The following is a 57,671-nucleotide window of genomic DNA, read 5'->3' as shown; positions in this document are numbered from 1 at the left end:
GCGCAGCGACATGGACGCCGCCATCCGAGAAACAGCCTTGCGCCTGCGCACAATCCTCGACCGCGACGGCCCCGACGCGCTGGCCTTTTATGTGTCCGGCCAGATGTCGCTGGAAGCCCAGTACCTGGCCAACAAACTGGCCAAGGGGTTCGTGCGCACGCCCCACATCGAATCCAACTCGCGGCTGTGCATGGCCAGCGCCGGCAGCGGCTACAAACTGTCGCTGGGCGCCGACGGCCCGCCCGGCTCCTACGACGACTTCGACAAGGCCGATCTGTTTTTCGTGATCGGCGCGAACATGGCCGACTGCCATCCGATCCTGTTCCTGCGCATGATGGATCGGGTCAAGGCCGGGGCGCAGCTGATCGTGGTCGATCCGCGGCGCAGCGCCACCGCCGACAAGGCCGGCCTGTTCCTGCAGATCAAGCCCGGCACCGACCTTGCGCTGCTCAACGGCCTGCTGCACCTGTTGCTGGAAAACGGCGACGTCGATGCCGAATTTATCGCCGCGTACACGGAAGGCTGGGACGCGATGCCCGCTTTTCTCGCCGACTACACCCCGGCGAAGGTCTCGCAGATCACCGGCCTTGCCGAAGCGGACATCCGCAAAGCCGCGCAGATGATCGGCCAGGCCCCCGAGTGGATGAGCTGCTGGACCATGGGCCTGAACCAGAGCACCCACGGCACCTGGAACACCAACGCGCTGTGCAATCTGCACCTGGCCACCGGCGCGATCTGCCGCCCCGGCAGCGGGCCGTTTTCCCTGACCGGTCAACCCAATGCCATGGGCGGCCGCGAGATGGGCTACATGGGCCCGGGCCTGCCGGGGCAGCGCTCGGCACTGGTGCAAAGCGATCGTCAGTTCATCGAGGATATGTGGGCGATCCCCCGGGGCAGCCTCAGCCAGAAGACCGGCGGCGGCACCGTCGAGATGTTCGAGCAGATGCGCGACGGCATCATCAAGGCCTGCTGGATCATCTGCACCAACCCGGTGGCCAGCGTCGCCAACCGCGCCACGGTCATCGACGCCTTGCAGGCCGCCGAGCTGGTCATCACCCAAGATGCGTTCCTGGACACCGAAACCAACCGCTACGCCGACATTCTTCTGCCGGGCGCGCTGTGGGCCGAGGCCGAAGGGGTGATGATCAATTCCGAGCGCAACCTGAACCTGACCCGCAAAGCGGTGGACGCACCGGGACAGGCCATGGCGGACTGGCAGATCATCGCGCGGGTGGCCTGTGAAATGGGCTTTGCCGAGGCGTTCTCCTATACCTGTGCCGAAGACGTCTTCGAGGAAATCAAGCAGGCCTGGAACCCGAAAACCGGCTATGACATTCGCGGCGCCAGCTACCTGCGCCTGCGTGAGCAGCCGCTGCAATGGCCTTGCGCGCCAGACGATTCAGGCACCCGCAACCCGATTCGCTACCTCAATAACGGCATCAGCCAGACCCGGCGAGCGGGCGACGCGGCTATCGTGTTTGCCACCGAGAGCGGCAAGGCGAACTTCCTGCCGCGCCCGCACCTGCCGCCTGCGGAAATGCCCAGTGACACCTTCCCGATGGTGCTCAATACCGGCCGGGTGCAGCACCAGTGGCACACCCTGACCAAGACCGGCAAAGTGCCAACCCTGAACAAACTCAACCCCGGCCCCTTTATCGAAATCCATCCCGACGATGCTCAGGCCCTGGGCATTGCCGACAAGGACGCCGTGGAAATCCGCTCCCCGCGCGGCCAGGCGATCCTCCCCGCCGTGGTCACCGATCGGGTTCGCCCCGGTAACTGTTTCGCGCCGTTTCACTGGAACAATGTGTTCGGCGACAACCTGGCGATCAATGCGCTGACCAGCGACGCCATCGACCCCATTTCCCTGCAGCCCGAATTCAAGTTCAGCGCCGTGGCGCTGCGCAAGGTCGAGCTGATCGGCCATCGTTTTCTCGACCTGCCCCACAGCGCAGAGGACGAAACCGAAGCGTTCGAAGGCGAGCCGCTATTGACGCTGCTCTGGGCCTCGCAGACCGGCAATGCGGAAACCCTGGCCAAGCGTTTCGGCCGCCATCTGCGCACTGCGGGCGTTGCGGTGCAGGTGGCGGCGATGGACAGTTTTCCGGTGGCGCGCCTGAGTGAGACGGCCAATGTGGCGCTGATCAGCAGCACCTTTGGCGACGGCGACTCACCCGACAACGGCCTGGGTTTCTGGCAGTCGCTGAGCGCGCAACAGGAACGCCTCGAATCCCTGCGTTATGCGGTGCTCGCGTTGGGCGACCCCAGTTATGAAACCTTCTGCCAGCACGGCAAGAACCTCGATCAGCGCCTGCTCACCCTCGGTGCATCGCCGCTGATTGCGCGGGTCGACTGCGACGGCGATTTCGAAGGCCCGGCCGCGGGCTGGTTTCGCGCCTTGCAACAGGCGCTGGAACTGGACCTGCCGGACACCGTGTTCGAGACGCCGGCCAGCGACCAGCCCACCCGCGCCCGCCCGCACGCCTCGCGCCTGGTGATCAATCGTCGGCTCAATGGCGCTGGTGCAACCAAGGACACCCGCCAGTTCGCCCTGAGCCTGGACGATTCGGGCATGACCTACGAGGCCGGGGACGCGCTGGGTGTGTGGCCGCAAAACTGCCCGGCGCTGGTGGAAGAAGTGCTCGAACTGACCGGCCTTTCCGCCGAGCAGCCAGTGCTGGCCGACAAGCTGGGCGAAGTGTCGCTGCGCCAAGCCTTGACCGAAGGCTATGAAATCGCCCGTCCCGGTGCCGAAATGCTGGAGTTCATCGCCCGGCGCGGCAAGCATCAGGATCTGCAGAACCTGCTCGGCGAATCGCTTCGTGGAGAACTGAAAAGCTGGCTGTGGGGGCGGCAACTGGCGGATGTCCTGCGCGAGTTTCCGCTGGACTGCTCGGGCCAGGAACTGCTCGAAAGCCTGCGCCCGTTGCAGCCGCGCCTGTATTCCATTGCATCGAGTTTCAAGGCTCATCCCGATCAGGTGCATCTGACGGTTTCGGCGGTGCGTTATGGCCAACGCAAGGGCGTGTCCTCGACCTTTCTGGCTGACCGCGCAGGCGAGTGTCAGGTGCCGATCTTCCTTCAACCCAGCCGGCATTTTCGCGTGCCGAGCGATGGCGACGTGCCGATGATCATGATCGGGCCGGGCACCGGCGTGGCGCCGTTTCGCGCGTTTCTCCAGGAACGCCGGGCCCGTGGCGATCGCGGCAGAAACTGGCTGTTCTTCGGCGAGCAGCATGCCGCCACCGACTTCTACTACCGCGATGAGCTGGAGGGCATGCGGGCGAGCGGGCATTTGACGCGCTTGAGCCTGGCGTTTTCCAGGGACCAGGCCGAGAAGATCTACGTCCAGCAGCGCATCCGCGAACAGGGCGCCGAGTTGTGGGCGTGGTTGCAGGACGGGGCGCGCATCTATATTTGCGGCGACGCGGCGCACATGGCCACGGATGTGGACCTGGCGCTGCGCGATGCCATTGCGGTGCATGGCGGGCTGAGCGAAGAGCGTGCCAGCGAGTACCTGCGGCAGCTGTCCGAACAGAAGCGTTATTTGCGGGATGTGTACTGAGGCAAAAAAATGGGCAACCGAAGTTGCCCAAAATGCCTTGCGTGCTCGTTGTCGGGGAGGCTCAGTCCTTGCCGCGCTTGTGCGAGTCTCTCCAGATGAACAGGGACAGCCCTGCAAAAAAGCTCAGCATCAACATCACCGTGATGACGCCAGCCAGCACTGCATGATCGAGAAACATAAGCGCCCCTCCTGCCGCGACCCTGTTCGATGGGTGCAGAGTAACCAGAGGGATGCGCGAGAGTGTTGACTCAGATCAACGCCACCACGGATTCGAGCAGTGGCGCAAAGAGGAAGGGGTTCAGCGCTTCTTGGGCTTGTTCTTGGGTTTCTTGCGGGGTTTGCCCAATGGCATCGCTTGTTCGAAGGCCTTGCGCACTTCGTTGAGGCGTTTGTCATTGAGGTCGTGGATTCGCTTGGCGCGTTCTGCGCCGAAGTCGATCACCTGGGTGTCATCATCGCTCATGGCGTGCTGCTCTCGATTGCCTGATGGCAAGCATAATGCGCAATACCACCCACAGCCTGCAACAGCCGCTGGCGTCTCAGACCTTGAGATCGACCCACAGGCCCTGGCGCGGTTCGTCGTCGATGATCGGCACCACCGGCACCGTGTTGTCGGCATTCAGGTAGTCGCCCGGCATCGCGGGCCCCGGATGCGGCTGTTGCTCGGCGTCATCGGCGTTGAGTTCGGGGTGGCGATCGGCGGCGCGTCGATCGCGTCGTCGGCGGTTCTGCCGGCGCTGTTCTTGACGCAAGAGCACCACGGCTTCTTCCGGTTCACGCTGGCGCATGTCGATGGTCGACTCGTTGGAGCTTGGCTGGGTGGGCGTCACAGGCGGGACGCTGGGCGTCGGTCTGACCGGATCCTGCTGCGCGGTGACAGGGGCGGCACTCAAGGGGATCAGTGGTGGCAGCATGATAATGGTCTCCTGTTAACAGGGTTTCGGCTGCCGTTTCGTCGACTTGAGCCGCCGTACAAGGAAGTTTCGACTATGTTTTTCGCAACAAGTGCCCCGGCCAGTCTGCGCGCAAACCCTGCGCCCAGCAAATACAGGTGTATTAAGCCGTTCGTTACGCTTAAGTCTTTGGCCTGGACGGCTTGTTCCGTTACCATAGGCGGCTTTTTCAAGGCGGGAGTCAGGCAGCATGGCGCAGCAGTATCAACCGGGGCAACGCTGGATTAGCGACAGCGAAGCCGAGCTGGGATTAGGCACCGTTCTGGCACAGGATGGCCGCTTATTGACCGTGCTCTATCCGGCCACTGGCGACACTCGCCAGTATGCTTTGCGCAATGCGCCGCTGACGCGGGTGCGTTTCTCGCCGGGCGACACCATCACCCACTTCGAGAACTGGAAGATGACCGTTCGCGAAGTCGAGGACATCGACGGCCTGCTGGTCTACCACGGCCTCAACGCCCAGAACCAGCCGGTGACCCTGCCCGAAACCCAATTGTCGAACTTCATCCAGTTCCGTCTGGCAACCGACCGCCTGTTCGCCGGGCAGATCGACCCGCTGGCCTGGTTCTCCCTGCGCTACCACACCCTGGAGCACACCAGCCGCCAGCTGCAATCCTCGCTGTGGGGCCTGGGCGGCGTTCGCGCGCAACCCATCGCCCACCAGTTGCACATCGCCCGTGAAGTCGCCGACCGCATCGCGCCGCGGGTTCTGCTGGCTGACGAAGTGGGCCTGGGCAAAACCATCGAAGCCGGCCTGGTGATCCATCGCCAGCTGCTGTCGGGCCGTGCCAGCCGCGTGCTGATCCTGGTGCCGGAAAACCTGCAGCACCAGTGGCTGGTCGAGATGCGCCGCCGCTTCAACCTGCAAGTTGCGCTGTTCGACGCCGAGCGTTTCATCGAAAGCGATGCCAGCAACCCGTTCGAAGACACCCAGTTGGCGCTGGTCTCGCTGGAATGGCTGGTGGACGACGAGAAGGCCCAGGACGCGCTGTTCGCAGCGGGCTGGGACCTGATGGTGGTCGACGAAGCCCACCACCTGGTCTGGCACGAAGACAAGGTCAGCCCCGAGTACGCGCTGGTCGAGCAACTGGCCGAAGTGATTCCGGGCGTGCTGCTGCTCACCGCGACCCCTGAACAACTGGGCCAGGACAGCCACTTCGCGCGCCTGCGCCTGCTCGATCCGAACCGCTTCCATGACCTGAAAGCCTTCCGCGCCGAGAGCGAAAACTATCGCCCGGTGGCCGAAGCCGTTCAGGAACTGCTGGACCAGGGCCGCCTGTCGCCCAAGGCTCACGAAACCATCAAGGGTTTCCTGGGTGCTGAAGGCGAGGCGCTGCTGGCCGCCGTGGCCGATGGCGACACCGACGCCAGCGCACGCCTGATCCGCGAACTGCTTGACCGCCACGGCACCGGCCGCGTGCTGTTCCGCAACACTCGCGCCGCTGTGCAGGGATTTCCGGAGCGCAAACTGCATCCGTACCCGCTGCCCTGCCCGGCCGAATACCTGGAACTGCCGATTGGCGAGCACGCCGACCTGTACCCGGAAGTCAGCTTCCAGGCCCAGGGCGAGACCAGCGAAGAAGAACGCTGGTGGCGCTTCGACCCGCGCGTCGACTGGCTGATCGACACCCTCAAAATGCTCAAGCGCGTCAAGGTGCTGGTGATCTGCGCCCACGCCGAGACCGCGATGGACCTGGAAGACGCCCTGCGCGTGCGTTCCGGCATCCCGGCTACCGTGTTCCATGAAGGCATGAACATTCTGGAACGCGACCGAGCCGCGGCCTATTTTGCTGACGAAGAGTTCGGCGCCCAGGTGCTGATCTGTTCGGAAATCGGCAGTGAAGGCCGCAACTTCCAGTTCGCTCACCATCTGGTGCTGTTCGATCTGCCGGCGCACCCGGACCTGCTGGAACAGCGCATCGGCCGTCTGGACCGTATCGGCCAGAAGCACACCATCGAGCTGCATGTGCCGTACCTGGAAACCAGCCCGCAAGAGCGGCTGTTCCAGTGGTACCACGAAGCGCTCAACGCCTTCCTCAACACCTGCCCGACCGGCAACGCCCTGCAACATCAGTTCGGCCCGCGCCTGCTGCCGCAACTCGAAGGCGGCGACGAGGACGACTGGCTGGCGCTGGTCAAGGAAGCCCGCACCGAGCGCGAGCGTCTGGAAAGCGAGCTGCACACCGGCCGCGACCGCCTGCTGGAACTCAACTCCGGCGGCGCTGGTGAAGGTGAGGCGCTGGTCGAGGCGATTCTGGAGCAGGACGATCAGTTCACACTGCCGATCTACATGGAAACCCTGTTCGACGCCTTTGGTATCGACAGCGAGGACCATTCGGAAAACGCGCTGATCCTGAAACCGAGCGAAAAAATGCTCGACGCCAGCTTCCCGCTGGGCGACGACGAAGGCGTGACCATCACCTACGACCGCAACCAGGCGCTGTCCCGCGAGGACATGCAGTTCATCACCTGGGAGCACCCGATGGTGCAGGGCGGCATGGACCTGGTGCTGTCCGGTTCCATGGGCAACACCGCCGTCGCGCTGATCAAGAACAAGGCGCTCAAGCCCGGCACCGTGCTGCTGGAACTGCTGTACGTCAGTGAAGTGGTCGCGCCGCGCTCGCTGCAACTGGGCCGCTACCTGCCACCGGCCGCCCTGCGCTGCCTGCTGGATGGCAACGGCAACGACCTGTCGGGCCGTGTGTCGTTCACCACCCTGAACGACCAGCTCGAGAGCGTGCCACGCGCCAGCGCCAACAAGTTCATCCAGGCCCAGCGCGACGTGCTCAACCCGCAGATCAACGCCGCCGAAGGCAAGATCGCGCCGAAACACGCCGAGCGCGTGGCCGAGGCTCAGCGTCGTCTGGCTGCGGACACCGATGAAGAACTGGCGCGCCTGACCGCCCTGCAAGCGGTCAACCCAACGGTGCGCGACAGCGAACTGACCGCCCTGCGCGAACTGCGCGAACAAGGCCTGGCGATGCTGGAAAAGGCCGCGCTGCGTCTGGAAGCGATTCGGGTGTTGGTGGCGGGTTAACACCGAACATCATGTTCACCCGGGTTCACCCGGTGAACACAGGACCTGTGGGAGTGAGCTTGCTCACGAAATCAAGCGTTCGGTGCAAAGCGCACTGCGGATACGCCGGCCCCTTCGTGAGCAAGCTCACTCCCACGTCGCAATGCAATCACTGATCACGCCATGGATGGCTTGGCCAGCACCTCATCCCCTGCCATCCCCTCCCGCATCCGCTGCGCATCGCGGCTGAAGCACTTCGACGCCCGCACCAGAAACACCAGCGCAAAGAACAGCGCCACCGGAATCAGGTACATCGCATCGTGCAAGCCCACGGCCTTGAACGGCTCGGTCATCTGCTCGACCTGCGCGGCATTCATCGCCGCATGGGCGAAGTGATCGGACAGCAGCCCCACCACCACCGGCCCCAGGCCGCCACCCAGCAGATACAACCCGGCAAAGAACAGCGCCATGGCCGTCGCCCGCAGACGCGGCTGCACCACGTCCTGGATCGCGGTGTAGACGCAGGTGTAGAAGTTGTAGGAAAACAGCCAGCCGACGCTGAACACAGCGACGAACACGCCAATCTCGATGCGCCCGGCATGCAGCGCGTAACCGGTGCACACGCTGGCAGCCGCCATGCTCAGCGCCGCGAAAATCAGCCGACCATTGGCCCAGCGCTGGTGCACCTTGTCGGCCACCCAGCCCCCGGCGGTCAGCCCGACCAGCCCGGTCACGCCCACGATCATGCCGGTGGCCATCGCCGCTTCTTGCAAGGGCAGAAGGAAATAACGCTGCAGCATCGGCACCATGAACGAGTTGCAGGCGTAGGTGGCGAAGTTGAACGCCAGCCCGGCCAGCACCAGCCAGCGGAAGGTCGGAATCGACAGCACGCGGCGGATCGGCCGGTCGATCTTCTCATCGGACGTTGCAACGCTCTCCGCCGCGCCCCGGGCCGGTTCGCGAATGAAAAACATGAACAGCGCCAGAATCAGCCCCGGCACGGCAGCGATGAAAAACGGTGCGCGCCAGCTGTCGAACGCCTTGACCATCGCGCCGATGGTAAAGAACGCCAGCAACAGCCCCAGCGGCAGGCCCAGCATGAAGATACCCATGGCCCGAGCACGGCGGTGGGCCGGGAACAGGTCGCCGATCAGCGAGTTGGCCGCCGGTGCATAACTGGCCTCGCCGATGCCGACGCCCATGCGCACTAACAGGAAGGTCCAGAAACTGCCAACCAGCCCGTTGACCGCCGTCAACCCGCTCCACGCCGCCAGGCCCCAGCCCATCAGCTTGCTGCGCGAACCGGTATCGGCCATGCGCCCCAGCGGCAAGCCGGCCACGGCGTAGACCAGAGTGAAGGCGGTGCCGATGATGCCCAGCTGAAAGTCGCTGAGCGTCCACTCCTTGCGGATCGGCTCGATGATGATCGCCGGGATGGTGCGATCGAAGAAATTGAACAGGTTGGCCAGAAACAGCAGAAACAACACCCGCCACGCGTTCGCCGCTTGAGTCGAATGATCCATGTGTCGATCTCTTTTATTGTTATCGGGCCTGACACCAGCGGGCCGGGAAACCCAAATCTAGTCAGCGATGGCGGATCTGTCTGTGATCATTTGTGTAACTGATAGCTACGTATGATCGCGCCCACGCTCCCCGTCGGGACAATCAAACACCGCCGATCGGCGCCTGAAAATATAGTTTCGCGCCCCCCTTCCCAGGCGCAACGGAAAGCCTAGAATGAGCGCCCAACCGTGACACCCTCCTCCCCCTTTTTCTGTAGTTCATCGCCATGTCCGACGTCAGCCCGTGCCTGAATTGTGGTGCCTGTTGTTCACACTTTCGCGTGTCTTTTTTCTGGGGGGAATGCGCCTCGGCGGGCGGAACCGTGCCTGACGATCTGGTCGACAGCATCAGCCCCAGCCGCGTGGCGATGCTCGGCACCGACTGCAAATCCCCGCGCTGCACAGCGCTTGAAGGCGAAGTCGGCAAGGGCACCCGTTGCACGATCTACGAGCTGCGCTCCAGCCCCTGCCGGGAATTCGAGTCGTCCTGGACCAACGGTGAACACAACCCGGGTTGCGACACTGCGCGGGCGGCATTCGGTTTGCCACCATTGGAGCCGCCGCCGCTGATCGCCGTGGCCTGAGTTGTCACCGGTTTTCGATCTATCGCCGGCGGTCCTTATTGCGAAATAATTAGTACGTTCGTCTCCAAACAGCTGTTTCAAATCCGCCCCTCTCTATAATCATTGCAAAGTGCCATCAACGACCCAGATCGATGGCATGGGCAATGGACACAGGGAGTGCGCTATGGATTGGCTGGGTTTGCATTTTCTTCCTTCGATGCCCGCCGACGGCCGGATGCTGCTGGACTGCAGTCACGATCCGCTGCTGGTGCTGCTCGCCTATCTGGTGGCCTGCGCGGCCAGCTTCGCCACGCTGGACATCGCCGAGCGGGTCGGCCACGTCGACAATCGCAAGGCCAAGATCCGCTGGCGCGGCCTCGGTGCGCTGTGTCTGGCGGTGGGCATCTGGGCCATGCATTTCATCAGCATGCTGTCGTTCCGGGCGCCGCTGGAGATGCATTACGAGCTGTCCGTCACCGTCACTTCGCTGGCCATCGCCCTGATAGCCGGGGTGGTCGCCATGGAAGCGCTGAGCCATCCGCAACTGCGCGCCGCACAATATCTGGCTGCGTCGGTGTTCATCGGCCTGGGCATCGCGGCCATGCACTACACCGGCATGTCAGCCATGCGCTCGGACGCCACGCAGTATTACGAGCCGCTGCGCTTCACCGCCTCGATCGTCATCGCCATGGCCAGCAGCCTGGCAGCGCTGGTCCTGGCCATTCATCTGCGCCAGGGCAGCGGCACCTTTCATCAGTTGCTCAAGTACGGCGCCAGCCTGGTGCTCGGCGCAGGCATCGTCAGCACGCACTTCATGGGCATGTGGGCCTTGCATCTGGTGGTGCCCACCGACACGCAACTGCAGGCCTCGACCACGGAAAACAGCCTGCAACTGGCGCTGACCATCGCCCTGATCGTGTTGCTGATCGTTGCCGGCAGCGTCAGCGCGGCGCTGGCCGACAAGAAGCTGCAGGCCAAGGAGCGCGACCTGCGCAGGGTCAATGCCCTGCTCAGCCAGCTCGATCAGGCGCGGGTGTCGTTGCAGAAAGTCGCGCATTACGACGCCCTCACCAACCTGATCAACCGCCGGGGCTTCAACCAGATCTTCGCCGAGCGCCTGATGGAGCAGGATCCATCCAACAAGCTGGCGGTGATGTTCCTGGACATCGACCACTTCAAGCGCATCAACGACAGCCTCGGCCACGATGCCGGGGACGAGTTGCTCAAGGTCATCGCAGAGCGGATTCGCAATGCGACCCGTGGCGGCGACGTGGTGGCGCGGTTCGGTGGCGACGAGTTCTGTATCCTGATGTCGCTCAACCATAGCGACGAGGCGCTGTATCTGGCGCAGCGGGTGATGCAGAAGATGAAGGACCCGATCGCGCTGTCCGGCCGGCGCATGGTCATGACCACGAGCATCGGCATCAGCATCTACCCCCAGGACGGCCACACCTGCGAAGAACTGCTCAAGCACGCTGACCTGGCGCTGTATCAATCCAAGGGCAACGGCCGCAACAGCACGCACTTCTTCAGCCCCAGCCTGAAAACCCGGGCCAGCCTGGAACTGCACCTGGAAGAAGAACTGCGCGCCGCGCTGCGCGAGGAAAGCGGCCTGCAACTGTTCTATCAACCCATCGTCGACCTGCGCACCGGCCACGTGGCCAAACTCGAAGCGCTGGTGCGCTGGCAGCACCCGACCCATGGCCTGCTGACCCCGGACAAATTCATCGCTATCGCGGAAAACAACGGCCTGATCGCCGAACTGGACAACTGGGTGCTGCGCCGCGCCTGCCGCGATCTGGGCAAACTGACCGAGCCCGGGTTCGACAAGTTGGTGATCGCGGTGAACTGCTCGGCCCTGAATCTGGCCCGTGTCGAGCTGCTGGATGAAGTCGCCAGTGCCCTGGACGATGCCGGCGTGGCGGCCCATCGGCTGGAACTGGAAGTCACCGAAAACGCGCTGATGGGCAACATCAGCAACACCATCGTGCTGCTCAAGGAAATCCGCGCCCTGGGCGTAGGGCTGTCGATCGACGACTTCGGCACCGGCTATTCCTCGCTGGCCTACCTCAAGCGCCTGCCGCTGGACACGGTCAAGATCGACCGCTCGTTCATCATCGATATTCCCAAATCGCCCCAGGACATGGAAATCGTCCAGGCGATCATTCTCATGGCCCACACGCTGCATCTGAAAGTGGTCACCGAAGGCGTGGAAACCCCGGCCCAGCTGGATTTCCTCAGCGAGTACGGCTGTGATTACGTGCAGGGCTACCTGTTCAGCAAACCGTTGCCACTGCGTGAACTCGGCCCGCTGGTGCGCCAGCTCAATTTGCGCCCTGCAGCAAGACTGTGGCCGTCGTCATTGGTCCTCGAAACCCTGGACCTGGCCATCGAAGCGCCTGGATTGTCTTGCGCCCCGACCGACAACAGACCTCAGCCGCATCCGGCGCGCTGAGTGTGACACGCCACACAGGCCCGCGATCTTGAGCCTTCGCGCCCTCAAGACTGACCGTTCGTCGCCGATCCCAGAGGGGATTCCCTTAGGCGGCGCTAGGGTTGGGCCCTATCGCTCGCCGTCGATAACCCGCTGTAAAGTCGGGCTTTCTTTTTGGTGATGGCGCGTTGACACCCTGCGCCATCCTTCAGGCGTGGCAAGCAATGACCAACAAAACCGAGGCAGCAGGCGCTGTATCCGAACTTCTGCAAACCGTACTCGATGAGCACAGTGTGGTAGCCCGTGGGGATTACCGCCCTGCGCCCATGCCCGCCCAGTCGTACCTTTATTTCACCGAAACCGACACCGACCGCATCCTTGATAACCTCGACGGCCTGCGCGACATGGTGTTTCCGCCGTCGCTGCACTTCGAGGAAACCCAGAGCCGCAGCGATCAGCAGTTTCCTTCGGTCTGCCTGATCGGCCTGGGCCGTTGCGGGTCGAACATCGCGCTGGACGTCGCCGAGCTGGTCTACAACGCCCGCACCTTCTACCTCAACCAGCTGAACAACGACGACCGCCTGCGCGATGACAAGGGCTACAGCCCGGCGCGCTGGATCCGCAACAACCTGCGCCTGGTGCAGAACAAGTCGAGCAAACCGGTGTTCCTGGTCGAGCCGCTGGTGATGCTGGGCGACCTGGACAAGGACATCGCCGGGCGCATCCGCTTCTCGCGCAAGGGCGAAAAAAGCGGCTTCATCAAGGACTACAGCAAGATGAAGATCATGGACCTGTCCGAGGTTCATGCCGGTGGCGCAGGCAACGCGCCGATCCTGGGCCAGTACCTGGCCAAGATCATCCTCAACAAGGACACCGAACACTTCTCCAGCGCCGACTGGAAGCTGATCCACTCGTACCTGATCGACTCGTGCGGCATCAAGGCCAACCAGTCGCGCCTGTACTTCTACATCTTCAGCGCCGGCGGCGGTACGGGCTCGGGCATGGCCTCGGAGTTCGGCCTGGCCCAGCAGTTCTCGTACATGAACAAGACGTTCGACACCAAGCCTGCCAGCGAAAACGACAGCAAGCGCGGCCGCTCCTTCGTCTTCGAGCCGATCTTCACCAGCGGCATCTGCGTGCTGCCGAACATTTCCGACCACCGCAGCGAAATGTCCGAAGCCCTGCACATCAACGCCGGGCGCTTGCTTTGCAAGTATCTGGCTGAGGAATGGGATTTCTCCTACAACTTCGAGAACGAAGACAGCAGCGAAGCCAGCGTCATGGGCCGCATTCGCCCGTGGAACGCGATGATGCTGATCTCCAACGACATCATGCGCTACGCCGAGGAAAGCGATGACGGCACCATCGAGAACATCGACGTCAACGCCATGGAGCGCCACGCCAACCAGTACATCTCGCAGCAGATCTTCAACATTCTGACCGCCCAGGCGGTCACGACTGACTACGACCAGAACTATTTCCGCAGGGCGGGCATCGACATCGGCGAGACGATCCGCCTGGACGCCAACGACCTGTTCATGAGCCTGGCCGGGCCGGTGGCGATTGCCTACGCCGAGTCGGTAGTACCGGAAACCCCGCTGCCGGGCTCGGACAAGCTCAAGCTGTTCGAGAAGGAACAGCCGCGCCTGGACATCGACGACCTGTTCTTCCGCTCCATCGACCTGCCGCACTTCAACAAGATGACCCAGGCCATCGAAGGCATCAGCCTGCTGCCGATCGAGTCACGCCGTTATCGCGCGGCGCTGGAGCAGTACAAGGCCTCGGGCTATGACGCAGCGGCGCTACACGACCTGCATTTCTTCAAGAACTGCTCGTCGGTGGTGTCGATCGTCTCGCTGCCCAAGGATTACAAGCTGTCTTACATGGACCTGAACCGGCTCAAGACCCACCTCAACAGCCTGTTCCCCAACACCACGCTCAAGCGTTACGCGCTGGTGATCGGCGCTTCGGCCAACCTGTCGCTGACCACCCTGATCGCCAAGAGCCCGTGCCTGTCGGACGATTTCCTGACCCTGATCGTGGCCTTCATCAAACGCTGTTTTGCCAGGCAGCCGTACCGCTTCGACGAAACCCTGGACAACTCAATTCTGGATTTCATCACCAGCGAGGAATTCGACGAGGATCGCATCGATGATCTGCTCAATGAGTATGAAAACCCGGCGAAGATTCTGGATACCAACTGGTATGCGATCAAGCCGATGTACGAGAAGAAGTACCGGGAGTTGATCGATGACAAGTCGCGCTTCATTTCGATCAACGACATCCGGATTTCGCGGGAGAGCGTGAAGAAGGCGGTGAAATACCTGCGGGAGATTTACCGTCACCGGATTGGCAAGACGCGGGTGATTTCGCTGAATCAGCATACGGGGAAGACGGGTTATTTGGGTTGAGTTTGCGGTGCTTAGTATCGTGCAGTACTCGTTCATAGCGGTGACGCTGATAAGGTCTGGCTAACGCCAGATCAAGGTCCAGAGCGTTCTTCCTAACGTCAGACCTGTTTCGACTTCGTCGAGTTACTTGGAAAAGACCCCCAAGTAACTCGGCGAAGCCGAAACGCTTCTGCCGTTAGGTAGAACAAACAGAAGCCGCATCACCATCGCGAACGGATTTGCGCGGGATGACAGCACCAAACAGCCGAAGGCAAGCACAGCCAAAACTGCTACCCCACCACAACCAAAGTTACCGACCTACCCACTTTGCCATCATACAAAGCACCAAATCAGTGCACATCAGACGCCAGTGCACGCTCCTGGATCAACACCCAAGGCGCCACCACCACCGCCCACAGCTCAGGATCCCGCTCCAGCAGGTCCAGAGCCGTTGATTCAGAGACCTTGCCGACCTCCCCCGAGGCCAGCCACTCAGCCACTTTCGCCTCAGCGTTTTCGGCAAAAGCCTCGGCCACGGCGATCAGATCCTGAGAAGGCTCGACCCACAACAGGGCACCCTTGGCAAAGAACGGTTGCAATTCTTTCCAGGTGATAGAAGCCGTTTCGCCAAGCAGCTTGGCATAGAGGGTGCTAGGTTCTTGCGTCATGGGTTTCACCGTTTGGAAATTCGGCGCGAATGATACCGCCGCCTTCCCTGCGCTCAAACCCGGATTCAAGTGATTGATTGCAGAGAACTTCGCTCAGGCCGATAGATTGTCTGACCCGGTTGGAGAATCGACCGGCTTGATTGTGTATCTTTCTTTCGATTAAGCGACATCAACAGGTTTTGCCCCCCGCAGCCAGCTTTTCAAGCGCTCGACCGGCGCTCTAAACTGTTCCGGTACAGTTGCCTGGGGTAAGGCCTGGATAATCAATCCGGTCCTGCAGCTTCTGGCCGTCAGGATTATAAAAACTACAAACGCAAGAGTGGAGCATCATGACTAAGGGTATTAATCAGATTTCCAAGCTGTTTGCCGCACTGGTTCTGGCGGGGGTTGCCAGCCACTCGTTCGCAGCCGACACCATCAAGATCGGCATCGCCGGCCCTAAAACCGGTGCTGTGGCCCAATACGGCGACATGCAGTTCTCCGGTGCCAAGATGGCCATCGAGCAGATCAACGCCAAGGGCGGCGTAGACGGCAAGAAACTCGAAGCCGTTGAATACGACGACGTGTGCGATCCGAAACAAGCCGTTGCCGTGGCCAACAAAGTGGTCAACGACGGCGTCAAGTTCGTGGTCGGCCACCTGTGCTCCAGCTCCACCCAGCCTGCGTCCGACATCTACGAAGACGAAGGCGTGATCATGATCACCCCAGCCGCCACCAGCCCGGATATCACCGCCCGTGGCTACAAGTTGGTGTTCCGCACCATCGGCCTGGACAGCGCCCAGGGCCCGGCCGCTGGCGAATACATCGCCAAGCAGGTCAAGCCGAAGATCGTTGCGGTCATCCACGACAAGCAGCAATACGGTGAAGGCATCGCCACCGCGGTCAAATCCACTCTGGAAAAAGACGGCGTGAAAGTCGCCCTGTTCGAAGGCATCAACGCCGGCGACAAGGACTTCTCCTCGCTGATCGCCAAGATGAAACAAGCTAACGTCGACTTCGTCTACTACGGCGGCTACCACCCAGAGCTGGGCCTGATCCTGCGTCAGGCTCAGGAAAAAGGCCTGAAAGCCGGCTTCATGGGTCCGGAAGGCGTGGGTAACGCTTCCATTTCGCAGATCGCCCAGGACGCTTCCGAAGGCCTGCTGGTAACTCTGCCGAAATCCTTCGACCAGGATCCAGCCAACAAGGCCCTGGTAGACGCGTTCAAGGCCAAGAAAGAAGACCCGAGCGGTCCTTTCGTGTTCCCGGCCTACGCCGCAGTTGAAGTCATCGCCGAAGGCATCAAGACCGCCAAGTCCGAAGACACCGCCAAAGTGGCTGAAGCCATCCACAAAGGCACCTTCAAGACCCCTACCGGCGATCTGTCTTTCGACGCCAAGGGTGACCTGAAAGACTTCAAATTCGTCGTCTACACCTGGCACAAAGATGGCACCAAGACTGAAGCCCCTGTGAAGTAATTCCAGACTTCATGCTTACCCGAAGCCCACTGCAACCGCAGTGGGCTTTGTTTTAGCTGGCACGCGAGGTTTCACAAGAACCTCGATGGCCTGAACATCTTGAAACCGCACCAGTGAATCACTGGGCTCGTGCCCAACGCGGACGTAGATCACGACGCGCGAGCGGGAAAAAGACTTCACCAGTGAAACACCAGGCAGGTTTTTAGGAGCACTCAGCAATGCCGATAGACATCTATCACTTTCTGCAACAGCTGGTTAATGGCATGACCATTGGCAGCACATACGCCTTGATCGCCATCGGCTACACCATGGTCTACGGCATCATCGGCATGATCAACTTCGCCCACGGCGAGGTGTACATGATCGGTTCGTACGTGGCGTTCATCGCCCTGGCCGGCCTGACCATGCTCGGCCTTGGCAACTTGCCATTGCTGATCACTGCCGCGTTCGTCGCCAGTATCGTGGTGACCAGCGCCTACGGTTATGCCATCGAACGGGTTGCCTATCGCCCGTTGCGCGGCAGCAACCGTCTGATCCCTCTGATTTCCGCGATCGGCATGTCCATTTTCCTGCAGAACACCGTGCTGTTGTCGCAGGACTCCAAGGACAAATCGATCCCCAACCTGATCCCCGGCAACTTCGTGTTCGGCCCAGGCTCGACCCATGAAGTGGTGATCTCGTACATGCAGATCCTGATCTTCATCGTCACCGTGGTCGCCATGCTCGGCCTGACCTGGTTCATCTCCCGCTCTCGCCTGGGCCGCGCCTGCCGCGCCTGTGCCGAAGACATCAAGATGGCCAACCTGCTGGGTATCAACACCAACAACATCATCGCCCTGACCTTCGTGATCGGTGCGGCACTGGCGGCGGTCGCTGCGGTGCTGCTGAGCATGCAATACGGCGTGATCAACCCCAACGCCGGTTTCCTCGTCGGCATCAAGGCCTTCACCGCCGCGGTACTGGGCGGTATCGGCAGTATCCCGGGCGCGATGCTCGGCGGTCTGGTGCTGGGTGTGGCTGAAGCGTTCGGCGCCGACGTGTTCGGCGACCAGTACAAGGATGTGGTGGCGTTCGGTCTTCTTGTCTTGGTGTTGTTGTTCCGGCCAACCGGCCTGCTGGGCCGTCCGGAGGTTGAAAAAGTATGACCAGGAATCTCAAATCGGCCCTGTTCAGCGCTGTACTGGTGCTGCTCGTCGCCTACCCGATCCTCGGGCTCAAACTGGACATCGTCGGGGTCAACCTGGCCGTTGTCGGCGCCACCACCAGCACCCTGCTGGTGATCTTCGGCGCCGCAATGCTGATGTTCCTGCGCGTGCTGTTCAACGAACAGATCAGCGCCATGTGGCGTTCGCGTCCACAGAAGCAACTGGTGTCGTCCAAGGCCAGCAACTTCCTGACCCTGCCGTCGACCCAGCGCTGGTTCCTCGGTGCGATCATCATCGTCGCGCTGATCTGGCCGTTCTTCGGCTCGCGCGGCGCGGTGGACATCGCGACCCTGATCCTGATCTACGTGATGCTGGGCCTGGGCCTGAACATCGTGGTGGGTCTGGCGGGCCTGCTGGACCTGGGTTATGTCGGCTTCTACGCCGTCGGCGCCTACACCTACGCCCTGCTGCAGCACTACTATGGCTTCGGCTTCTGGGTCTGCCTGCCACTGGCCGGTCTGGCGTCGGCCACCTTCGGCTTTTTGCTGGGCTTCCCGGTACTGCGCCTGCGCGGTGACTATCTGGCCATCGTGACCCTGGGCTTCGGTGAAATCATCCGTCTGTTCCTGCGTAACCTGACCGACATCACCGGCGGCCCGAACGGCATCAGCGGCATCGAGAAACCGACCCTGTTCGGCCTGACCTTCGAGCGCACCGCCGCCGAAGGCATGCAAACCTTCCACGAGTATTTCGGCCTGCCGTACAACTCCGTCAACAAGGTGATCTTCCTGTACCTGGTCGCCCTGCTGCTGGCGCTGGCCGCACTGTTCGTGATCAACCGCCTGCTGCGCATGCCGATCGGCCGCGCATGGGAAGCGCTGCGCGAAGACGAAATCGCCTGCCGTGCACTGGGTCTGAACCCGACCGTGATCAAGCTTTCCGCGTTCACCCTGGGCGCCGCGTTCGCCGGGTTCGCCGGCAGCTTCTTCGCTGCGCGCCAGGGCCTGATCACCCCGGAATCCTTCACCTTCCTAGAGTCCGCCATCATCCTCGCCATCGTGGTTCTTGGCGGTATGGGTTCGCAGCTGGGTGTGATCCTGGCCGCCGTGGTGATGATCCTGCTGCCTGAACTGCTGCGTGAATTCAGCGAATACCGGATGTTGGGCTTCGGCGCCTTGATGGTGCTGATGATGATCTGGCGTCCTCAGGGCTTCCTGCCGATGCAGCGTCCCGTCATGAAACTCAAGGGGGAACGCTGATGAGCCGTCCACTTCTGCAAGCTTCGGGCTTGAGCATGCGCTTTGGCGGCCTGTTGGCGGTCAATGGCGTGGGCCTGACCGTCAATGAGAAACAGGTCGTGTCGATGATCGGCCCCAACGGCGCCGGCAAGACCACCGTGTTCAACTGCCTGACCGGTTTCTACAAGCCGACCGCGGGCACCATCCTGCTCGACGGCGAGCCGATCCAGGGCCTGTCCGGCCACGAAATCGCCCGCAAGGGCGTCGTGCGCACCTTCCAGAACGTGCGCCTGTTCAAGGAAATGACGGCGGTGGAAAACCTGCTGGTGGCCCAGCATCGCCACCTGAACACCAATTTCCTGTCCGGCCTGTTCAAGACCCCGGCGTACCGCAAGAGCGAGCGCGAGGCCATGGAGTACGCCGAGCACTGGCTGGAAGCGGTGAACCTCAAGGAGTTCGCCAACCGCCCTGCCGGCACCCTGGCCTATGGTCAGCAGCGCCGCCTGGAAATCGCCCGCTGCATGATGACGCGTCCGCGCATCCTCATGCTCGACGAACCGGCTGCCGGTCTTAACCCGAAGGAAACCGAGGACCTCAAGGCGCTGATCGGCGTGCTGCGCAACGAGCACAACGTCACCGTGCTGCTGATCGAGCACGACATGAAGCTGGTCATGAGCATTTCCGACCACATCGTCGTCATCAACCAGGGCACGCCTCTGGCCGACGGCACGCCCGAACAGATCCGTGACAATCCCGATGTGATCAAAGCCTACCTGGGGGAAGCGTAAATGCTGCAGTTCGACAACGTTTCCACCTTCTACGGCAAGATCCAGGCGTTGCATAACGTCAGCATCGATGTGCAGCAGGGTGAGATCGTCACCCTGATCGGCGCCAACGGTGCGGGCAAATCCACACTGCTGATGACCCTCTGCGGCTCGCCCCGCGCCCACAGCGGCAGCATTCGCTATATGGGCGAGGAGCTGGTCGGGCTGGAATCCTCGGTGATCATGCGCAAGAGCATCGCGGTGGTGCCGGAAGGCCGCCGCGTGTTCGCCCGCCTGACGGTCGAGGAGAACCTGGCCATGGGCGGTTTCTTCACCGAGAAGGACGATTACCAGGAGCAGATGGACAAGGTCCTGGGCCTGTTTCCGCGCCTGAAGGAGCGCTTCAACCAGCGCGGCGGCACCATGTCCGGCGGCGAACAACAGATGCTCGCCATCGGCCGCGCGCTGATGAGCAAGCCCAAGCTGTTGCTGCTCGACGAGCCATCGCTGGGTCTGGCGCCGATCATCATTCAGCAGATTTTCGAGATCGTCGAACAGCTGCGCCGTGATGGGGTGACGGTGTTCCTGGTCGAGCAGAACGCCAACCAGGCCCTGAAAATCGCTGACCGCGCGTATGTGCTGGAGAACGGTCGGGTGGTGATGCAGGGGTCCGGGGAAGAGCTGCTGGTTGATCCGAAAGTGCGGGATGCTTATTTGGGCGGCTGATTGGTTTTTGGCTCGCGTGCATATCCGTTTTTTTGGGTGACGCTGATAGGGTCTGGCTAACGCCAGACCTGTTTCAAGATCAAGAGCGCTCTTCCTAACGTCAGACCTGTTTCGACTTCGTCGAGTTACTTGGAAAAGACCCCCAAGTAACCAAGGGGTCCTGCTCCTGGTTTGGGTCCTCCTTCGTCGGACTTCCCTCCCTCCGGCGATGCTCCGTGGGCCCGGCGCGAATGGGCCATCCATGGCCCCGCGCCTCGCGCGGCATCCTGCCGCTTGACCCACTCCACATCACCTCCGCGCGGCCTGCACCCAAGTCGCGTTTTGTGTTGCCTGGACATGCGCGCATGAAGATCAAAATCAAAAGCGCGTTTTTGAGGTGTTCACGATCTGTTTCTGGCCGGAGGCCGTAGGAGCTCGGCTTGCCAGCGATCTGCCGGGAACCGGCAGCAAATCCTGTGTATGCGGTCTGCCTGACACGGCCAGGGCGGATGGGTTTACTGCCGCTACGCGCCAGATCGCGAGCAAGCTCGGCTCCCACGCCCTCCGGGCAGAATCAAAAGCAGATCGCATAACACCACGCCGTTGCCGTTGCCGTTGCCGTTGCCGTTGCCGTTGCCGTTGCCGTTGCCGTTGCTTTTGATCTTCGTACTCAAATCTGACAAACGCCACAAATCGCGACTTGGGTGCAGGCTGAACGCAGGCGATGTGGAGTGGGACGAGCGACAGGATGTCGCGAGAGGCGCGTGGGCCATGGATGGCCCTTTCGCGCCGGGCCCACGGAACATCGCCGGAGTGAAGGAACCCGACGCAGGAGGGCCAAACCAGGAGCAGGACCCCTTGGTTACTTGGGGGTCTTTTCCAAGTAACTCGACGAAGTCGAAACAGATCTGACGTTAGGAAGAGCGCTTGTGATCTTGATCTTGATTAAGGCGAACGACGCAACACCCCTATGTCGTTGCGGCCCTGCCTTCAAACCACTGAGTCAAATACTCAACCATCACCTGAATCCGCTTAGGCAACGCCCCCTCAAACGGATGCACCAGAAACAACGAAGAAACCGGCGTCTGATACTCGCGCAACACCCACTGCAACCGGCCATCCTTAAGCTCATCGTGAACCATGTACGACGGCAGCCGCGCAATCCCCGCCCCCAGCAACGCCGCCTTCTTCAACAGCCCATAGTGATTACTGGCAAAGGTCCCGCGCACATTGATCCGGGTCAGCTCGTGATTCTGGTGATACGCCCAAGTCTCGCGCCCGGCGTAGTGACTGTTGAGCAGGCAGCGATGCAACCGCAACGCATCCGGCGTCTGCGGCACGCCATGTAGCTCCAGATACCCGGGGCTGGCGCAGGTCAGCTCCTGCAGCGCCAAAAGCGGTCTGGCGACCAGACGCTCATCGATGCCGACGCTTGAACGAATCCCCAGATCGAAGCCATCGCGGCGCAAATCGCGAAACGCGTTGTTCAGGTCCAGCTCCACCTGCAGGTCAGGGTATTTCCTGGCGAAATCACCCAGCACGCCTTCGAAAAACGTTTCACCCAACGATACCGGCACGGTCAGGCGCACCGTGCCGCTCAGGCTTTCGCTCAAGTGCGCCACGGCATCGCGGATCCGGTCGCGCTGGGCCAGCAGCGCCCGCGCTTCGGGCAGCAGAATCGCCCCGGCCGAGGTCAGCGTCAGGCTGCGGGTGGTGCGGTGCAACAGCGTTACCCCGTAGCTTTTCTCCAGCTTGCTGATGCGCTTGGACAACTGGCTGGTGCTGGTGTCCAGCCATTGCGCCGCCAGCGTGAAGCTGTTGGCCTCCACCAGCAGGGCAAAGGCCGCCAGGTCATCCATTTCGCTCATGATTGTTTCCTTTTCGACAACCCGAGGTTGCCGTTCGGCCCCTTTATTGAGCGGGTCGAGGCGCCCCACACTGTGGACCTGACTCACTCATCCAGAAAAAGGACAGCACTGTGAAGATTCTACTGATTGGCGCCAGCGGCACTCTGGGCTCGGCGATCGAAAAAGAACTGGCCCCTCGCCACGAGATCGTGCGCATCGGCCGCAACAGCGGTGATGAGACCGTCGATATTAGTGACAGCGCTTCGATCCGCAAACTATTCGAACGCACGGGTCCTTTCGATGCGCTGGTCTGCGCGGCAGGCAACGTGACCTTCGCTCCGTTGGCCGACATGACTGAAGAATCCTTCGCCCTGGGCCTGAAGGACAAACTGATGGGCCAGATCAACCTGCTGCTGATCGGCCGCGAGTTCGCCAACGACGGCGCGTCGTTCACCTTCACCACCGGCGTGCTGAGCCACGATCCGATCGCTGCGGGCGCATCGGCCACGCTGGTGAATTCGGCGCTGGACGGCTTCGTGCGGGCGGCAGCCATCGAATTGCCACGCGGCATGCGGGTCAACAGCGTCAGCCCGACCGTGCTGGAAGAATCCATGGAGGGTTACGCGCCGTTCTTCCGTGGCTTCAAACCGGTTCCTGCGGCAGACGCGGCACTGGCCTATGCCAAGAGCGTCGAAGGCCTGCAAACCGGGCAGACATTCCGCGTCGGTTAATCGCCTCTTGTGATGAACGAGCAGCCTGCGTAACGTGGCGGCACTTGTCTGGAGACCGCCCAATGTTCGCTGCTCGTTCCGTCCTGCTGTTCGCCCTGCTCCCTGTATTCGCTGGCTGCCAGTTGCTGCCTTCGCAATCGACCGCCGACAAGGTGTCCACCGCCGGCATGAACCGCATGCAGGGCACGTTGAGCGGCGCGGGCGGCAAGCTGTATTTCGAGCCTTGCAACGAACAGCGCCGCTACGCCCTGACCGACAAGGGCAACACCGGCATCCTGCAGGAAGCCGCCTCGGTGGTGGACAAGAACGGCAAGGCCTTCGCCGACATTCGCGGCAACTTCGTCGCCAGTCGTGCCCAAGGCAGCGATGGCCAGGGTGACGTCTATCAGCTGTATCGCATCGAGCGGCCGAGCAACGCCTGCGAGGACGCCAACTTCAAGCGCCTGACCATCCACGCCAGCGGCAACAATCCGAAATGGAACCTCAACGCCAGCGGCAAGGGCATGGTGCTGGAGCGTGAAGGCATGGACGCGTTCGCCGTGCCGTACATGGAAGAACAGATGCCCGAAGGCCGCTTCAACCTGATCACCGACGCCAACGACCAGCACGTCGAGCTGTACGTGGCGCCGCAGCGCTGCGTGGACCCGGTGACCGGCGCGGTGCAGCACCTGACCGCCGAGTTGCGGGTCAACGGCCAGGTCCAGCGCGGTTGCGCGTATTTCGGCGCCCTGCGCAACGATTGAGGCCTGTTGCGACCGCCCTGACGGCCAACACAACACCTGTGGGAGCGAGCTTGCTCGCGAAGGCGTGCTGTCAGCCGACATTGTGGCAACGGACCCGCCGCTTTCGCGAGCAAGCTCGCTCCCAGAGGGTATAGAGGCACACTTGCGTCTGCCGAGCACCGCTGGGCGTTCAATCTGGCTTATAATCGCCGGTTCTTGTAGCGCTGCCGGGCCGATCCTGCGGCCCGAAACCGGACCTTTCAATGTTACGAATCACCGAACTCAAACTGCCGCTGGACCACGCGGACGAAGAGCTGCGCACCGCGCTGCTGCAACGCCTGGGCATCGACAGCGACGAGCTGCTGGACTTCACCCTGTTCAAGCGCAGCTATGACGCGCGCAAGAAATCCAGCGAACTGCAATTCATCTACACCATCGATTTTGCCGTGCGCGACGAAGCCACACTGCTCAAACGTCTGAGCCACGACAAGTACCTGACGCCGGCACCGGACGTCAGCTACAAGGTGGTCGGCCATGCCCCTGCGGATCTCTCGGAACGCCCTGTGGTCGTCGGCTTCGGCCCGTGCGGCATCTTCGCAGGCCTGTTGCTGGCGCAGATGGGCTTCAAGCCGATCATCCTCGAACGTGGCAAGGAAGTGCGCCAGCGCACCAAAGACACCTGGGGCCTGTGGCGCAAGAGCGTGCTCAACCCTGAGTCGAACGTGCAGTTCGGCGAAGGCGGCGCAGGCACCTTCTCCGACGGCAAGCTCTACAGCCAGATCAAGGACCCGAAATTCCACGGTCGCAAGGTGCTGCACGAGTTCGTGAAAGCCGGTGCGCCGGAAGAAATCCTCTACGTCAGCAAGCCGCACATCGGTACGTTCCGCCTGACCGGCGTTGTGGAAAACATGCGCGAGCAGATCATCGCCTTGGGCGGTGAAGTGCGTTTCGAGCAGCGCGTGACCGACGTACTGATCGAGGACGGCCAGCTGCAGGGCCTGGAACTGGCCAGCGGCGAGCGCATCGAGTCGCGTCACGTGATCCTCGCGCTGGGCCACAGTGCCCGCGACACCTTCCGCATGCTCCACGGCCGTGGCGTGTACATGGAGGCCAAGCCGTTCTCGGTGGGTTTCCGCATCGAGCACCCGCAAGGGCTGATCGACCGCGCGCGCCTGGGCAAATACGCCGGGCACCCGAAACTCGGTGCCGCCGACTACAAACTGGTGCACCACGCCAAAAACGGCCGTTCGGTGTATAGCTTCTGTATGTGCCCGGGCGGCACGGTGGTGGCGGCCACGTCCGAGCCGAACCGCGTGGTCACCAACGGCATGAGCCAGTATTCGCGCAACGAACGCAACGCCAACTCCGGCATCGTCGTGGGCATCACCCCGGACGAAGACTACCCGGGCAGCCCGCTGGCCGGTATCGAGTTGCAGGAGCGACTGGAATCCCACGCCTACATCATGGGCGGCGAGAACTACGAAGCGCCTGCGCAGCTGGTGGGCGATTTCATCGCTGGCAAGGCGTCGACGGAGCTGGGCAGCGTGGAACCTTCCTACAAGCCCGGCGTGAAACTGACCGACCTGGCCGACGCCCTCCCCGCCTTCGCTATCGAGGCAATCCGCGAGGCGCTGCCGGCGTTCGACAAGCAGATCCGCGGCTTCTCCCAGGCCGACGCGGTGCTGACCGGCATCGAAACCCGCACTTCCTCGCCGCTGCGCATCACGCGCGGCGCGGACATGCAGAGCCTCAACGTCAAGGGCCTGTTCCCGGCCGGTGAAGGCGCGGGCTATGCGGGCGGGATCATGTCCGCCGGTGTCGACGGCATCCGCATCGCCGAGGCGCTGGCGCGCAGCATGTTGGGTATCACCGAATAACCTGATTCACCGCTATCTGTAGGAGCAACCGGGGTGGCGCTCCACTTTATTCGCGAAGGTTGTTCAGACACTACATCTCTGTCGCCTGAACCATTTTCGCGAATAAATTCGCTCCTACAGGTATCCGCATCCGACACAAAAATGTGAAAAGTCCTACAACCCCCGCCGATCAAGCCCTGCAGCACTTTGTAACACTTCTCACAACTCCGTTGTATACACGTCTAAGCTCGATTTTTAATAACAAAATCGAATATAACTTTTGTTTTCAGATATAAAAACTCGGGTTAGGGTGTCGCTCCTCTGGCGCATGTCCATGGAGAATGACCTTGCCCGTACGCAATACCTTCAAACGCTTTTTCCAGCTCGAGGCGGCTGGCGGTCTGTTGTTGATCGCTGCGGCCGCCCTTGCCCTGCTCATCAATAACTCACCGCTGGCCTGGCTCTATACCGGCCTGCTCGACGTGCCCGTGGTGGCGCAGATCGGCGCGTTGAAAATCGCCAAGCCGCTGTTGCTATGGATCAACGATGGCCTGATGGCGTTGTTCTTCCTGCTCATCGGCCTGGAGGTCAAACGCGAAGTCGTGCAGGGCCATCTGTCGCGCCCTTCACAGATCGTATTGCCAGGTGCTGCGGCCATCGGCGGCATGCTGGTGCCGGCGCTGATCTACTGGGCGCTGAACAAGCACGACCCTGCCGCCTTGAGCGGCTGGGCGATTCCCATGGCCACTGACATCGCTTTCGCTCTGGGCGTGCTCGCGCTGTTGGGCAAACGCGTTCCCGTGTCGCTCAAACTGTTCCTGATGACCCTGGCGATCATCGACGACCTGGGGGCGATCATCGTCATCGCGCTGTTCTATTCCGGCGAACTGTCGACGCTATCCTTGGCGCTGGCGGGTGCATCGATCCTGACGCTGATCGCCATGAACCGCCTGGGCGTGGCGAAACTGGCGCCCTATCTGCTGGTGGGGCTGGTGCTGTGGGTGTGCGTGCTCAAGAGCGGCGTGCATGCCACGCTGGCCGGCGTGGTGCTGGCGTTCTGCATTCCACTGAAAACCGCCCACGACATGCCCTCCCCGCTGCAAACCCTGGAACACGCGCTGCACCCCTGGGTGGCCTACGCGATCCTGCCGCTGTTCGCCTTCGCCAATGCGGGCGTGTCGCTCGACGGTGTGACGCTGGACAGCTTCACCCACCATGTGCCCATGGGCATTGCTGCGGGTCTGCTGCTGGGCAAGATGCTGGGGGTGTTCGGCCTGACGTGGCTGGCGATCAAGATGGGGTTCGCGGCACTGCCCACCGGCGCCAACTGGGGTCAGGTGCTGGGCGTCTCGATCCTCTGCGGGATCGGCTTCACCATGAGCCTGTTCGTCGGCTCGCTGGCGTTCGTGCCGGGGCAGAGCGAGTTTGCCGGGATGGACCGGATGGGCATTCTGACCGGGTCGATTGTCGCGGCGTTGATTGGGTATGGGATTACCGCCGCATCCAGCCGCAAGACCGAACACGCTTTTGCTCACGACACACATCCGTAGCAGCACGGCTTGCCGGCGGGAGCGTTGTGTCGACCAACGCTTGATTCACAGACCCACCGCCCCGCCGGCAAGCCGCGCTGCTACGGGACATGAGTGGATGCCGGAAATGAAAACGCCCCGAAGATCGGGGCGTTTTTGTTATCGAGCGAATCAGTGGCTCACGCGGCTCGTGCCGTTGACGGTCATGATGCGAACACGCTCACCGACGCGGAAGATTTCGTTTTCCTGCACTTCCTGAACGTAGGCGCGCATGCTGCCGTCGTCTTCACGCACGGTGATCTCGACACCCTGGGCGCGGGTCAGGCCGCCTTCTGCCGCCGAACCGATCAAGCCACCGGCCACGGCACCGATAACGGCGGTGACGATGCTGCCGCGACCGCCACCAATGGCGCTACCACCCACACCACCGACGATCGCACCGGCACCGGCGCCGATCGGGGTCTTGGTGCCTTCAATCTTCACAGGGCGCAGGGACTCGATGGTGCCCAGGCGTACGGTCTGGACCTGGCGAGCTTCTTCGCGCGAATACGAGTCGCCGGTCAGGCTCGAAGTACAGCCGCCCAGCGTCAACGCCATGGCAGTGAACGAAGCAACCAACAGAACAGACTTACGCATAACATTCATCTCCAAGGGAACAGGTGGCGATTAAACTCTGCCGTGCGGCGCGGTGTCACGAACCTGTACCGATTATTTACGTTCATTCAGGCGCTATACAGAATGACGCCAGCGTCTATCAGTATGGACGACGCGCCAGTGGATTGATTCAAAGAATCGTCGATCGCGCCGCCGAGCTGCTAGGGCGCCAGACGCTCGCGGATCCATGCCCCGTCGATCAGGCGGAAATTGAGCCTGTCGTGCAGGCGGCTCGGGCGCCCCTGCCAGAACTCGATACGGTCCGGAACCAGACGATAACCACCCCAATGCTCGGGGCAGTGAGGCTGAGTGTCGCTGAAGCGCGCTTCGGTGGCCTTGAGCAGGCCTTCCAGTTCTTCCCGGTCGGCAATCACCCGGCTCTGGGGCGAGGCCCATGCGCCCAGACGGCTGCCCAGCGGGCGAACCTGGAAATAGGCATCGGATTCTTCATGGGAAACCCTGGCGACACGCCCCTCGATACGCACCTGGCGCTCCAGGGTCGGCCAGAAGAAGGTCATGGCCGCGAACGGCTGACGGGCCATTTGCTGGCCCTTGGCGCTGTCGTAGTTGCTGAAAAAAGTGAAGCCCTGGGCGTCCAGGCCCTTGAGCAGCAAGACCCGGCAGTGAGGACGACCGTCGGCATCGACGGTCGCCAGGGTCATGGCATTGGCTTCGACCGGGGCCTGCTCGGTCTTCACCGCCTCATCGAACCACTGATGGAACAGCGCGAAAGGTTCTTGCGGGGCCTGGGCCTCGGTCAAACCTTCGCGGGCGTAGTTGCGACGCATGTCAGCCAGACGCTGGCTCATCACTGCCTTCCTTTATCGAAATCCGTGAACGGGATTGCGATATTACCCTCAGTTGCTGCTGGCTTGCGCGTCGCTGGCTGCTTTCTTCGCCGCAGGCTTGGCAGGCGCCGCCTTGGCCTTGGTGGCGGTGGCTTTCTTGGCAGGCGCTTTCTTGGCGGCAGGAGCCTTGGCCGGCGCTGCCTTCTTGGCTGGAGCTGCAGACTTCGCCGGGGCCGCCTTGGTCGCCGGGGCAGGCGCTACGGCAGGTTGAGCTTCCTTCACCGCGACCATGGTGGGTGCCGGAGCTGGCATGTTGTATTTGGCCAGCAGTGCAACCATGGACTCCTGAGGCGTGAGGATCACTTCGATACGGCGGTTCTGCGCACGGGCCGAAGCTGTGTCAGCGGTGACCCGCGGCATCGCGGCGCCCATGCCACGCAGGTTCAGGCGATTACGCTCCAGGCCGCTGAGACGGAAGATCGCCGCCACCGACTGGGCGCGCTGCTGGCTGATCTTGAGGTTTGTGTCGCTGGCGACATCGGCGTGGCCGAGTACCAGTACCGCGGATTTCTGGTCGCCTTCGACGATCTTGGCCATGCGGGTGATCGGGCCGAGGTTGATCGGCAGCAGCATTTCCGGGCGATCCGGGTTGAAGGTGCTGTCCACCGGCGCGGTCACCACCAGCACATCTTCACGGCGCTCGAGTTGGAATTTGCTGTCCTTGATGGCCTCGCGCACTTTCGGCTCGTTCAGATCGAGCCAGGCCTGGAGCACTTTCGGGTCGATCTTGGCCACCGCAGGCACTGCATCCTTCTTCGCCTCGCTGCTGCCGCCAAACGGCCACCACCACTTGCTGCCAGTGTCGGCCTTGGCCACTTCAGGGGCCGCGGGTTTGGTCGCTTCCAGCGCAGGTTTGTTGTCGGTCGTGCCGTGGTCGGAGCCGAACGGCCAGTACCAGTGGCTACCGCTTTCGGCCTCGGTCTTGGCCACTTCGGCCGCTGCCGGGCTGGCCGCAGGTTTCACCAGCGCTGGCGCGCTGGCGGCATCGGCGCTCTTGCCCGAGCCGAAGGACCACCAGTGGTCATTGCTGGCCGACTGATCCTGAGGGGTTTGCGCGCAACCGGTGACGGCGAGGCACAGTGCAAAAGCGAGACTTTTGTTGGCAGACATGGGTGACCCACAAAAAATTGATCAGAAAATGAACGAAGCAGCGCCCATATAACACGCATAAACGCCGAGTTGGAAAAGGAAACCGCCCTACGGTTCCCATATGGGCGGTTTAACTGACAGTCGGTAGAACAAGTACTTATCGCAGACAGTTACTGCAAACACTCACCAAGCACCCGGACCAGACGCTGCGCGCGCGGATCCATCAGCACATAGGGGCCCAGTGTGTTGGTGACGAAGCCAAAGGCCACGTCGCGCTCAGGATCAGCGAAACCCACCGACCCGCCAGCACCCGGATGGCCGAAGGATTTGCCGCCCAGACCGAACGTGGCGTTGGGCACATCGGGCTGATCGAGCATGCAGCCCAGGCCAAAGCGGGTCTGGGTCAGCAGAGTCTTGTCCTGACCGATGCTGTGCTCGCGGGTCAGCTCGTTGATGAGTTCAGCGTCCAGCAGGCTGCCATCAAGCAATCCACTGTAGAACCCGGCCAGACTGCGGGCGTTGCCGTGGCCGTTGGCGGCAGGCTGTTGCATGCGACGCCATTCGGGTTTGTTGGTGCTGGTCATGATCGACGGCGGGTTGGTAAACGCGCGGGCGGTCATCGAGGTGGGCTCACGCATGGTCGCCTGCAACAGGCGCTGGGCGGCTTCATCGCCGACATTGCCCTTGCCGCGCGCGATGTGCGCCACACGGTGGAATTCCTCATCGGACAGACCGACGTGGAAATCCAGCCCCAGCGGCCGAGAGATTCGCGCCGCGATGGATTCGCCCGGCCCACGCCCTTCGGCACGGCGAATCACTTCGCCGACCAGCCAGCCGTAGGTGATCGCGGCATAGCCATGGCCCTGCCCCGGCGTCCACCAGGGCTGCTCGGCGGCCAGGGCGTCGGTCATGGCCTCCCAGTTATAAAGCGCTTCGGCGGGCAGCATGTCGCGAATGGCGGGCAACCCGGCCTGATGACAGAGCAACTGGCGCAAGGTGATCGACTGTTTGCCGGCCGCGGCGAATTCCGGCCACAGGCGCGACACCGGCTCGTCCAGATTCAGCTTGCCCTCGCCCACCAGTTGCAGGGCGGTGACGGCAGTGAAGGTCTTGGTGCAGGAAAACAGGTTGGCGATGGTATCACTGTGCCAGACCTCCATGCCGTCCTTGTCGGCGGTGCCCGCCCACAGGTCCAGCACCGTCTGCCCGCCGATCTGCACGCACAGCGCGGCGCCGCGCTCCTGAGGATCGTCGAACAACGCAGCGAATGCTTCGCGCACGGCTTCGAATTGAAGCTCGAAATGGCCCTGGATCTGCACGTTATCGCCCTCCGGTCAGGCTGCAGAAAAATGGCGTGCATTGTTCCAGCGATTGGAGGGTTTGGGAACAGGATTAACGTATCTCCACGGCTACGCTGGGATATCAGGATATTTCCCGACGGAACGGCGGCAACGCGTTGAGAATCGCTTTGCCGTAGCGCTGGGTCACCACGCGGCGGTCCAGCAGCGTGATGATGCCGCGGTCCTTTTCGGTACGCAGCAGCCGGCCGCAGGCCTGAATCAGCTTGAGCGATGCGTCGGGCACGGCGATTTCCATGAACGGGTTGCCGCCACGGGCCTCGATCCACTCGGCCAGCGCCGCTTCCACCGGATCATCGGGCACCGCGAATGGGATCTTGGCGATCACCACGTGCTCGCAATAATCCCCCGGCAGGTCGACCCCCTCGGCGAAACTGGCCAGGCCGAACAGCACGCTTTCATCGCCGCCGTCGACCCGCGCCTTGTGCTTGTTCAGCGTCTCCTGCTTGGACAGATTGCCCTGGATGAACACCCGCTTGCGCCAGTCGCGCTCCAGGCCGTCGAACACTTCCTGCATCTGTTTGCGCGAGGAAAACAGCACCAGCGTGCCCTTCGAGCCTTCCACCAGCCCCGGCAGCTCACGAATGATCGCAGCGGTGTGCTCGGCGGCGTTGCGCGGATCGGCGTTGAGGTCCGGCACCCGCAACACGCCGGCGTCGGCATGGTGGAAAGGGCTCGGCACCACGGCGGTGACGGCGTCCTTGGGCAAGCCGGCGCGCATGCGGAAACGGTCGAACTTGCCCAGCGCGGTCAGCGTCGCCGAGGTCACCAGTGCGCCGTAGGCCACGTTCCACAGGTTGCGACGCAACATCTCGGCCGCGAGGATGGGGCTTGCGTTGACTTCGATGTCGAACAACGAGCCGCTTTCGGCCAGGGTTAGCCAGCGGGCCATGGGCGGGCTGTTTTCCGGGTCTTCGGCAGTGAAAGCGGTCCACAGCTCCCAGTTGCCGTGGGCCCGGGCCAGCAGGCTGCCGAACAGCGGGTACCATTCCTCGGCCTGATGGCTGGCGATGCCGATATTGACCTCGCCATCCATGCCTTCCTTGAGCAGCTCGGTCAGCCGGGTGAACAGGTCGTCGAGCCGGGCAAAGCCCTTTTTCAGCTCGATGCCCATCTCGCGCATGTGCTCGGGCACGACCCCGCCGACGAACCGGTGGCGCGGGCGCTCGCGGCCTTCCATGTCTTCGCCGGTCTTGAAGTCGGCCAGCTGTTCGCAGGCGGTGAACATGAACTGCTGGTGGGTCTTGATCTCCCGCGCCAGCTCCGGAACCTGCTCGATCAACTTGCCCAGATCACCCGGCAACGGATGCTGCGCCAGCAGTTTGGTGAGGTTCTTGGCCGTCTGCTCCAGCCAGTCGGCGGTGGAACGCAGTCGGCTGAAGTGAGCGAAGTGGCCGATGGCCTTATCGGGCAGGTGATGGCCTTCGTCGAACACATAAAGGGTTTCGCGCGGATCGGGCAGGACAGCACCGCCACCCAGCGCCAGGTCGGCCAGGACCATGTCGTGGTTGGTGACGATGACATCGACTTTTCCCATGCCCTCGCGAGCCTTGTAAAAGGCGCACTGCTGAAAGTTCGGACAATGCCGGTTGGTGCACTGGCTGTGATCGGTGGTCAACCGCGCCCAGTCCTGATCGGCCAGCTCCTGCGGCCAGCTGTCGCGGTCGCCATCCCATTTGTTGCCCGCCAGCTTCTCGATCATGCTGGTAAACAGCTTCTGACTGGCCTCATCGACCTCGATCTTGAAGCCTTCTTCCTCGAACAGCTGCGCCGTGGCGCTCTGCGCGTTGCCTTCCTGCAGCAGCATGTCGAGCTTGGACAGGCACATGTAGCGCCCGCGACCCTTGGCCAGGGCAAAGGAGAAATTCAGCCCGCTGTTGCGCATCAGGTCCGGCAGATCCTTGTGCACGATCTGCTCTTGCAGGGCGACGGTGGCCGTGGCGATCACCAGCCGCTTGCCCGCCGCCTTGGCGGTGGGAATGGAGGCGATGGCGTAGGCCACCGTCTTGCCGGTACCGGTCCCCGCCTCGACCGCGACCACCGCCGGATCGCCCGAACGCCGGCCTTCCTCGTCGGTGTCCACATCGCCCAGCACCTTGGCCACTTCGGCAATCATCAGACGCTGGCCGTAGCGGGGTTTGAGGCTCTTGGCTTCGAGGAAACGCGAATAGGCGCCCTGAATCTGGGTCTTGAGTTCGGTACTGATCATCGGTCGGTCGTTTGGCTCGGCGTCACAGGGCTGTATGAGAACATAAAAAAACCGCTGGATATATTTCCAGTTTCGGGAGGGCGGCTATCATACCGCGCTAATTCTTTCTGCGCAGATCGGAGTTCTCGATGTCACCTGTAGCCTTTGTCTACACCTTGCATGTGTTATCGGCGGTGTTGTGGGTAGGCGGGATGTTTTTCGCCTGGATGATTCTGCGACCGGCGGTCATCGCCGCGCTGGAGGGCCCTGCCCGGTTGAAGCTGTGGGTGCAGGTGTTTCCGCGCTTTTTCGTGTGGGTGTGGTGTGCGGTGATCCTGTTGCCGGTGACGGGGATCGGGATGATCAATGTCAATTTCAGCGGATTTCAGACGGCGCCGCGCTATGTGCAGGCGATGATCGGGCTGTATGTGGTGATGGTGGCTTTGTTTCTGCGGATTTCGACGTTGAACCTGCCGCAGTTGCAGAAGGCGGTGGCGGCGGAGCAGTGGGCCGAGGGGGCTGCGGCGTTGGGTGGGATTCGGCGGTTGGTGGGGATCAATTTGCTGATCGGGATTTTGGTGATCTCGATTGGGGCGGCGCGGCCGGGGTTTTCGGCTTTTTGATACTTCGATATTTCGATATTTCGATTGAGAGCTGATCTGGAATTTTTGGTGATGCTGATGGGGTCTGGCTAACGCCAGACCTGTTTCGGCTTCGCCGAGTTACTTGGAAAAGTCGGAATGCCGCACCACCCCCAAGTAACCAAGGGGTCCTGCTCCTGGTTTGGCCCGACTTCGTCGGGTCCCTTCATTCCGGTCTCGTTCCGTGGGCACGGCGCGAAAGGGCCATCCATGGCCCAAGCGCCTCTCGCGACATCCTGTCGCTCGTCCCACTCCACGAGACCTCCATTCAGCCTGCACCCAAGTCGCGTTTGGCGGCGTCTGGGCTATCGCGCATGAAGATCAAGATCAAAAGCGAGAGTTCTGATCGTTCCCACGCTCCGCGTGGTAACGCATTGCGTGACGCTCCGCGTCACTGGGACGCGGAGCGTCCATGGCGGCGTGCCCACGCGGAGCGTGGGAACGATCAGGTGGATGGCGTCCGCCGTTTGCTTTTGATTTGGCTTTTGATCTTCGTACGCGCAAGTCCAGACACCACAAAACGCGACTTGGGTGCAGGCTGAATGGAAGTCTCGTGGAGTGGGCCAAGCGGCAGGATGCCGCGCGAGGCGCGGGGCCATGGATGGCCCATTCGCGCCGGGCCCACGGAACGAGACTGGAATGAAGGAAGTCCGACGAAGGAGGACCCAAACCAGGAGCACAGGGACTTGGTTACTTGGTCCCTTCAAGTAACTCGACGAAGTCGAAACAGGTCTGACGTTAGGAAGAACGCTTTAGATCTTGATCCGACACCATCAGGCCTTCCACCCTCCCCCCATCACCTTGTAAAGCGTGATCCGGTTCGTCTGCTCCGCCAGCCGCAAGGTAATCAGATCCTGCTGCGCGCTGTACAAGGACCGCTGCGAATCCAGCGCCTCGAGAAAACTCTGCGACCCCGCGCGGTACAACGCATCGGCCAATTTGTAACTGGTCTCGCTGGCCTGGGTCAGATCGCGCTGCGCCTGCAAACGCTCATCTAGTGTGCTGCGCACCGCCAGCGCATCGGCCACTTCCTTGAACGCGGTCTGTAACGTCTGCTGGTAGGTCTGCACCTGAATCTGCTGCTCGACTTTCGCCTGATCCAGCGCCGCGCGGTTGCTGCCGGCGTTGAAGATCGGCAGGTTGATGCTCGGTGCGAAGGTCCACGCGCCGCTGCCGGCCTTGAACAGCCCCGACAGATCACTGCTCGCCGTGCCGCCACTGGCGGTCAAGGTGATGCTGGGAAAGAACGCCGCGCGGGCCACGCCGATATCGGCATTCGCGGCCTTCAAGGAATGCTCGGCCGCCAGCACATCGGGGCGGCGCTGCAACAGGCTCGACGGCAGTTCATCCGGCACCTGCACCAACACCGCCGCCTGCTCAAGCTCGTCGCCGGGCAGCAGGTCGTCAGGGATCTCGCTGCCGAGCAACAACCGCAACGCGTTCTGGTCCTGGAGAATCTGGCTGCGGTAGGTCGCGACATCGCCTTGCGCTGAATTCACGGTGGTCTGCGCCTGGGCCAGGGCCAAGCCGGACGAGCCGCCCATGTCGTGGCTGCGGCGGGTCAGCTCATACGTCTGCTGCTGGCTGCGCAAGGTTTCCTGGGCCAGTTTCAGGCGTTGATGATCGGCTTCCAGGGTCAGCCAGGCGGTGGCCACTTCGGCCACCAGACTGATCTGCGTGCTGCGTCGGGTTTCGTTCAGCGCCAAGTAGTCTTCGAGGGCTGCGCCTGTCAGATTTTCCACCCGGCCGAAGAAGTCCAGCTCATAACTGCTCAAGCCGATCTCGGCGCTGTATTGATGGCTGGTGCTGGCCACGCCGCTGCTGGACAACGACGCGGGCGAACGACTGCTGGTGCCGGAACCGGTGGCCGAGATCGCCGGAAAGGCGTCGGCACGCTGAATGCGATACGCCGCCCGGGCCTTTTCCAGGTTCAGCGCCGCCAGCCGCAGGTCGCGATTGTTGACCAGCGCCAGGTTCTGCAATGTGCGCAGTCGCTCATCGGTGAAAAAGCTTTCCCAGCCGATATCGGCATTGGTCTGGCCCTTGACCGGGGTGCCAGTGCGCCAGTCCTGGGCCACCGGCGCTTCAGGGCGCACGTAGTCAGGCGCTAGGTTCACGCAACCGCTCAAGGCGATCATCAACAAGGACAGGGAGAAACCACGTCGCGACATCATGCTTCACCTCCAGACTCACGGGTCGCCTGCGCGCGGGGTGGCAACGCTTGAGCGTTCTCGGCTTTTTTGCCGAAGAATTTTCGAATCAACACAAAGAACAGCGGCACGAAGAACACGCCCAGAATCGTCGCCGAGAGCATCCCGCCCAATACGCCGGTGCCGATCGCACGCCGTCCGCCTGAGCCTGCGCCGCTGCTCAGGGCCAGTGGCAGCACGCCGCACATGAACGCCAGCGACGTCATCAGGATCGGTCGCAGACGCAGGCGCACGGCGTGCAGGGTCGCGGCGACGAGTTCCTGCCCTTGTTCCTGCAAATGCTTGGCGAATTCGACGATCAGGATCGCGTTCTTCGCCGCCAGGCCCACAGTAGTCAGCAGGCCGACCTGGAAGTACACGTCGTTGGCAAGCCCCGTAAAACGCGTCGCCAACACGGCGCCGACCACGCCCAGCGGCACCACCAGCATCACCGAGAACGGCACCGACCAGCTTTCGTACAACGCCGCCAGGCACAGGAAGACAAACAGAATGGAAACGGCATACAGCAACGGCGCCTGAGAGCCCGACAGGCGTTCTTGATAAGACTGGCCCGTCCACTCGTAGCCGATGCCTTCGGGCAGTTGCTTGACGATGGCTTCCACCGCATCCATTGCCGCGCCGGAACTCACCCCCGGGGCCGGGTCGCCGACCAGCTCCAGCGACGAGCTGCCGTTGTAGCGCTCCAGCAACGGCGAGCCATAGGTCCACGAATAGCGGGCGAAGGACGAGAACGGCACCATTTCGTCCTTGCTGTTGCGCACGAACCAATGGTCCAGGTCCTCGGCCTGCATTCGCGTGGCCGCATCGCCCTGGATGTAGACCTTCTTGACTCGCCCCTGATTGAGGAAGTCGTTGACGTAGCTGCCGCCCAGCGCCGCCGACAGGGTGTCGTTGATGTCGCTGGTGGTCAGGCTCAAGGCGCCGGCCTTGCGGTCGTCGATGGCGATATGGAGGGTCGGCGCGTCATCCAGGCCAGTACTGCGCACGCCTTGCAGCAGCGGTTGTTGCTTGGCCAGCGCAATGAACTGCTCGCGCGCCTTGACCAGCGCGTCATGGCCCAGGCCGCCCAGGTCTTTGAGTTGCAGATCGAACCCCGAACTCTGGCCCAGCCCACGAATGGCTGGCGGCTGGGCGACGAACACATCGGCATCGCTGATCGACGACAGCGCCTGGGTCGCCCGCGCGGCGATCTCGGCCGAGCCCTGCCCTGCGCCCAACCGCTCGCTCCAATCCTTGAGCTTGATGAAGGCCCGCGCCGAGTTCTGGCTGTTGCCGCCCATCCCCAGGCCGGTGATGCCAATGACCGCTTCGACTTCCGGCTGCTTGAGGATGTAATCCTCGAACTGCTTCATCACCGCCTGCGTGCGGCTGTCGGTGGCGCCCACCGGCAATTGCATCTGCGCCATGAGGATGCCCTGGTCTTCGTCCGGCAGGAACGAGGTCGGCAGACGCGCATACACCACGCCCATCACCACAATGATCAGGCCGTACACCACCAGGCTGCGGCCGCTGCGCTGCAGAATCCCGCCGACCACGCCCTGATAGCGCTCGGCGTTGTGCTCGAAGGTGCGGTTGAACCAGCCGAAGAAGCCGCGTTTTTCGCCGTGGCGGGCGTCGGATGGCCGCAGCAGGGTCGCGCATAGCGCGGGCGTCAGGGTCATCGCCACCAGTACCGACAGCAGCATGGCCGCGACGATGGTCACCGAAAACTGTCGGTAGATGATCCCGGTCGAGCCCGCGAAAAACGCCATGGGAATGAACACCGCCGAGAGCACCAAAGCGATGCCGATCAGCGCGCTGGTGATTTCCTTCATCGACTTGCGCGTCGCCTCCAGCGGCGACAGCTGGTCCTGCACCATCACCCGCTCGACGTTCTCGACCACGACAATCGCGTCGTCCACCAAGAGGCCGATCGCCAGCACCATGCCGAACATGGTCAGGGTGTTGATCGAGTAACCGAACAGCGCCAGCACCCCGAACGTGCCCAGCAGCACCACCGGCACGGTGATCGCCGGAATCAGCGTGGCCCGCAGGTTCTGCAGGAACAGGTACATGATCAGCACCACCAGCACGATGGCCTCGAACAGCGACTTGACCACTTCCTCGATGGAAATCTGCACGAAGGGCGTGGTGTCGTAGGCGATCACGGTCTTGAGCTGCATGTCCTGAGGGAAGAACGCCGACAACTCCGCCAGCTTGGCCTTGACCGCCTCGCCCACCGCCAGCGCGTTGGCATTAGTCGCCAGTTGCACGCCCATGGCCGCCGCCGGACGGCCATCCAGATTGGTGGCGATGCTGTAGTCGTCGCTGCCCAGCTCGATGCGCGCGACATCGCCCAGCAGCACCACCGCGCCGTCGCTGGCCGACTTGACCACCACGTTGCGAAACTCTTCGACGGTCTGCAGCTTGCTGCGGGCATTGATGGTGGCGTTGAGCTGCTGGCCGCTGCGCGCGGGCAAGGCGCCGAGCTGGCCGACTGAAACCTCGGTGTTCTGCGCCTCCAGCGCGGTGGTGATGTCCGAGGGCATCAGGGCGTATTTTTCCAGTTTGGCCGGGTCCATCCAGATGCGCATGGCGTAACCGGCACCGAGGGTTTTCACCTCGCCCACGCCGTCGACGCGGCTGATCTGGTCCAGCAGCGTGCTGGAAATGTAATCACCGATTTCGGTGCCGGTGGTGTCCGGGTTGTCCGAGACCAGCGCGGCGATCATCAGGAAGTCCGAGCCGCCCTTGGTCACGGTCAGGCCCTCGCTCTGCACCGACTGCGGCAGGCGCGATTCGGCCTGCTGCAGCTTGTTCTGCACCTGCATCTGTGCCACGTCGGCGTTGGTGCCGGCGGCGAACGACAGGTTGATGCTGGCGCTGCCGTCGGAGCTGCTGGAGGCCGACATGTAGGTCAGGTTGTCCAGGCCCTTCATCTGTTGCTCGATGACCTGGGTCACCGAGTCTTCCACGGTCTTGGCCGACGCACCGGTGTAGGTGGCAGAAATCCTGACCGTGGGCGGCGCGATGTCCGGATACTGCTCAAGGGGCAGTGAACTGATCGACAGCGCGCCGCCGAGCATGACGATGATCGCCAGCACCCAGGCGAAGATCGGGCGATCGATAAAGAAAGCAGCCATCGATCAACCCTCCTTGACCGCAGTGGGCTGGGTTGCGGCAGCGGTCTGGCTGGAGCTCGTGGCCGGGGACGTCTGCACGGTTTCGCCGACACGAACCTTCTGCCCGCCTTCAATGATTACCTGCTCGCCCGCCTTGAGCCCTGCACTGACCCACCACTGGTTGCCCACCGCACGGGGGATGGTCAGAGCACGCTGCTCGACCTTGCCGCCGGAGACCACCAGCGCCGACGTGCTGCCGTCCTTGCTGCGGGTCACGGCCTGTTGCGGCAGCAGAATCGCGTTGTCGTCATGGCCCTGCTCCAGCACGCCGCGCACGTACATGCCCGGCATCAGCAGGCCATCGGGGTTGGGCACCACGGCGCGCAGGGTCACGGTGCCGGTGCTTTCGCTGACACTCACGCCGCTGAACTTGAGCTGGCCCTGATGGGCGTAGGTGCTGCCGTCTTCGAGCAGCAGGGTGATCGGCGCTTCGCCAGCGGCATTGCTTTTCAGCGTGCCATCGGCCAGTTGGCGCTTGAGCTTGAGCAGGTCGGCGGTCGATTGAGTGACGTCGACGTAGATCGGGTCCAGTTGCTGCACGGTGGTCAACGCCGTGTCCTGATTGGCGACCACCAGCGCGCCGGGGGTGACCGTCGAGGTTTCGATGCGCCCGCCGATCGGCGAAGTGACCGTGGTGTAGGCCAGGTTGATGCGCGCGGTTTCAACGCCTGCCTGAGCGACCTTCACCTCTGCCTCGGCGGTCAGCAACGCGGCCTGGGCGTCTTCGTTGTCCTGCTGGCTGATGGCGTCGATCTTCGCCAGCCCCGCGTCACGCTTGGCGGTCAGCTGTGCAGACTTGAGTGTGGCCTGATCCTTGGCCAGTGTCGCCTGGGCTTCGGCCAGCGCGGCCTTGTAGGTCGCGGGGTCGAGCTGATACAGCGCCTGCCCGGCCTTGACCTCGGCGCCTTCGACGAACAGGCGCTTCTGCACGATGCCGCCGACCTGCGGGCGGATATCAGAGACCATGAACGCCTGGGTGCGCCCGGCCAGTTCCGTGGTGAAGGATTGCGGCTGTGGCTGCACGGTCAGGACCGTGACCGAGGGCGTGACCGCCGCGGGCATGGCCGACGCATCCTCTTTCGAGCAGCCACCCAGAACACTCAGGATCACCAGCGTGACGATGCACGCCAGGGTGACCAGACTTTTGGCGAAGAGCTTGGTGGACATGAAGGAACCTCGGGGTGCAGAAATATTGAGGCGCACCTTAAGAGGCAAATGTGCAGAGAAATTGAAGATTGCCCGCAAGCCTTGTTTCTCGGGGCGGCAGGCTTCTAAATGGATGCTCAATGTTCACGCACATCCGTAGCAGCACGGCTTGCCGGCGGGGGCGATCTTGAGTACGACCCGCCGGCAAGCCGTGCTGCTACGGGCGGGTTCAGTATTCAGAACAAGAACACGCATGGACTTCCCGAGAGATAAACCGACCTCATGAAACTGAGCATTTCCACCAAACTGTTCCTCGCGGTGCTGGCCAGTGTCGCACTGGTCATCCTGAGCATGAGCCTGGCGACGGGCTGGAGCTTCGGCCGCGGGTTTCTCGGTTACCTCAACGAGCAGGCCCTGCAGCGCATGGACCCGATCCTGCCGCGCCTGGCCAAGGCCTGGGAGCAGGATGGCAACTGGAACAAATTCCATGACGACCCGCAGAACTGGTTCGAGATTCTGCGTCCTGAACAAAACCCCGACATTCCGTTGGGCACGCGCATTCGCACGCCGCCGGTGTCGGACCTGACCGGCGCCATCTTCCGGGTGGCGTTGCTCGACCGGCAGCGGCAACTGGTGATCGGCTACGGCGTGGTCGCCGATGAAAGCATGCTGCGCCCCATCGAGGTGGCCGGCGAAACCGTGGGCTGGCTGGCGGTGACGCCGTTTCAGAGCGTGACCGAAGCGGGCGGCCAGCGTTTTCAGGCCTATCAACTGCGCGCCAGTCTGATCATGGGCGTGATCTCGTTAGTGCTGGCGATGCTGATCGCCTGGTGGATCGCCCGCACGTTGCTCACGCCGGTCAAGCAAGTCGCCGCCGCCACCCACCGGCTGGCCGCCGGGCACTACGCAGAGCGGGTGTCGGTGTCAGCCAATGATGAAGTCGGGCAACTGGCCAAGGACTTCAACCAGCTGGCCCTGACTCTGGAACGCAACGAACAGGTGCGCCGCGAGTTCATGGCCGACGTCTCCCACGAACTGCGCACCCCGCTGGCCGTCCTGCGCGGCGAGCTGGAAGCCATCGAAGACGGCGTTCGCAAGCTGGACGGTGACTCGCTGAAATCCCTGCAGGGCGAGGTCGGCATGCTCAGCAAACTGGTGGATGACCTGTACGAATTGTCTCTGGCCGATGTCGGTGCCCTGACGTATCGCAAGCAGCCACTGGAGGTTCAGGAAATCCTCGGCCACAGCGCCGCGATGTACCAGGAGCGCTGCCATAGCGCCGGGCTGAGGCTGCAGGTGAACCTGGCGAAGGAACCGATGCGCGTGTCTGCCGACCCGCAGCGCCTGCAGCAGCTGTTCGGCAATCTGCTGGAGAACGCCGTGCGTTACACCGATGCCGGTGGCGACATCCGCATCGAAGGGGGCATCGAGCACGAGCAGATTCTGCTGACGGTTTCCAATTCAGGGCCGGGCGTCAGCGATGAGCAACTGGCCCATCTGTTCGAGCGTTTCTACCGCGGCGACGCTTCGCGCAGCCGGGCCAGTGGCGGCGCCGGGCTGGGCTTGGCGATCTGTTCGAGCATCGCCCAGGCCCACGGAGGCACCCTCACAGCCGAACATTCACCCCTGGGCGGCCTCAAGCTGACCCTGCGCCTGCCCCGGGAGGCCTAAGCCATGAGCAAGATCCTGATTGTCGAAGACCAGCCCAAACTCGCCGCCCTGCTGCGCGACTACGTGCAGGCCGCCGGTTACAGCGCCCTGTGCATCGACAACGGACTGGACGTGGTCGCCGCCGTGCAGGTCGAGGAACCTGCGCTGATCCTGCTCGACCTGATGCTGCCTGGCCGCGATGGCCTTGAAGTGTGCAAGGACCTGCGCCGCTTCAGCAGTGTGCCAATCATCATGATCACAGCAAGAGTCGAAGAAGTGGATCGTTTGATCGGCCTTGAAGCCGGCGCCGACGACTACATCTGCAAGCCGTTCAGCCCGCGCGAAGTGGTGGCGCGGATCAAAGCGATCCTGCGCCGCGGGCGGCTGCTGGAACCGGCCGCTGCGCCGCGTTTCGTGATCGAAATGGATCACCATCGAGCCACCTTCGACGGCGTGGCGCTGGTGCTGACGCCGGTGGAGCTGCGCCTGCTGGACACCCTGTCGGCCTCGCCGGGGCGGGTGTACTCGCGGGACCAGTTGCTCGACCGGCTGTATTTCGACCACCGCGTGGTCACCGACCGCACGGTGGACAGCCACATCCGCAACCTGCGGCGCAAACTCGAAGCCGTCAGCCCCGATGAAGACATCGTCCAGTCGATCTACGGCGTGGGCTACAAGATGGAGTTTTGAGGGTAAACCCAGTCCAGTTCAACTGTGGGAGTGAGCTTGCTCACGAACGCCATGGATCAACCGCCGAAGATCCAGCGGATGCACTGGCTTCTTCGTGAGCAAGCTCACTCCCACAGAAACAGCATTGATCCGAAACAGAGTATTGCCCGCCAGCTTTTAAAGTTTGCGAACGCTCACCGAACCGGCCGGCCCTACCGCCCCGCTCTGGCCCTTCTCGCCATTCTTGCCCGACTTGGCGCCATCGGCCCGATAGATCAGGCAGCCCTTGGACGCACCGCCCTTGCCGCCGCGCCCGCCATCGCCACCAATACCACCGGCGCCGCCCTGGACGTTGACCTTGACGCGATCGTCCGGGAAGCTCTGCGGCAGTTCCAGGCGCACCAGCGCCCCCGGCGCGCCGTCGTGGCCGTTGCCGCCGTTGTCGCCGTCGGTACCGCGACTGGCCGAGCCCCAGGTGCAGCCCGGATCCTTGCCGTTGCCGCCATCAAGCCCGACATAACCGGGCGAGCCGGCGCCGCCACGGGCATCGATGGACAGCACGTCGGCATTCAACTGCTCGACCCGCAGGTTCAGGTTGCGCCCAGGCAACGGCGCCTTCTCGAACGTGCCCGGCGCACCGCGCGCGGTGATCTGCGCGCCACTGCCCAGATCGCCCTGCTTGACTTGCAGTTTGAACGGCTCGTTGCCAGGCACGATGGCGATGCGCGACTCATGGCCCATCACCAGTTGCCCGACCTGGACTTCGGTGAGGCCTGCGGGAATCAGCAGGGTGGCGTAATCGGCCACTTCCAGACGCTCGAGTTGCAGCACGCTGGTGTTGCTCGGCAGGCGCATCAGCGAATGCGGCTCCACCGAGATGGCCTGGGCCATGGTCAGGGAACTGCTCAGGGCCGACAGCACGCCGGCTGTCATCAGCAACGCATTACGCATGGTGAACCTCCGCCGGGCGGCGACCGAAAGATTGCAGGTGAAAGATACCGAAGACGAGGATTTTGAAACGGTCGGACCAGGGATGCGCACGCCCGCGCAGGCTGCCATTGAAGAACAGCAGTTCCAGCACGTGCACGCCGAGCAGGAACGCACCTGCCAGTTTGATCAATAGTGCAAAGGGCACGGCCAGGGTCATGGCCTGATTGGCCAGCACCACTGCCCAGAACCCCAATGTCAGGAGTTTCCCCAACCCGCAGAACAGTTTCATGACACGCCTCTGGTGTTTTCTTATGGCTGTGCGGCTTGAACGCTTCGCGCACAGTATGGCGACCGGGGGTGACTATGCCAGAGGGTTGGTTGGGTTGTCGTGGGTTTGTGAGCTGATCCGAGCGTTGTGGTGACGCTGAATTCGTCGAAGCACGATCAAGAGCGCTCTTCCTAACGTCAGATCTGTTTCGACTTCGTCGAGTTACTTGAAGGGACCAAGTAACCAAGTCCTTCTGCTCCTGGTTTGGCCCGACTTCGTCGGGTCCCTTCATTCCGGCCTCGCTCCGTGGGCCCGGCGCGAATAGGCCATCCATGGCCCCGCGCCTCGCGCGGCATCCATGCCGCTTGGCCCACTACGCGAGACCTCCATTCAGCCTGCACCGAAGTCGCGATTTGTGTCGTCTGGAAGAGTTTCGCATGAAGATCAAAAGCCAAATCAAGAGCATGACGACGACGCCTCCCCCGTAGCAGCACGGCTTGCCGGCGGGGGGCGATTTTGAGGGCCACCCGCGGGCAAGCCCGGCTGCTACGGGACGATTAAACGCGCGCTTTTGATTTGGCTTTTGATCTTCATGCGCAATAGCCCAGACACCACAAAACGCGACTTGGGTGCAGGCTGAATGGAAGTCTCGTGGAGTGGGCCAAGCGGCAGGATGCCGCGCGAGGCGCGGGGCCATGGATGGCCCATTCGCGCCGGGCCCACGGAACGAGACTGGAATGAAGGAAGTCCGACGAAGGAGGACCCAAACCAGGAGCAAGACACCTTGGTTACTTGGGTGTCTTTTCCAAGTAACTCGACGAAGTCGAAACCAGGTCTGGCGTTAGCCAGAACCCATCAGCATCAACTCGATTCCGAACTTGCACACGATTGATGCATCAACAAAAAACCAAAAAAGAAAACCCCGCCAATCGACGGGGTTTTCCTCATTTCACAGAACGCATCAGATCAACGATTGATCTTGATCTCCACACGACGGTTCAGCGCACGACCTTCGGCCGTTTTGTTGTCCGCCACCGGACGGCTCTCGCCATCACCCTCGACCGACACGAACGCACTGCGCGAAACACCCGCGCCCACCAGATAATCGGTTACCGAATGCGCGCGGCGTTCCGACAGTTTCTGGTTATAGGCATCACTGCCCACGCTGTCAGTGTGACCGCTCACATGCAACTGCACATTAGGCGCTTCGGTTTTCAGCTTGGTGGCCACCGCGTTGAGCTGCTGCTTGTCACCCGGAGTCAGGGTCGCCTTGTTGAACTCGAAATGCACATCACGAATCGTGATCACTTCTTCCTTCGGCAGCACCACAGGCGCAACCGGCTCAGGCGCTGGTGTCACGATCGGGCAACCGGTCGCATCGACAGGCGTGCCTTTTGGCGTGTTCGGGCACTTGTCGACGCTGTTCAGAACGCCGTCGCCGTCATCATCGCCATCACCGTGGACGTAGCAATAGGCGCCCGCCATCACACCTACCGCGGCGCCGAAGCCTGCCGCGACCGAAGCGGTCTGGAATGCACCGATCGCACCACCTGCCAACGCGCCACCGGCAGCGCACAGCGGCCAATCGGTTTTCTGCAAGCCGGCACAACCGGTCAACACACTGGTGACCAAAATCAGAGGTAACGCTGTGCGAATCATGCTCATACAGTTCTTCTCCTTTGGTATCGGCTAAAACCGACTGAAATTCAGTAAAGACGGCCCCTCGCCAGTTTTCCACTCTCGATACCCGCCAAGTGCAGCAAAACCGGGTGTTTTCTTGAAATAGCCAATTGCCTTCACCGCACAGGCTTTGTCACGGGCGTCGATAAAAAAGTTCAAGCACTAGGCCACGATCTTTCGCCGCGCTAACCTTGCGAGCTCAATTGAGGGATTTCGATGACTGACAGTTTTTCCACTCGCACGCCTCAGCAAGCGCTGGCCGCCCTGCTGGACCGTTACGCGCCCAAGCGTCTGCTGCTGATCGGCGCCGACAGTTTCCCGGCCCTGCAGGCCTTCAAGGACGCGCACCCGGGCACCGAACTGGCCCAGGCCGCCCCCGGCCCGCTGCCGGCCGAACTTGCCGGGCAACGCTTCGATCTGGCGCTGGTGGTCGACTGTCTGGAACACATCCCCAAGCGCGCGGGCCTGGAATTGCTGGGCGGCATTCGCAACCTCAACGCCAGCCGCATCGCCGTGCTGGCGGACCTCAAAGCCTGCGGCTGGCAGACCACCGATTTCTATTCGCTGGCGCTGCAGGCCAGCGAACGCTTCGCCCGTGACGAGCAGGTGCTGACCCTGTTCACCTACGATCTGCGTGAGTACAAACAGGTGCCGGACTGGCTGAACGCGAAGTTCTGGGCCAACCCGGAAATGTTTGGCAAGTACTGGTGGTAAACCCATGAATATCAAGGGCTTACCTCACAATGAACGCTGTCGAAGCTATGCCAGAGCAGGGCCAACTGTCACCAGCCTGTAACCAGCCTTGTCACCAACGACCATCTCAGGCCCTTTCGGTCTGGCACTACAGACGGTCAGGAATCTACTACCTGAGGGTTCGCCCTCGGGGATGCTCTACCCGTAGTCTCGCCATCTCTCTCCGTTCCACCGATAGGCCAACCGCTATGCAGTTCTCCAAGGACATCCTCAAGACACTGGCTGTCTTCCACCTCGACCGCCCTGAGGCTTCGTGGGAGGACCTCAAGGAACGCCTCAAGGAGATCGCTGAGGACGCCCTACAGGGCCATAGCGAGGACTCACGGGGCCTCTACATGGAAATCTATGACCAGATGAGCAACCACCTCGCTGAGGCTGCCTCGCTTGGTCGGTTCACTGGGAGCCAGCAGCGAGCCATCGGGACAGGCCAGCGGGTTCTCAGGGCTGCTCAGGAGCGTCTTGAGGGTCGCCCTGAGGAACTCACGGAGATCATTGGGGAGCTGTCTTGTAGCACGTCTGTAGCCCCTTCTGTGTCCCTATCTGTAAATGCGTCCTCGACAGACCCGATTACATTCGAGGGCCTCGCTGAGCTGTTCATTAAGGAACGCCAAGGCAACGTGGAAGGCTCGACCCTGAAGGCCATTCAATCGAACTGTAGGACGCTCTCAGGGCTTCTCGGGGACCTCAACATAAAGACCCACACACGCGCTGACATGGTGGCCCTCAAAGAGCGTGTGATGGATGGCCGCAAGGTCCTGACAGTCAACAAGCTATTGACCCAGCTATCCACCGTCATGGACTGGGCTGTTAACAACGGCTTTCTTGAGCGCTCCTATGACAAGGGTCTGAAGATCGAGAAAGGGGCTGACAGTGAGCGTAGGCCGTTCTCTCGTGATGAGGTGGCAACCATCATGGACCATGCCAACGCCCTGCCTGCAACTGACTGGAAGCGCTGGGCGCTGTCTCTGGGAGTCCTCACAGGTGCCCGAATTGGCGAGCTGTACCAACTGACTCAAGACGATGTGAAGCAAGTGAATGGCATCACTGTCATCGACATCAACAAAGATGAGCAAGGAAAGACCCTGAAGAATGACTTTTCAGTTCGACAGGTGCCTCTGGTCGATGGGGCCTATGGGTTTTCCCTCAAGACCTTCCTTGAGTGGGTCGCATCGGAACCCGGCAAGCTGTTCAAGGCGAAGGCCCACTATTTCAACAAGCCGCTCAATGAGGCCCTACGTGAGCCGCTGGGGTTGAAGGCAGGCAGTGATCAGTCGTTCCACTCGCTGAGGCATTCTCTGTCAGGTCTGCTGAAGGCCGCTGCGACCCCTGAGGTCATCGCTCAGAGCATCACCGGGCATAGCTCAGGGAATATCACTTACGACCTCTACGCGGGGTCTCAGAGGGTTCCTGTGGGGACACTCTATGAGGCGCTTGTGAAAGCGTTTTCGATGGTGAAGCCTTGAAGTGGCAAGAGTCGCGCATTTGTGATGTCGTAATGGTATTATTTATGCTTTGGCAAAGGAGATTGCAGATGCGCAGGAGTTATAAGAGGTGGGGGGTGTTGCTGGCGATCACTGTTTCCCAGCTTATTAGCTTATCGGCCTTTGGGGAGACAAAGTGGATAAACTTGGGCGAAACAAGTGACGGCATTAAATTTGAAGCCAAACCCGGCTCATTCGAGTTTTCAGAAAACAGGGAGAAGACGCCTATCGCGGTACTTGTGGGAAGGCAGTACTCCTCAAAATCAAAGAGTATCGAATTACGAAAATGGTACGTCACAGCCGCCGACTGCCACAATAAAATGGGCAAACTAATAAGCCTATCCGTTAGTGGCGAATTTCAATTTGAAAGTGATTTTATATTTGACGGAGGAACAGTGGCCTCGTCAATTGCCAAATTTATTTGTGACGTGGCCGATCAAAGTATAAAGAACGCCAGCGGCAAGAGTTTGTAAAAGGTGCGCAACTCGTTGACTCTTTCTGCACAACATTAGGACTGGAGCAAGTTCACTCCTTTGGACCCGATATCCAGTGCATATTTTATGAGATCGGTGTCGCTAAAAACCCTCACTATGGCTGCACGTTCGCAGCGGCCATATGAGGACCACTATCATGACCCTGCTCACTCAACCCGGACCACTTCACCGTCACGTCGATCACGAAACAGGCACCATCCTTCACACTGACCCGATCACAGGCGAAGTCGTTAGCCGCAAGGATATGGTCCGACCGGCAACCCTCGAAGCCCAGTATCAGGCATGGGCCGCTGAGCGTCGTGCCGATGAGTCCCTCTCTGAGGACCACCAGAAAGCCGCCAATGGCCTTTCCAGCGAGACCCAAGGGCAATCCCAAGAGACCCCAAGCGATGAACCCAAGCGAGGCCGTGGACGCCCAAAGGCCACCTTCGCTAACCCTGTCGCAGCCTATATGTACCTGCTTGCGATTCCCGATCCGCTGACATGGGTAGACGACATCGTTACTGGGTCGATCATCACCAGTGCCGGAGTTACCAACGGAAAGATCAACGTTAAGGCCCGAGCGGTCATCGGTGCGTTGTTCCTTTCGGAGATCACAGCGGACGCCTGTAAGACCAATGAGTATTCCTTGAGGACCGCCCAGCGCATCGCCAAGGCTGCCCGACACGCCGCCCATGGGATCGCTTCGTATGTGGAGAGACACCCAGACATCAAGGCTGAGATTGTGGCCGAGGTGGGCGCAGAGGCTCTATTCCGGGGCTTAGCGACTTAACGCCGGATAATATAAAGAAAATCTCAACGACCTCTCAACGACCATCAGAATAGACCAGCTCATCGACCAGACCCAGAGGGAGAGGGGTTGTTAATTACAACTCCCCTCATCTCTCAGTCATCTCAAAGGGCATCTTAAAGAACAACCGAAAGGAGACCTCTCATCATGACCAGCATTGTCTGCCCAGCTAACTCATGCCTCACCACTGAACAATTGACCACCTTATCCATGGTCTTCCCTCGACCTGCTCGTGCTCAGCTCATCGAACTACGGAACATCCTTAGCGACTACCGGGCCGCATTCAGAGTCTATAAGGCAGGCGAAGTAACTTTCGACATGGAGGGTCTCGCTCAAAGAGTCCTCGTTAAGTGTCCCGCTAAAACACTCGACCGCTTGAACCAACTGCTCGACCAAGGGCTTTGTCTTCAAGCAATCGCAGTGACGCCTTTGAAGATTCCATTGAGTGGCCCCGAGGGAATCTCACTCACAACTTGAAGGCAACCGTCAAGACTGTCGTTAAAAACCCTCACTATGGGTAAGACAGAAGGACCAACAACAAAAAATAATTTCTCTCTGCCATTGCTGCACAGCCGTTGCCACGGTTGAACCCTTCGCAATACCGATGCCCTTCAGGCCCGCCATGTCCTGATCGACCAGCGTCACCAGAATCCAAACCTCAAATCAAGAACTCATTCGTCAGCCTTGGAAGGTGCCCACGCGGCTCTCTCCTTGCCGTCTTGTCGTGCGCATCTATGGCACCAAGGCTGAGCGAATGGGTCACCTCACAGGAGAACCCAACCCATGAAAATCACCATCACCAAAGTCCTGAAGAACGAAGTCACCGTGTCGGGCCAGACCCTTAACCGTGAGTACGTCGAGAACATCATGCTGCCCATGCTGGTCGCCCAATGCGGGACCGTTAAGGGCCAGCAATTCGAGATCGTTAAGGCGTTCGATGAGGCCGGTCTATCGCTCCAAGCGATTCCCGTAGTTGCCCGAGAGTACCGCCAAGACCAGCACCAGAAGGCCCAAGAGAAGGCTCAGAGAGAGGCTGAGGCCCGTTGGCATCAAGAGCGCTGCCGTGAGTACACACCTCGTGAGATCGCCCAAGCGAAGGCCGATAAGGAAGCCCGAGCCGCTGCCATTCGTGAGCATGGTGCCCGTATCCGTGCTGCCTCCCGTGCCAATAGCGCTGGCTGGTAACAGCACCTCGACACACAACCACTTCATTCATCTATTCAGGAGAAACAACCATGACTAAGCCATTCCAGTACACCAAACCATCGACCTACACCACCGCCATCACCGATGAGCACACTGGGTCGATTCGATTCAACACTGCTGATGTTCGCCCAGAGACCCAAGCGGCCACTGATGTATCCGTCTATGTGGAGGCCCTTGTGGAGGCCGCTGAGGAATACCTGAACGGCGATGAGTGGCGAGAGGCTGCCATGGAGGCAACCCCTTGCGAGTTCCGTCCGGCTGGCTCTGAGGCCACTGGGCAACAAATCATCACCATGGCAGACCGCTCTGTCACCTTCGATCCCCGCAAGAACTGGGATAACAAGACCATCGACAAGGGTGAAGTCCTGGCCGGTTCTGTGATCTTCACCGAGGCCACCGACACAGCATTGGTCATCAGCCACCGCGCCACCATCCTCGACCACAACCTGATTGCAGGCTTCACCGTCCAAGCCATGGAGCAGACCGCTGACAAGATGCTCCGTGACATCGAACTCAATGCAGCCGGTAAGGTCGCTGCCATTTTGGCGACTGCCCCAAGCACCGAGAGCGTCTCTGAGGCCAAGCCCACCGGCAAACCCGCCGAGATCGCTGAGGACCTCATCGACATCCTCACGACCCACGTTAACCAGACTGTAGGGACCTCGCTGAGTGACTTCGTGATCTTGCTGCCCGTGTCTCTGGTGGCAGTCCTTGAACGTGCTGCTCAACGTGCCGGTCTGGGTTCTATTGAGGACCTCATTGGCGCAGGCGTACAGCCATACAACGGCACCGACCACGGCATCTTCCTATTGCCCAAGCTGTTCACCTCACTGAGCTACCGTGAGCGCCGGGACGGCAACATCTGGCGCATCGAAGCGACCCGTAACCCGAACGCCCAAGGCTGGGACCTTGAGATCATGGCTGAGGTGGACATCATCGCCAATGGCATGGTCAAGGTGAAGCTCACTACCGATGGCCTTCAGACCGTCCAAGTGCCCTTCCCGCTGGTCACCAATGTGAAGCTGACCGCCTGACCACTTAGCTCCTAAGGGGCCCGCAATGGGCCTCAATGGGGCTTCTACAGGAGACCAATGCCATGAGTCAGCCAATGACCAGAATCCAACGCAAGCGCCTTGTAGTGGCCTTATCAGCTTCCCTCAATGGGCTCCCTATGGGCCCCGCTGTGGCTCGCTTTGAAGCCTATGAGCGTGAGCGTAACCGTGTCCGCAAGGCCGTGAGAGCCAAATGACATAGACCAGTAAGACCGACTCAAAGAGCCCGGCATGGTCTCCCTTACCTAAATCCACTCACTGTTGCGACCAATACCTTAACCGCTGCACCTGCCCGTCGCTGGGCATCATCCAATCGAAAGTCTTTCTGTTTGCCCTCTGTGCCACTGTCAGTACCCGTCATGGGGTCTTTCGGCTGCCCGTGGGAGCGAACTCAGAGAGCAAACAAAAGGAAAACATGACCATGAATATCGACATCAAACACAAGCATTCCGGCCACGTCATCATCATCAAAGGTCACGCCTTCAAAGCAAACGACCGGGGCCAATGGGACCTGACTGACATCTGGCGAACCCTGAAGCTGCCCAAGGGTAAAGCTCCGGCACAGTGGCGAACCAAACAAGCCCAGCGTCTGGAAGCTATGCAGAATTTGCACAGCTCCAATGGCACAGGCTCTTGGGCTACCAAGCGAGCGACCATCGAGTACGCTGGCTGGGTCTCAGACGAGTTCAAGGATATGGTCTATGACGCCTTCGAGGCGATCCTTGAGATGCCTGAGGTGGCCTCACTGGTTGCCGACAAGATGGCCTCACTGGGCAATGACCATAGTGCAGACATCCTCAAGCGCATGACCTTCAACGACAAGTGCGATTGGAAAGCCCTCAAGGCTCCCCACAAGAATACTCAAAGGGGTCTCCGTGCTGCCGTAGCGAAAGGCAATCTGACTCCACAGAGAGCCGCTGAGCTGGGCCTCAAGATCACCTAATCATCAACCTATAGGAGAACCCCATGGACCACCTACAGGCCCTCTACTGGGTCTGTCTGGCCGTTCAACTGGGGTTCTGGTTGTGGTCTCGCAGGCCACCGTAGTTAGCTGCTCGCCAGCTCACAGCAGGCCCTTTGAAAATCTGCCACAAAAATCTGAGCGACCACCATTACAAGACTTCCCGCGCAGGCTCCCCCCGTAGGCCCTCGCATGGGTGCCCGTGGGCGCGTTAAGGACCCCAGCTAATTCGCCCTTGCGGTCTCGCTGTCTGTCACCAACACTGTCACCAGCTTTGTCACCAAATTCCTTGAGGTCCTCTATGAAGCCCGCTACGCTTGGCCTGCCACCATGCCCCTCACAGTTCTGGGCCAATCCGGAAAATTTCGGAAAGTACTGGTGGTGAGGTTCGCAGCATGAGTGCAGCAATTTGCCCTTGCGGCAGCGGCAACCTTCTGGACGGTTGCTGCGGTCGCTACCACGCAGGTCTGGCCGCGCCGTGTGCCGAGGCGTTGATGAGGTCGCGTTACAGCGCCTATGTGCTGGGGCTGGTGGACTATCTGCTGGACACCACGCTACCGGTGCAGAAAGCCAGCCTGGACCGCGAATCGATCAGCCAGTGGAGCGCGCAGAGCACCTGGCTGGGGCTTGAAGTCGAGAGCGCAGAGCTTTTGGGCGGCAAGCCGGAACACGCCTTTGTCACCTTCACCGCCCGCTGGCACGATGCGGCGGGCGAACACAGCCACCGGGAACGCTCGGCATTCGTGCAGAATCAGGGCCGCTGGTATTTCATCGACCCCACCGTGCAGCTCAAGGCCGGGCGCAATGATGCGTGCCCGTGCGGGAGTGAGTTGAAGTTCAAGAAATGCTGCTCGGCGTACATGGCCTGACGCACTCGCCGTTTCTGCACGAACACCGCCCCCGTAGCAGCACGGCTTGCCGGCGGGAGCGCTGGATCAGTCAGTGATGTATTGCCTGACACACCGCCCCGCCGGCAAGCCGTGCTGCTACGGGGATCGAGGTCAGATTCGTCAGGCGAGTTTCAGATGCGAAATATCCGGCACCAGCACGTGCTCTTCTATCTTCTCCTGCCCCATGTCGCTGCCCGCCGGGGCCAGGCTCAGGCCTGACAGGTCCAGCCTTGGCGCCACTGGAGCGGCCTTAGGGTCCTGGACGTCCTTGCCCAGTTCCGACAGGGTGAAATCCGGCGCTTCGACATCCACAAAAGCCGCCATATAGACATCCCGGGGTTCGAGCTTCGATAGCCCGCTCTTTGCGTCGGTCTTTGGCGCTGGCGCGGCTGCGGAAGACTTGCGCGCCCAGCTTGGCTCATCCGGCGGCGGTGCCAGTTCGACTTCCTCGACTTCAACCTGAGCGGGTGCCGGCTCAGGCTCGGCGACCACTTGCCCGGGCATTTCCACCACCTGAACCTGCGCACCGGCGCGCTCGAGGGTTGAACGGTACTTCTCGGCGCCCGCCTGATCGAGGTTATTCTTCAACACCAGCCGCCGCCCGGAAAACAGCAGTGCGATACGCTGGGCGTCAGCCTGGAACAGTTTGGCCAGGTTGGCCTGGACGCGGTCCAGTTGTGCGCCAGGTACCAGTTGGCCGGAAAAAACAATTTCGTACAGCTTCATGGGTCAATACTCCTTCGACACATGGCATGAGTATGGCGCAGGCTCTATGTAACAGCGAGTGGCCCCGAATCGGCGACTTGCCAGGCGGCCAGCCTGGGTATTGGATAGAACCGGGCCCGACAGGGAGTGAAGCAATGGTTGTTCAGGCAAAACTTATCAGAATCCTCTGCATCCTGATGATGCTGGCATCTTCCGGCTGCGCATCACTGTTCACCGGTGGCAGCGAGGACGCCAGCGTCAAGCTGCTCAAGGTCGACGTGGTCAAGGCCAGGTTGCTCAAGCAGGACATGAAGCTGCGCTTTCGCGTGGACAACCCCAACGACGCCAGCATCTGGGTGCGCGGCATGAGTTATCAGGTGACGCTCAACGGCATCCTGATCGCCGATGGCGACTACAGCGATTGGTTCATCGTAAAGGCAGGCGGCCACCGCAACTTCACGGTCCCGATCCGCACCAACCTCTGGGAGCACCTCAAGGACGTCACGCGGATGCTGGGCAAACCGAACCAGCCTGTCCAATATCGGCTGGAGGGCGACCTCAAGACCGGATTTATCTTCGGACACCGCGTGCGTATTGATCGCAATGGCGAGATACTACCCGGCGATTTGATTCCGGAGTAACCCCATGAACCAGCAACCTCACGTGCACGGTCCTGACTGCAACCACGATCACGACCATCACGATCACCACCACGACCACGGCCATGTGCACGGCCCGCACTGCAACCACGAGCCCCAGGAGCCGGTCCGCAACGCGCTCAAGGACGTGGGTCGCAACGATCCTTGCCCATGTGGCAGCGACAAGAAGTTCAAGAAGTGCCACGGCGCGTAATACGCGGCGTTTGAACCCGCTGTATAAGATGTGGGAGTGAGCTTGCTCACGATTGGGCATGCGAATCGACACTGAGGTGTTTGAGCTGACTCATTCGTGAGCAAGCTCACTCCCACACAGAGGTGCATTATCTCCTTCAAGGATGCGGGCCTGCTGCCTGCTCAGCGGCCGCGATATCCTGCCCCATCATGAAAATAATCCCCCTCTCCCCGCTTGCACGGCGCCTGCCCGCTCACTAACGTAGCGCGTTTCCAAACGCATCCCTTCGCAGGAGCTACATCCATGGCCTCGCCAGCCCGCTTCCCCCTGAAATCTCGACTCAGCACGACCGCGGCCATGCTGGGGCTACTGAGCCTCGCCGGTTGCCAGCTGGGCGGCGAAGACCGTGACAACCTGCCGCCTGTAAGCGGTGTCTACGCGATCAAGGGGCTGGCGCAGAACGTGTCCGTGCGTCGCAACAACCTGGGCATGCCGCTGATCGAAAGCAGCACTTTCCATGACGCGCTGTTCACCCTGGGCTACGTGCACGCCAGCGATCGCATCTCGCAAATGGTGCAAATGCGCCTGTTGGCGCAGGGCCGTCTGTCGGAAATCGCAGGCCCCGGCGCGCTGGACCTGGACCGCATGCTGCGCGCCGCCAACCTCAAGCAGACGGCGGGCGATCTGTACAACGCGTCCAGCCCTCGCCTGAAGCGCTTCTTCGAGGTCTACGCCCGGGGCGTCAACGCCTACCTGTTCCGCTACCGCGACAAGCTGCCGTCGGACCTGGCCGATGCCGGCTACAAACCCGAGTACTGGAAGCCGGAAGACTCGGCGCTGATCTTCGCCCTGCTCAACTTCAGCCTGTCGGTGAACCTGCAGGAAGAGATTTCCTCGCTGGTGCTGGCGCAGAAGGTTGGGCCTGAGAAGCTGGCGTGGCTGCTGCCGACCTACCCTGACGAAGAACTGCCGTTCGCCGAGGCCGACAAGCTCAAGGGTCTGAACCTGGGCAGCCAGCTGCCGGGCCTGAGCGATCTGGACAAAGCCGCATTACAGCTCTCGGACCTCAACCTGCTGGGCGTTTCGGCGTCCAACAACTGGGTTATCGCCCCGCAGCGCGCCCGCGCGGGCAAGAGCCTCTTGGCCACCGACAGCCAGTTGCCCGCGACCTTGCCGTCGATGTGGAATTTCGTACAGATCCGCGCGCCGAAATACCAGGCCGCCGGCGCCACCGTCGCCGGCTTCCCGCTGGTGCTCTCGGGCTTCAACGGCAAGCTGGCCTGGGGCATGGGCCCGGCCATGGGCGACAATCAGGACCTGTTCCTGGAAAAGCTCAAACGCGAAGGCAACCGCCTGATGGTCATGGCCGACGGCAAGTGGGTTCCGGCTGGCGCCCACGAAGAAACCTATTTCGTACGCGGCGAGCGGCCGGTTCGTGAAGCGGCCTACAGCACCCGCCACGGCGGCCTGCTCAACGGCAGCGCGGCGCAACTGGCCAGCGGCCTGGGCATCGCCCTGCAGACCCCGGACGCCAAGGACGACAAATCGCTGGATGCGCTGTTCGACCTGACCCGCGCGCAGAACGTCGAGCGTGCCTTCGACACCACCCGCGAGATCCGCGCCATCACACTGAACATGGTGTTCGCCGATGCCTCGAACACCGGCTGGCAAGTCACCGGCCGTTACCCTAACCGCCGCGAAGGCCTGGGCCTGATCCCGTCGCCGGGCTGGGATGGCCGTTACGACTGGGACGGCTACGCCGACGCCATGCTGCACCCGTACGACCAGGACCCGCAGCAAGGCTGGATCGCCACCGCCAACCAGCGCACCATGCCCAAGGGCTATGGCATGCAGCTGTCCAACTCATGGGACTACCCCGAGCGCGCCGAACGCATCGCGCAACTGGCGGGCAGCGGCAAGCAGGACACCCGCACCACCATCGGCATGCAGTACGACCAGACCACCACTTTCGCCGCCAAGCTGAAGAAGATGTTCGAAGCGCCGGGCATGGCCACGCCGCTCAAGCAAGCCATCGACGCCCTGCCCCCTGCCGACCGCGACAAGGCGCGCGAGGCGTTGAGCCGCCTGATGGCGTTCGACGGTCGCCTGTCGCCTGTGTCAGCCGATGCGGCTATCTACGAGCTGTTCCTGCAGGAAAGCGCGAAGCAGATTTTCCTCGACGAACTGGGCCCGGAAAGCAGCCCGGCGTGGAAAGCGCTGGTACAAAACGCAGACCTTTCCTACTCGCCGCAAGCGGATCATCTGCTCGGTCGTGAGGACAGTCCGTACTGGGATGACGTCAAAACCCCACAGAAAGAAGACAAGCCAACCATCCTCGCCCGCAGCCTCGCAGCCGCCATTAAAGCCGGCGAAAGCCAGTTGGGCGGCGATCACAAGGCCTGGCAGTGGGGCAAGTTGCACCAGTACAAATGGACCTCGCAGAGCGCGCAGATCGCAGCGGCGCTGGGCGGCAGCAAGGCCAGCGTGATCAAGGGGCCGATGGCGGCAGGCGGCGATCACACGACGCTGAATGCCTCGGGCTTCCATTGGGGGCAGGATTTCGACGCCGCGGTGATTCCGGCGATGCGCATGATCGTCGACTTCGCCCAGCAAGAACCGATGATGGCGCAGAATGCCGCGGGGCAATCCGGTAACCCGGCCAGCCCGCACTATGCCGACGGGATTGATCCTTGGGTCAAGGGGCTTTATATGTCGGTGCCGATGCAGCCGGAGAATTTCGAGAAGGTGTATGGGAAGCAGCGGTTGACGTTGACGCCTGGTAAATGAGTCGTTTCGAGTTGGCGCGTCTTTTGGCGAGCTGATCCGGGATTTGTGTTGGCGCTGGATTCGCTGTTCTGGCTAACGCCAGAC

At 61.6% G+C, this 57,671-nt stretch carries 46 protein-coding genes (1 of these 46 running past the window's edge); 28 read left to right on the top strand and 18 right to left on the bottom strand.

The window, feature by feature from the left end:
- Positions 1 to 3,565, top strand: partial view of a bifunctional nitrate reductase/sulfite reductase flavoprotein subunit alpha gene (locus tag AC1MEK_RS21575; RefSeq protein WP_480398309.1) — the 3' portion only. 224 nt of this gene lie to the left of the window's left edge; the window shows 3,565 of its 3,789 coding nt (coding positions 225-3,789); its start codon lies off the left edge, out of view; its stop codon occupies positions 3,563 to 3,565.
- Between the two features lie 61 nt (positions 3,566 to 3,626).
- On the opposite strand, the gene ccoM is transcribed toward AC1MEK_RS21575, so the two are convergent.
- The 3 genes from ccoM to AC1MEK_RS21560 form a co-directional block, all read right to left on the bottom strand.
- On the bottom strand, positions 3,627 to 3,743 hold the full coding sequence (gene ccoM / locus AC1MEK_RS21570) for a cytochrome c oxidase subunit CcoM (protein WP_480398308.1): 117 nt from the start codon (positions 3,741 to 3,743) through the stop codon (positions 3,627 to 3,629).
- Between the two features lie 120 nt (positions 3,744 to 3,863).
- Positions 3,864 to 4,028, bottom strand: a complete 165-nt coding sequence (locus AC1MEK_RS21565) for a hypothetical protein (RefSeq protein ID WP_480398307.1) — start codon at positions 4,026 to 4,028, stop codon at positions 3,864 to 3,866.
- 76 nt (positions 4,029 to 4,104) lie between these two features.
- Complete coding sequence (locus AC1MEK_RS21560) at positions 4,105 to 4,479, bottom strand: aspartate-semialdehyde dehydrogenase (RefSeq protein ID WP_480398306.1); 375 nt, start codon at positions 4,477 to 4,479, stop codon at positions 4,105 to 4,107.
- 229 nt (positions 4,480 to 4,708) lie between these two features.
- On the opposite strand from AC1MEK_RS21560, the gene rapA reads away from it, so the two are divergent.
- Entirely contained in the window at positions 4,709 to 7,555 is a 2,847-nt protein-coding gene (gene rapA / locus AC1MEK_RS21555) for an RNA polymerase-associated protein RapA (RefSeq protein ID WP_480398305.1), read from the top strand.
- 155 nt (positions 7,556 to 7,710) lie between these two features.
- Here rapA and AC1MEK_RS21550 read toward each other — a convergent pair whose 3' ends face one another.
- On the bottom strand, positions 7,711 to 9,057 hold the full coding sequence (locus tag AC1MEK_RS21550) for a spinster family MFS transporter (RefSeq protein ID WP_480398304.1): 1,347 nt from the start codon (positions 9,055 to 9,057) through the stop codon (positions 7,711 to 7,713).
- 266 nt (positions 9,058 to 9,323) lie between these two features.
- On the opposite strand from AC1MEK_RS21550, the gene AC1MEK_RS21545 reads away from it, so the two are divergent.
- The 3 genes from AC1MEK_RS21545 to AC1MEK_RS21535 all read left to right on the top strand — a co-directional run bounded on the left by AC1MEK_RS21545 (position 9,324) and on the right by AC1MEK_RS21535 (position 14,504).
- Complete coding sequence (locus AC1MEK_RS21545) at positions 9,324 to 9,680, top strand: YkgJ family cysteine cluster protein (protein ID WP_480398303.1); 357 nt, start codon at positions 9,324 to 9,326, stop codon at positions 9,678 to 9,680.
- Positions 9,681 to 9,843: 163 nt separating this feature from the next.
- Positions 9,844 to 12,114 (top strand): putative bifunctional diguanylate cyclase/phosphodiesterase, encoded by a 2,271-nt coding sequence (locus AC1MEK_RS21540; protein WP_480398302.1) that lies wholly within the window; start codon positions 9,844 to 9,846, stop codon positions 12,112 to 12,114.
- Positions 12,115 to 12,419: 305 nt separating this feature from the next.
- Positions 12,420 to 14,504, top strand: a complete 2,085-nt coding sequence (locus tag AC1MEK_RS21535; RefSeq protein WP_480398415.1) for a hypothetical protein — start codon at positions 12,420 to 12,422, stop codon at positions 14,502 to 14,504.
- Between the two features lie 329 nt (positions 14,505 to 14,833).
- On the opposite strand, the gene AC1MEK_RS21530 is transcribed toward AC1MEK_RS21535, so the two are convergent.
- Positions 14,834 to 15,151, bottom strand: a complete 318-nt coding sequence (locus AC1MEK_RS21530; RefSeq protein WP_480398301.1) for a DUF2288 domain-containing protein — start codon at positions 15,149 to 15,151, stop codon at positions 14,834 to 14,836.
- A gap of 329 nt (positions 15,152 to 15,480) precedes the next feature.
- On the opposite strand from AC1MEK_RS21530, the gene AC1MEK_RS21525 reads away from it, so the two are divergent.
- The 5 genes from AC1MEK_RS21525 (at position 15,481) to AC1MEK_RS21505 (ending at position 20,481) form a co-directional block, all read left to right on the top strand.
- Positions 15,481 to 16,608, top strand: coding sequence for a branched-chain amino acid ABC transporter substrate-binding protein (locus tag AC1MEK_RS21525; protein WP_480398300.1), 1,128 nt, complete (start codon positions 15,481 to 15,483; stop codon positions 16,606 to 16,608).
- Between the two features lie 218 nt (positions 16,609 to 16,826).
- On the top strand, positions 16,827 to 17,753 hold the full coding sequence (gene livH, locus AC1MEK_RS21520) for a high-affinity branched-chain amino acid ABC transporter permease LivH (protein WP_480398299.1): 927 nt from the start codon (positions 16,827 to 16,829) through the stop codon (positions 17,751 to 17,753).
- On the top strand, positions 17,750 to 19,012 hold the full coding sequence (locus AC1MEK_RS21515) for a high-affinity branched-chain amino acid ABC transporter permease LivM (RefSeq protein WP_480398298.1): 1,263 nt from the start codon (positions 17,750 to 17,752) through the stop codon (positions 19,010 to 19,012). Before livH ends, AC1MEK_RS21515 begins: the two co-directional genes overlap by 4 nt.
- Positions 19,012 to 19,779: a high-affinity branched-chain amino acid ABC transporter ATP-binding protein LivG gene (gene livG, locus AC1MEK_RS21510; RefSeq protein WP_480398297.1), complete on the top strand. Its 768-nt coding sequence runs from the start codon at positions 19,012 to 19,014 to the stop codon at positions 19,777 to 19,779. The genes AC1MEK_RS21515 and livG overlap by 1 nt, the downstream gene beginning before the upstream one ends.
- Complete coding sequence (locus tag AC1MEK_RS21505) at positions 19,780 to 20,481, top strand: ABC transporter ATP-binding protein (RefSeq protein WP_480398296.1); 702 nt, start codon at positions 19,780 to 19,782, stop codon at positions 20,479 to 20,481.
- A 947-nt stretch (positions 20,482 to 21,428) separates the two neighbouring features.
- Here AC1MEK_RS21505 and AC1MEK_RS21500 read toward each other — a convergent pair.
- Positions 21,429 to 22,328, bottom strand: coding sequence for a LysR family transcriptional regulator (locus AC1MEK_RS21500; protein ID WP_480398295.1), 900 nt, complete (start codon positions 22,326 to 22,328; stop codon positions 21,429 to 21,431).
- A gap of 110 nt (positions 22,329 to 22,438) precedes the next feature.
- On the opposite strand from AC1MEK_RS21500, the gene AC1MEK_RS21495 reads away from it, so the two are divergent.
- The 4 genes from AC1MEK_RS21495 to nhaA all read left to right on the top strand — a co-directional run bounded on the left by AC1MEK_RS21495 (position 22,439) and on the right by nhaA (position 27,166).
- A complete protein-coding gene (locus tag AC1MEK_RS21495; protein ID WP_480398294.1) occupies positions 22,439 to 23,038 on the top strand; it encodes a short chain dehydrogenase in 600 nt (199 codons plus the stop codon).
- Positions 23,039 to 23,100: 62 nt separating this feature from the next.
- Positions 23,101 to 23,781 carry a COG3650 family protein gene (locus tag AC1MEK_RS21490; RefSeq protein ID WP_480398293.1) on the top strand — a complete coding sequence of 227 codons (681 nt, stop codon included), beginning with the start codon at positions 23,101 to 23,103 and terminating at the stop codon, positions 23,779 to 23,781.
- Positions 23,782 to 24,023: 242 nt separating this feature from the next.
- Positions 24,024 to 25,637, top strand: a complete 1,614-nt coding sequence (locus AC1MEK_RS21485) for an NAD(P)/FAD-dependent oxidoreductase (protein WP_480398292.1) — start codon at positions 24,024 to 24,026, stop codon at positions 25,635 to 25,637.
- Between the two features lie 326 nt (positions 25,638 to 25,963).
- Complete coding sequence (nhaA, locus tag AC1MEK_RS21480) at positions 25,964 to 27,166, top strand: Na+/H+ antiporter NhaA (protein WP_480398291.1); 1,203 nt, start codon at positions 25,964 to 25,966, stop codon at positions 27,164 to 27,166.
- A gap of 150 nt (positions 27,167 to 27,316) precedes the next feature.
- Here nhaA and AC1MEK_RS21475 read toward each other — a convergent pair whose 3' ends face one another.
- From AC1MEK_RS21475 to dinG, 5 genes are all read right to left on the bottom strand, one after another.
- A complete protein-coding gene (locus tag AC1MEK_RS21475; RefSeq protein ID WP_480398290.1) occupies positions 27,317 to 27,781 on the bottom strand; it encodes an outer membrane lipoprotein in 465 nt (154 codons plus the stop codon).
- Positions 27,782 to 27,960: 179 nt separating this feature from the next.
- Positions 27,961 to 28,608: a pyridoxamine 5'-phosphate oxidase gene (gene pdxH / locus AC1MEK_RS21470; protein ID WP_480398289.1), complete on the bottom strand. Its 648-nt coding sequence runs from the start codon at positions 28,606 to 28,608 to the stop codon at positions 27,961 to 27,963.
- A gap of 48 nt (positions 28,609 to 28,656) precedes the next feature.
- Complete coding sequence (locus AC1MEK_RS21465) at positions 28,657 to 29,757, bottom strand: OmpA family protein (RefSeq protein WP_480398288.1); 1,101 nt, start codon at positions 29,755 to 29,757, stop codon at positions 28,657 to 28,659.
- Positions 29,758 to 29,906: 149 nt separating this feature from the next.
- Positions 29,907 to 31,055, bottom strand: coding sequence for a serine hydrolase domain-containing protein (locus tag AC1MEK_RS21460; RefSeq protein ID WP_480398287.1), 1,149 nt, complete (start codon positions 31,053 to 31,055; stop codon positions 29,907 to 29,909).
- Positions 31,056 to 31,158: 103 nt separating this feature from the next.
- Entirely contained in the window at positions 31,159 to 33,303 is a 2,145-nt protein-coding gene (gene dinG / locus AC1MEK_RS21455; RefSeq protein ID WP_480398286.1) for an ATP-dependent DNA helicase DinG, read from the bottom strand.
- Positions 33,304 to 33,431: 128 nt separating this feature from the next.
- On the opposite strand from dinG, the gene AC1MEK_RS21450 reads away from it, so the two are divergent.
- The gene (locus AC1MEK_RS21450; protein ID WP_480398285.1) at positions 33,432 to 33,905 is read left to right on the top strand and encodes a DUF2269 family protein; all 474 of its coding nucleotides are present in this window, start codon (positions 33,432 to 33,434) and stop codon (positions 33,903 to 33,905) included.
- A 791-nt stretch (positions 33,906 to 34,696) separates the two neighbouring features.
- Here AC1MEK_RS21450 and AC1MEK_RS21445 read toward each other — a convergent pair.
- Genes AC1MEK_RS21445 through AC1MEK_RS21435 form a run of 3 tightly spaced genes read right to left on the bottom strand, consistent with a single transcriptional unit; the run spans position 34,697 to position 40,461 of the window.
- Positions 34,697 to 36,094 carry an efflux transporter outer membrane subunit gene (locus tag AC1MEK_RS21445; protein ID WP_480398414.1) on the bottom strand — a complete coding sequence of 466 codons (1,398 nt, stop codon included), beginning with the start codon at positions 36,092 to 36,094 and terminating at the stop codon, positions 34,697 to 34,699.
- Entirely contained in the window at positions 36,094 to 39,255 is a 3,162-nt protein-coding gene (locus AC1MEK_RS21440; protein WP_480398284.1) for an efflux RND transporter permease subunit, read from the bottom strand. The genes AC1MEK_RS21445 and AC1MEK_RS21440 overlap by 1 nt, the downstream gene beginning before the upstream one ends.
- 3 nt (positions 39,256 to 39,258) lie before the next feature.
- Positions 39,259 to 40,461 carry an efflux RND transporter periplasmic adaptor subunit gene (locus tag AC1MEK_RS21435; protein WP_480398283.1) on the bottom strand — a complete coding sequence of 401 codons (1,203 nt, stop codon included), beginning with the start codon at positions 40,459 to 40,461 and terminating at the stop codon, positions 39,259 to 39,261.
- Positions 40,462 to 40,722: 261 nt separating this feature from the next.
- On the opposite strand from AC1MEK_RS21435, the gene AC1MEK_RS21430 reads away from it, so the two are divergent.
- Positions 40,723 to 42,111: an ATP-binding protein gene (locus AC1MEK_RS21430; RefSeq protein WP_480398282.1), complete on the top strand. Its 1,389-nt coding sequence runs from the start codon at positions 40,723 to 40,725 to the stop codon at positions 42,109 to 42,111.
- Positions 42,112 to 42,114: 3 nt separating this feature from the next.
- Positions 42,115 to 42,780 (top strand): response regulator, encoded by a 666-nt coding sequence (locus AC1MEK_RS21425; protein ID WP_480398281.1) that lies wholly within the window; start codon positions 42,115 to 42,117, stop codon positions 42,778 to 42,780.
- Positions 42,781 to 42,936: 156 nt separating this feature from the next.
- On the opposite strand, the gene AC1MEK_RS21420 is transcribed toward AC1MEK_RS21425, so the two are convergent.
- The 3 genes from AC1MEK_RS21420 to AC1MEK_RS21410 all read right to left on the bottom strand — a co-directional run bounded on the left by AC1MEK_RS21420 (position 42,937) and on the right by AC1MEK_RS21410 (position 45,622).
- Positions 42,937 to 43,710: a collagen-like protein gene (locus tag AC1MEK_RS21420; protein ID WP_480398280.1), complete on the bottom strand. Its 774-nt coding sequence runs from the start codon at positions 43,708 to 43,710 to the stop codon at positions 42,937 to 42,939.
- Positions 43,703 to 43,978, bottom strand: a complete 276-nt coding sequence (locus AC1MEK_RS21415) for a DUF1145 domain-containing protein (protein WP_480398279.1) — start codon at positions 43,976 to 43,978, stop codon at positions 43,703 to 43,705. The genes AC1MEK_RS21420 and AC1MEK_RS21415 overlap by 8 nt, the downstream gene beginning before the upstream one ends.
- Before the next feature lie 945 nt (positions 43,979 to 44,923).
- A complete protein-coding gene (locus tag AC1MEK_RS21410; protein WP_480398278.1) occupies positions 44,924 to 45,622 on the bottom strand; it encodes a PA1041 family peptidoglycan-binding anchor lipoprotein in 699 nt (232 codons plus the stop codon).
- A gap of 231 nt (positions 45,623 to 45,853) precedes the next feature.
- Between AC1MEK_RS21410 and AC1MEK_RS21405 the strand changes: the two genes are divergently transcribed.
- From AC1MEK_RS21405 to AC1MEK_RS21370, 8 genes are all read left to right on the top strand, one after another.
- Complete coding sequence (locus AC1MEK_RS21405; RefSeq protein WP_480398277.1) at positions 45,854 to 46,351, top strand: DUF6231 family protein; 498 nt, start codon at positions 45,854 to 45,856, stop codon at positions 46,349 to 46,351.
- 227 nt (positions 46,352 to 46,578) lie between these two features.
- A complete protein-coding gene (locus tag AC1MEK_RS21400; protein ID WP_480398276.1) occupies positions 46,579 to 47,853 on the top strand; it encodes a site-specific integrase in 1,275 nt (424 codons plus the stop codon).
- Between the two features lie 95 nt (positions 47,854 to 47,948).
- Positions 47,949 to 48,344 carry a hypothetical protein gene (locus AC1MEK_RS21395; RefSeq protein ID WP_480398275.1) on the top strand — a complete coding sequence of 132 codons (396 nt, stop codon included), beginning with the start codon at positions 47,949 to 47,951 and terminating at the stop codon, positions 48,342 to 48,344.
- A 157-nt stretch (positions 48,345 to 48,501) separates the two neighbouring features.
- Complete coding sequence (locus AC1MEK_RS21390; RefSeq protein ID WP_480398274.1) at positions 48,502 to 49,137, top strand: hypothetical protein; 636 nt, start codon at positions 48,502 to 48,504, stop codon at positions 49,135 to 49,137.
- 801 nt (positions 49,138 to 49,938) lie between these two features.
- On the top strand, positions 49,939 to 50,340 hold the full coding sequence (locus AC1MEK_RS21385; RefSeq protein WP_034112190.1) for a hypothetical protein: 402 nt from the start codon (positions 49,939 to 49,941) through the stop codon (positions 50,338 to 50,340).
- Between the two features lie 50 nt (positions 50,341 to 50,390).
- Positions 50,391 to 51,395: a hypothetical protein gene (locus AC1MEK_RS21380; protein ID WP_480398273.1), complete on the top strand. Its 1,005-nt coding sequence runs from the start codon at positions 50,391 to 50,393 to the stop codon at positions 51,393 to 51,395.
- Positions 51,396 to 51,834: 439 nt separating this feature from the next.
- Entirely contained in the window at positions 51,835 to 52,356 is a 522-nt protein-coding gene (locus AC1MEK_RS21375) for a KilA-N domain-containing protein (protein ID WP_480398272.1), read from the top strand.
- Positions 52,357 to 52,769: 413 nt separating this feature from the next.
- Positions 52,770 to 53,243 (top strand): YchJ family protein, encoded by a 474-nt coding sequence (locus AC1MEK_RS21370; protein WP_480398271.1) that lies wholly within the window; start codon positions 52,770 to 52,772, stop codon positions 53,241 to 53,243.
- A 141-nt stretch (positions 53,244 to 53,384) separates the two neighbouring features.
- Here the strand turns inward: AC1MEK_RS21370 and AC1MEK_RS21365 are convergent, their stop codons facing one another.
- The gene (locus AC1MEK_RS21365; RefSeq protein ID WP_480398270.1) at positions 53,385 to 53,990 is read right to left on the bottom strand and encodes a hypothetical protein; all 606 of its coding nucleotides are present in this window, start codon (positions 53,988 to 53,990) and stop codon (positions 53,385 to 53,387) included.
- A 134-nt stretch (positions 53,991 to 54,124) separates the two neighbouring features.
- Here AC1MEK_RS21365 and AC1MEK_RS21360 point away from each other — a divergent pair, with 134 nt between their 5' ends.
- The 3 genes from AC1MEK_RS21360 to AC1MEK_RS21350 all read left to right on the top strand — a co-directional run bounded on the left by AC1MEK_RS21360 (position 54,125) and on the right by AC1MEK_RS21350 (position 57,587).
- Positions 54,125 to 54,610, top strand: coding sequence for an LEA/WHy family protein (locus tag AC1MEK_RS21360; protein ID WP_480398269.1), 486 nt, complete (start codon positions 54,125 to 54,127; stop codon positions 54,608 to 54,610).
- Between the two features lie 4 nt (positions 54,611 to 54,614).
- Positions 54,615 to 54,821 carry an SEC-C metal-binding domain-containing protein gene (locus AC1MEK_RS21355; protein ID WP_480398268.1) on the top strand — a complete coding sequence of 69 codons (207 nt, stop codon included), beginning with the start codon at positions 54,615 to 54,617 and terminating at the stop codon, positions 54,819 to 54,821.
- A 282-nt stretch (positions 54,822 to 55,103) separates the two neighbouring features.
- Entirely contained in the window at positions 55,104 to 57,587 is a 2,484-nt protein-coding gene (locus tag AC1MEK_RS21350; RefSeq protein WP_480398267.1) for a penicillin acylase family protein, read from the top strand.
- The last annotated feature ends 84 nt before the right edge of the window (positions 57,588 to 57,671 follow it).

The sequence above is a fragment of the Pseudomonas sp. 2 genome (assembly GCF_056627435.1).
This window is presented reverse-complemented; position numbering and strand designations above follow the sequence as displayed.

Excerpts from the sequence above, each read along its gene's own strand:
- ccoM (WP_480398308.1), bottom strand. The coding sequence starts at position 3,743 with ATGTTTCTCGATCATGCAGTGCTGGCTGGCGTCATCACGGTGATGTTG.
- AC1MEK_RS21565 (WP_480398307.1), bottom strand. The coding sequence starts at position 4,028 with ATGAGCGATGATGACACCCAGGTGATCGACTTCGGCGCAGAACGCGCC.
- AC1MEK_RS21560 (WP_480398306.1), bottom strand. The coding sequence starts at position 4,479 with ATGCTGCCACCACTGATCCCCTTGAGTGCCGCCCCTGTCACCGCGCAG.
- rapA (WP_480398305.1), top strand. The coding sequence starts at position 4,709 with ATGGCGCAGCAGTATCAACCGGGGCAACGCTGGATTAGCGACAGCGAA.
- AC1MEK_RS21550 (WP_480398304.1), bottom strand. The coding sequence starts at position 9,057 with ATGGATCATTCGACTCAAGCGGCGAACGCGTGGCGGGTGTTGTTTCTG.
- AC1MEK_RS21545 (WP_480398303.1), top strand. The coding sequence starts at position 9,324 with ATGTCCGACGTCAGCCCGTGCCTGAATTGTGGTGCCTGTTGTTCACAC.
- AC1MEK_RS21540 (WP_480398302.1), top strand. The coding sequence starts at position 9,844 with ATGGATTGGCTGGGTTTGCATTTTCTTCCTTCGATGCCCGCCGACGGC.
- AC1MEK_RS21535 (WP_480398415.1), top strand. The coding sequence starts at position 12,420 with ATGCCCGCCCAGTCGTACCTTTATTTCACCGAAACCGACACCGACCGC.
- AC1MEK_RS21530 (WP_480398301.1), bottom strand. The coding sequence starts at position 15,151 with ATGACGCAAGAACCTAGCACCCTCTATGCCAAGCTGCTTGGCGAAACG.
- AC1MEK_RS21525 (WP_480398300.1), top strand. The coding sequence starts at position 15,481 with ATGACTAAGGGTATTAATCAGATTTCCAAGCTGTTTGCCGCACTGGTT.
- livH (WP_480398299.1), top strand. The coding sequence starts at position 16,827 with ATGCCGATAGACATCTATCACTTTCTGCAACAGCTGGTTAATGGCATG.
- AC1MEK_RS21515 (WP_480398298.1), top strand. The coding sequence starts at position 17,750 with ATGACCAGGAATCTCAAATCGGCCCTGTTCAGCGCTGTACTGGTGCTG.
- livG (WP_480398297.1), top strand. The coding sequence starts at position 19,012 with ATGAGCCGTCCACTTCTGCAAGCTTCGGGCTTGAGCATGCGCTTTGGC.
- AC1MEK_RS21505 (WP_480398296.1), top strand. The coding sequence starts at position 19,780 with ATGCTGCAGTTCGACAACGTTTCCACCTTCTACGGCAAGATCCAGGCG.
- AC1MEK_RS21500 (WP_480398295.1), bottom strand. The coding sequence starts at position 22,328 with ATGAGCGAAATGGATGACCTGGCGGCCTTTGCCCTGCTGGTGGAGGCC.
- AC1MEK_RS21490 (WP_480398293.1), top strand. The coding sequence starts at position 23,101 with ATGTTCGCTGCTCGTTCCGTCCTGCTGTTCGCCCTGCTCCCTGTATTC.
- AC1MEK_RS21485 (WP_480398292.1), top strand. The coding sequence starts at position 24,024 with ATGTTACGAATCACCGAACTCAAACTGCCGCTGGACCACGCGGACGAA.
- AC1MEK_RS21475 (WP_480398290.1), bottom strand. The coding sequence starts at position 27,781 with ATGCGTAAGTCTGTTCTGTTGGTTGCTTCGTTCACTGCCATGGCGTTG.
- pdxH (WP_480398289.1), bottom strand. The coding sequence starts at position 28,608 with ATGAGCCAGCGTCTGGCTGACATGCGTCGCAACTACGCCCGCGAAGGT.
- AC1MEK_RS21465 (WP_480398288.1), bottom strand. The coding sequence starts at position 29,757 with ATGTCTGCCAACAAAAGTCTCGCTTTTGCACTGTGCCTCGCCGTCACC.
- dinG (WP_480398286.1), bottom strand. The coding sequence starts at position 33,303 with ATGATCAGTACCGAACTCAAGACCCAGATTCAGGGCGCCTATTCGCGT.
- AC1MEK_RS21450 (WP_480398285.1), top strand. The coding sequence starts at position 33,432 with ATGTCACCTGTAGCCTTTGTCTACACCTTGCATGTGTTATCGGCGGTG.
- AC1MEK_RS21445 (WP_480398414.1), bottom strand. The coding sequence starts at position 36,094 with ATGTCGCGACGTGGTTTCTCCCTGTCCTTGTTGATGATCGCCTTGAGC.
- AC1MEK_RS21440 (WP_480398284.1), bottom strand. The coding sequence starts at position 39,255 with ATGGCTGCTTTCTTTATCGATCGCCCGATCTTCGCCTGGGTGCTGGCG.
- AC1MEK_RS21435 (WP_480398283.1), bottom strand. The coding sequence starts at position 40,461 with ATGTCCACCAAGCTCTTCGCCAAAAGTCTGGTCACCCTGGCGTGCATC.
- AC1MEK_RS21430 (WP_480398282.1), top strand. The coding sequence starts at position 40,723 with ATGAAACTGAGCATTTCCACCAAACTGTTCCTCGCGGTGCTGGCCAGT.
- AC1MEK_RS21425 (WP_480398281.1), top strand. The coding sequence starts at position 42,115 with ATGAGCAAGATCCTGATTGTCGAAGACCAGCCCAAACTCGCCGCCCTG.
- AC1MEK_RS21420 (WP_480398280.1), bottom strand. The coding sequence starts at position 43,710 with ATGCGTAATGCGTTGCTGATGACAGCCGGCGTGCTGTCGGCCCTGAGC.
- AC1MEK_RS21415 (WP_480398279.1), bottom strand. The coding sequence starts at position 43,978 with ATGAAACTGTTCTGCGGGTTGGGGAAACTCCTGACATTGGGGTTCTGG.
- AC1MEK_RS21410 (WP_480398278.1), bottom strand. The coding sequence starts at position 45,622 with ATGAGCATGATTCGCACAGCGTTACCTCTGATTTTGGTCACCAGTGTG.
- AC1MEK_RS21405 (WP_480398277.1), top strand. The coding sequence starts at position 45,854 with ATGACTGACAGTTTTTCCACTCGCACGCCTCAGCAAGCGCTGGCCGCC.
- AC1MEK_RS21400 (WP_480398276.1), top strand. The coding sequence starts at position 46,579 with ATGCAGTTCTCCAAGGACATCCTCAAGACACTGGCTGTCTTCCACCTC.
- AC1MEK_RS21390 (WP_480398274.1), top strand. The coding sequence starts at position 48,502 with ATGACCCTGCTCACTCAACCCGGACCACTTCACCGTCACGTCGATCAC.
- AC1MEK_RS21385 (WP_034112190.1), top strand. The coding sequence starts at position 49,939 with ATGAAAATCACCATCACCAAAGTCCTGAAGAACGAAGTCACCGTGTCG.
- AC1MEK_RS21380 (WP_480398273.1), top strand. The coding sequence starts at position 50,391 with ATGACTAAGCCATTCCAGTACACCAAACCATCGACCTACACCACCGCC.
- AC1MEK_RS21375 (WP_480398272.1), top strand. The coding sequence starts at position 51,835 with ATGAATATCGACATCAAACACAAGCATTCCGGCCACGTCATCATCATC.
- AC1MEK_RS21370 (WP_480398271.1), top strand. The coding sequence starts at position 52,770 with ATGAGTGCAGCAATTTGCCCTTGCGGCAGCGGCAACCTTCTGGACGGT.
- AC1MEK_RS21365 (WP_480398270.1), bottom strand. The coding sequence starts at position 53,990 with ATGAAGCTGTACGAAATTGTTTTTTCCGGCCAACTGGTACCTGGCGCA.
- AC1MEK_RS21360 (WP_480398269.1), top strand. The coding sequence starts at position 54,125 with ATGGTTGTTCAGGCAAAACTTATCAGAATCCTCTGCATCCTGATGATG.
- AC1MEK_RS21355 (WP_480398268.1), top strand. The coding sequence starts at position 54,615 with ATGAACCAGCAACCTCACGTGCACGGTCCTGACTGCAACCACGATCAC.
- AC1MEK_RS21350 (WP_480398267.1), top strand. The coding sequence starts at position 55,104 with ATGGCCTCGCCAGCCCGCTTCCCCCTGAAATCTCGACTCAGCACGACC.